Here is a 57,671-nt window from a genome sequence, read left to right as displayed (position 1 = left end):
CCTATTCTCCTTGCACTTTTTACTATTATCACAGTGATTAAAGCGTTTACAAATTATTTCAAAATAATTAGTAAATCCATTCATTCATTAATTTTGAGTAGTCAACTAATTCTTCTTCTTTAAAGAAAATAGCAATCTCGCGCTCTGCGCTTTCTAAAGAATCAGAACCATGGATAATGTTTTTCGCAACAGTTACACCGAAATCTCCACGAATTGTTCCAGGAGCTGCTTCATGTGGTCTTGTTTTCCCCATCATGTTACGCGCTGTATCTACTACACCTTCACCTTGCCATACCATTGCGAATACAGGTCCAGATGTAATAAACTCTACTAACTCACCAAAGAAAGGTTTTTCCTTATGCTCAGCGTAGTGTTGTCCAGCAATTTCCGGAGTGACTTGCATTAATTTTGCACCAACTAATTGAAAGCCTTTTTTCTCAAAACGAGCTACAATTTCCCCAATGAAGGCACGTTGTACACCGTCTGGTTTTACCATTAGAAATGTTTTTTCCATAAAAAATCTCTCCACTTCTGAATTATGTATGTAATTGTATATCCCCACACACATATTATCACCCTTATCACAATTGTGCAATAGTTTTGAAATAGAGAGATTATTTTATTTTTTAGAATAAACATTAAAATTTTCGTTTTCCAATATACTTTGCAACATTTTGTAATGCGTACTTTGCTTTTCCACGTGGAAGTGGTTTTATTATTTCTAAAGCTTTATGTAAATAACGTTCACTAAACGCAAATGCTTGATCAATTGCTGTACTATTTTTTACAGCATCAATAATTTCTTGCATTTCACTTGCTGTTGAATTTTCATGTACAGATGTGATTTTCTGACGAAGTACTGGATCTTCCATCGCATATAAAGCAGGAAGTGTAATATTCCCTTGTAGTAAATCTCCGCCAGCAGGTTTTCCAAGTTTCTCTTCTGTGGAAACGAAGTCTAAAATGTCATCAATAATTTGATAAGACATCCCTACAAAATACCCATACCAAAATAGACGATTTACCGTATCACGATTAGCACCAGCAGCAATCGCTCCCAATTGACAACTCGCGGCAATTAATAATGCTGTTTTTCGCTTTATTCTTCTTAAATACGTTCTTAAATTTTGGTCATAATTGTATTTATCTTTAATTTGTTCAATTTCACCTTTACAGACTTCTAAAATAGTATGTGATAACGCTTGATGCGCCTCTGGAATTTCGATATTTGTTATACATTCAAGAGACTTAGCGAACAGATAGTCCCCTGTATACATCGCAATACGATCTCCCCATTTCGCATTCACAGTCGCACTGCCGCGTCGTAAAAATGCAGCATCAATAACATCATCGTGAACAAGAGAAGCCATATGAATAAGTTCTAACGCAACAGCAACATGCTTAATCGCATCTAACTTATAATCTCCAAATTTCCCTGCAAGCAACACAAATACAGGACGAATTCGTTTCCCACCAGCTTCAATAAGCTGTAATGCTGCCTCTTCTACTAATGGCTGTTCAGAAGCGACTGTCTTTTTTAATTCTTTTTCTATCACATTAATATCCGATCGTAAAAAAGAGTACATAAGTTGTAACTTCATATTGTTCACCTTAACCTAAAACTTCTTTTTTCTATTTTGATTCTGGTTTAATACCTAAATGCATCGCTGCTACCCCAAAAGTAAATGGTTTCACTTGCACACGTTCAAGTCCAGCTTGCTCAAACATTTGAGCCAATTCTTTCATTCCTGGGAACGTACTAGCAGATTCTTGAAGCCATGAATATTCTTTATAACTTTTCGCAAACATCTTTCCAAATAACGGCATGATATATTTAAAGTATAAAATATACCCTTGTCGAAAACCAATCATTGTTGGTTGAGATGTTTCTAAACAGATTACTTTTCCACCTGGTTTTACTACACGCGTCATTTCTTTTAATACGTGCATATAATCCGGCACGTTACGTAAACCAAACCCAATCGTCACATAATCAAACGTATTATCTTCAAACGGAAGTTCCATTGCATTCCCATGTAGAAGTTCTACTTGTTTTAATTGTAACGCCTCTACCTTTTGCTTACCGACAGATAACATATTTTCACTGAAGTCTAAGCCAACAACCTTTCCTTGTTCACCTACGGCTCCAGCTAGCGCAATTGTCCAATCCGCGGTTCCACAGCATACATCAAGCGCTTGACTGCCTGGTTGTACATCCATAATTCGCATCGTTTCTTTACGCCACGCTTTATGTCTTTGAAAACTAATTACAGAATTCATCACATCGTATTTATCAGAAATCTTTTCAAATACGTCATGTACTCTTTCTTCTTTTGATTGTTGCATGCTCGTACCTTCTTCCAATGTAAAATTGCTTATGTCTTCTATTTATTCCTTAACACAGAATTTATTTTATTTATATCTGTGTGATTTTCTAAAAATTGTTTTTCTTTCTTTCTCAAGTCCTTCATCCAACCATTAATCACTACTTCTGCTTTATCCCCTAAAGCATCTTGCATAGCTTGAAAAACAGGTGAATGTTGTTTATCAGCATACAATTGAATTTCTTTTTGAAGGCGATTTCCACCTAATACGTATGTGATAAATGGCTTCCAATGTGATAAATGAAAATGATCACATGTTTTTTGAAGGAGTGCAGACTCAATCGTTACTATGCTTTTCATTATGTCATTCATCGTTTCATGCGCTTTTTGGTATAACATAATTTTGTGTTCATTTATCTCTTTAATTCCTTCAGCAAGTGCACGAATTAAAACAATATCACGGTTCATAGACAATAAATAATAATATAGTCCACTATAGTAATCGCCTGCAAGTACTGTTAATTGACGACATTTATGCGATTCAATTTCTTCCTCGCCTACTTTATTTGATACCCTTTCATGTGTATCAAGCGCAATTTGTACAAGCATAATTGTTACTACGTAATGCTCAATTTGTTCTATATGTAAGTTTGCACTCTTTAAAGCACCATATAACAATGCTATCTTTTCTTCATCAATAAATGGTTCTTCAATATAGTTTATAAAATAAGGATGGCGTAATTTCTCCATCAATTTTTCTTTTATACCCGCATACCCTCCGTAGATGTCACACACAAAAAATCACCCTTGTTTTCTAATTCATAAAACTTATTATAACACATACACTCTATTTTCTATAACCAAAACTTGGCTACACCTACCATTCATGTAAGCAATCTTTCTAATCTCACTCTGTCTAGTTAAAACTATATCATTTATTTACTAAAAAAAAAAAGAAAAGCAGTTTCCCGCTTTTCTTTACTTCGTTTTAATAAACGATAAAATTTCACTGCGTGCTGCAGCATCATTTTCAAGCACACCACGTACTGCTGTCGTTACTGTTTTCGCACCTGGTTTTTTCACACCACGCATCGTCATACACATATGTTCTGCTTCTACTACTACCATTACACCATGAGGCTCTAGTACTTCCATAATAGAGTTCGCTACTGTTGATGTAATACGTTCTTGCAGTTGTGGACGACGTGCAATTGTATCTACAGTACGAGCTAATTTACTTAACCCTGTCACCTTTCCACCTTGCGGAATATATGCAACGTGAGCAACTCCATAGAATGGAACTAAATGATGCTCACACATCGAATAAAATGGTATATCTTTTACTAGTACAAGCTCTTCGTGATCTTCTCCGAATACTTTATGCAAATGCTCTTTCGGATCTTCATGCATACCTGAGAACACTTCTGCGTACATTTTTGCAACACGCTTTGGTGTATCAAGTACTCCCTCACGATTTGGGTCATCCCCAATCGCCTCTAAAATAAGGCGTACTGCATGTTCAATTTGTTCTAAATTAACTTTTGCCATCCGCTAGCCCTCCCGAAAACCTAAAAGTGATACGAACACATTCTAGCATATTTATGTTTTTAAAAGCAAAAAGAAGAGTTCCCAAAAAGGAAACTCTTCTTCCCTGTTAATATGTAAGGATTATTTAACCGCATCTTTTAACGCTTTACCAGGTTTGAATGCAGGTACTTTACTTGCAGCGATTTCAATCTCCTCACCTGTTTGTGGGTTACGACCTTTACGAGCCGCACGCTCACGAACTTCGAAGTTACCGAATCCGATCAGTTGTACTTTATCACCTTGTTTTAAAGCTTCTAAGATAGAATCAAAAACAGCGTCTACTGCTTTTGTTGCGTCCTTTTTAGAAAGGGAACTTGCTTCTGCAACAGCATTGATTAAATCTGTCTTGTTCATGCCATTCACCTCCTCCCAAAGATAAGACTGTATAATGATCATAAAATGAGTCTTACTTTCATTTGTAGGCAATTTTTGCAAATTCTATACTACAAAGATGTAGATAAATCATTATCAACGCCTATATTATACGATTCTCCTTTATAATTCAATATTTTTAAGGAAATTGTTACTCTGAAAATGTGAAAATCTGATGAAACTTGACAATTTACAACAATGTATTAGATAATGACTGTTTATTTTTCTATTTTACAATCAAAAAAAATAAAAAATCCCTCTACAATGAGAGGGATTTTTTATTATAGTATAATCGCAATTAATCCGCCAGATCCTTCATTAATAATTCTTTCTAGCGTTTCTTTTAATTTATATCTAGCATTTTCTGGCATTAAAGATAATTTTGCCTGAATTCCTTCTCGAACAATCGAGCTAAGTGAACGTCCAAATATATCAGAATTCCAAATTGATAACGGGTCATCTTCAAAATCTTGCATTAAATAACGAACTAATTCTTCACTTTGCTTTTCAGTACCTATAATCGGCTCAAACGTTGACTCTACATCTACTTTAATCATATGAATAGATGGCGCTACCGCTTTTAACTTCACACCAAACCTTGAACCGTGACGAATAATTTCTGGCTCATCTAAGCTCATATCCGCTAATGCAGGCGCTGCTACACCATATCCTGTTTGCTTAACCATACGCAGTGCATCCGCCACTTGATCGTACTCTATTTTCGCATGAGATAAATCGAGCATAAGCTTTAATAAATGATCTTTCCCTCGAATTTCTACTCCTACTACTTCTTTTAAAATCTGATCATATAATTCATCTGGCGCATATAAATCAATCTCCGCCACACCTTGCCCCATATCAATGCCAGCTAGGCTCGCTCGATCAATAAATTCATATTGACTAAACTGCCAAACAACGCGATCCACATCACGAAGACGTTTTATATCCTTCACAGTTTCTTGAACTGCTTCTTGATAACTTTGACGCAACCAATGCCCTTCATTTAGCACCATTACCCAGCTTGGAAGGTTCACATTCACTTCTAATACAGGGAATTCAAATAACGCTTCACGAAGTACATTATATACATCTGTTTCTCTTAAACTCTCCACACTCATTGCAATAACCGGGATATCATATTCTTCTGATAAACTTTGGCGTAATTGCTCTGTATCTGGATGATACGGCTGTACCGTATTAATTATCATAATGAAAGGTTTTCCTACTTCTTTCAACTCATTTACAACGCGTTCTTCTGCCTCTATATAATCTCTTCTTGGAATTTCACCAATTGTTCCATCTGTTGTAATTACAACACCAATTGTTGAATGTTCTTGAATTACTTTACGCGTGCCAATTTCTGCAGCTTCATGGAATGGAATAGGTTCTTCATACCAAGGGGTATTAATCATGCGCGGGCCATTCTCATCTTCATAGCCCTTCGCTCCAGGAACCGTATATCCAACACAATCTACTAATCGAATATTCACTTCAAGTCCTTCATCTACTTCGATAGAAACCGCTTGGTTTGGAACAAACTTCGGTTCCGTCGTCATAATTGTACGACCAGCAGCACTTTGAGGCAATTCATCCTGCGCTCTTTGACGGTCAGACTCATTCTCAATATTTGGAATAACTACAAGTTCCATAAATTTTTTAATGAATGTTGATTTCCCTGTTCGAACAGCTCCTACAACTCCAAAATAAATATCACCGCCTGTTCGTTCTGCAATATCTTTAAAAATATCTACCTTTTCCAAGTGATTCCCTCCCTCAAAATTTTTGGGAATAATTCCGCGTTTATAGTCAACTAATACCTTCTCTAACGTTGCCTATAATATCTGATATAATATAATGGTATTCTAGAAGTTCGGACAATATATCATATAATTTTGTCCAATTTCATATGACTATTAAAAAATATCTTTTGTTTGCATCGTAAGTTGTATAACATAAAAAACCTTTCTTCTAGAACTTATTCACTAAAAGAAAGGTTCATGACTTATCATTTTAAAAAAATTGGTTCTCCGTCCTTTACTGTGTACGGTAAAGAATAAGCTGGTACAAACGGGGAAGCTTTCAAAAGTATATTTCGAATATCTTCTCCCTCTGTAAACTGCCCTTCATTTTTTTTCAAAGCGTCATATAAGTCAATTCTATAATCAACAAAAACTTCTCCTTTTTCATTAATTACAAAAGGAAGTCCTTTACCAGAATATGGACTTGTCACTTGTGGTACATCTTTATATCCTAGTTTTTTGAAATCCAATTCATATACACCATCTGAAATTACTTTTTTAAAAGGTGGATATTGATGTTCATCACGATACATCCTAAGCTTTAAAGAGAGTTCCTGAATTTGTTCAGCCATCCTAACATCAATTAACTTTACTGTTGGATTTGTTTCAACGTCTATTAATACGTATTGATATACTCCTCCACTTTCATACGCATTCCCTGGCGCTTCTTGTATGTAACGCGGGGCAATCTGTTGAAAATCGATTGGATACTTTTGATAAATAGGTGTACTCATATCCCTCGTCTTAATTGGCAATATCCCATCATTTTGCTCCTTAAATGTCACAACAGCTTTTTGAACAACCTGTAGTTGATCTTCATAAGGAACCGCATTTTGCTTTATATTTTCTTTCGGATACAGACACCCCGTTAAAAGGCTCATACAACAAAATATTAAAATAATATAGACTTTTTTCACTAGCATCACCTTTTCATACTAATATAACTTGCTCCGTATATAGTATTTTCGAGACCATTCCATTTACTGCTGTACAGGTCCACTAAATACAACAAGAAAAATAACAATTCCTGACACAATCATAAGGGTGTAGGCTACTAACGCTGTAATCCCTTTCAAAAATTTATTCTTTATTTTATGTCTACTTAATAAAATAAAACTTACTGCAAAAAACATAAATCCAATTGCCCCTAAAGCCAACCACATTTTCATAAGCCCTTCTGACATATACACACCCCTTTTTATTAATCTATTTTTATACTATTTTAACAAATTAAAATCTTTAAACAAATACAAAAAGAACATTTTACTACAAATTGCGAATATGTAACTTTAATCAATAGGTTTTTTCAGCATTTCTCACCAATCTAGGCAAAAATAAAGCCGAAGCGATTGTATCTCTCGCTTCGGTTGACCAAATATGCCCAAAAACAGCTCTATTCCCATTCTTTCATGGCTATCATATGCAATCTACAAACTCTTTGTTTCTCATAATTTATTTTTTAAACATCTTGCTTAACGAGCCAAAATCTGTTGGCATATTATTATTAATAATCGCTTTTACAATTTGATCCTCTTGCTCTTTCGGCACTTCACGTCCCGCCATAAGAGCCACTTGATGAATTAATTGACGAAGTACAGTTTCATCACGTAAATTCGCATTTTGCACGGATGATGCTAATTTAAAAATATCCTCTTTATTTACTTTCGCTTCCTTCTCAATATTATTAAAAATGTTATTATCCATTCTTTTCACCCTCTCCTCAAGTTACTCTTCATCCTATGCAAAAATGAAAAAATGGTGAAAAGACCCAAAAAATAAAAAAAGCGCCAGAAGTACAAATGTACTTCTGGCGCTTTTCTTTACAGTAAATCAGGTATAGCTTCCACTTCATGTTTTCGAACACGTCCCATCAATGAGCCTACCGCATCTTTTACGTTATTCCCATTGAACAGCACGTCATATAAAGCAGCTGTAATCGGCATTTCAACTTCCATTTTCTCTGCCAATTCATGAGCAGCTTTCGTTGTTCTTACACCTTCCACGACCATACCCATACTTTCTAACACTTCTTCTAAAGAGTGTCCTTTTCCAAGCATATTTCCAGCTCGCCAATTTCGGCTATGAACACTTGTACAAGTTACAATTAAGTCTCCCATACCAGTTAGACCAGCAAACGTTAACGGATTCCCGCCCATCTTTCTTCCTAAACGAGCAATCTCTGTTAAACCACGTGTCATCAATGCTGCTTTTGCATTATCACCTAATCCAAGACCATCAGTTATACCAGCAGCTAATGCGATAATATTTTTTAACGCACCACCAAGTTCAACTCCAACGATATCTGGATTTGTGTATACACGGAAATAACTATTCATAAATAAATCTTGTACTTCCTCAGCCGCTTCCATACGCTTTGCTGCAGACGTAACTGTTGTCGCTTGTCGTAAACCGACTTCTTCAGCATGACTCGGTCCAGACAGTACAACAACATCTTTAATTAAGTGCTCTGGAATTTCTTCCTCAATCACTTCCGAAATACGTTTTGACGTACCAGGTTCAATTCCTTTGCTCGCATGAATCCAAGTAATTGGTTCAGTAACAATTTCTTTCATCTCTTGTAATACATCTCTGTACGCTTTCGTTGGTACTACTAGCAGTACTGTATTTACATCTACTAATGCTTCTTCTAAAGAAGAGTAGGCTACGATTGTGCTTGGCAATGTAATGCCTGGGAGATATCGACTATTCTCATGTTTCGTATTAATTTCATCCATAAGTTCTGGGCGATTCCCCCAAATACGTACATCATGTCCATTGTCAGCTAATACCATCGCTAACGCTGTTCCCCAGCTACCTGCTCCTACTACTGTGATTTTTGTCATAAAATCACATCCTCTCCATTAGTCTCTTGCTCTAGCGATAATGTGAATCGGCGTTCCTACGAAGCCAAATGATTCACGTAAGCGATTCTTTAAGAAACGCTCATATGAGAAGTGCAATAATTCTGGATCGTTTACAAACACAACAAATGTTGGTGGTTTTACCGCAACTTGTGTTGCATAGAAAATTTTCAGACGGCTACCATTATGAGTTGGTGTCGGATTCATCGCTACCGCATCCATAATTACATCGTTTAATACGTTCGTTTGAATACGGATACTATGACTTTCATTTACCTCATCGATAACCGGTATTAATGTTTGTGTACGTTTTCTCGTTTTTGCAGATAAGAAAACAATTGGTGCGTATTCTAAGAATTGGAAATGAGCACGGATATTTTCTTCAAATGCTTTCATTGTTTTCTCGTCTTTTTTCACTGCATCCCATTTATTTACAACGATAACAACAGCTCGCCCTGAATCATGAGCATATCCAGCGATTTTTTTATCTTGCTCAATAATTCCTTCTTCACCATCTAAAACAACTAAAACAACGTCAGAACGTTCAATCGCTCTTAGAGCACGAAGTACACTATATTTTTCTGTACTTTCATACACTTTTCCTTTTTTACGCATACCAGCTGTATCAATAATTACATAATCTTTTCCATCTTTACTATATGGTGTATCGACAGCATCACGAGTTGTTCCTGCTACATTACTAACAATTACACGCTCTTGACCAAGAAGAGCATTTACAAGTGATGATTTCCCTACATTTGGACGTCCAATTAAAGAGAAACGAATTGTGTCTTCATCATATCCGTCTTCTTCAATCTTTGGGAAATGTTGTGCAGCTTCGTCTAGTAAGTCACCTAATCCTAATCCGTGTGTACCTGAAATTGGGAATGGTTCGCCAAATCCTAATGCATAAAAGTCATAAATGTCACTGCGCATTTCCGGATTGTCCACTTTATTTACCGCAAGTACAACCGGTTTATTTGAACGATATAAAATTTTTGCAACTTCTTCATCAGCTGCTGTTACACCGTCACGACCGTTTGTCATAAAAATGATAACATCCGCTTCATCAATTGCTACTTCAGCTTGTTGACGAATTTGTGTCAAAAACGGCTCGTCTCCAATATCAATTCCGCCCGTATCAATAATGTTAAATTCATGATTTAACCATTCTCCAGCGCTATAAATACGATCACGCGTTACACCTGGAATATCTTCTACGATTGAAACTCTTTCTCCAACAATTCTATTGAAAATAGTAGATTTCCCTACGTTCGGGCGACCTACTATCGCTATTACTGGTTTCGGCATATACTTTCATCCTTTCAATTTGCTTCTGTTTATTATGTAAAAAACCCTTCTTTGTGCAAGAAGGGATTTGCATTCCAGAATATTTCTCAACGTATCAAAACACCTCACATTATAACACACGTTGCTAATGTTTCACAATAATATATACATTCTCTTGTAAGCGATGTGCAATACCATCTAAAATTGCCTCTAAATTATTTGCAACAAATTCTAGTTCCTCTGTCGATTCGCAAACGAATAAAGGAGCACCACCTGCAAATTTTTCTGGAGTCGTTGTTATAACTGCCAGAATAACACTTTCTAACATCATCTCTTATCTCCCCTTCCTTTCGGGGCTTCCGATGACATATGGACAGCACTTTCTAACGTTGGTACATTTCCTATGACACCTATCGCTTTCTCTGCATCTTGATCTTGCGGCAGGACAAAAATCCCAACCCTGCCATCCTCTAAATCACGCTTTGCTAACGGTACAAGCGCTGGTGTACCAGAATCTCTATAAATCCCTAACGCTACTGAAACATCGTGTAAAATAGCTTGTCGTTGCCCTAAATTTGAGATTGTAACCATCGCATCAATTGATTTCGGCTTTAAAATAAAACCCATACCATATTTCATAATTTCTTCTTGTCTTGCTGGCAATCCAATATTCATAATGTAAATATTGTCAATATAAAGCCCTGCTCCTTCAAAACGAAGCGGAACGTGCTCAATTTCAACAAGATCATGCAGCCTTTTACCAGACATTAATTTTTTCGCGATAAAAAATGCAATTATAGCCATAATTACTCCTGCAATCCATGAACGGAACCCTATATACGCAAACGTCGTTGCAAACGACGTTAACATTGCCAAATAGTTGCGACTTTCAAAAACCAATGCAATTCCTTCAATGTATGTATTTCCACGCGGTACGAGCTCATACCCATCTAATTGTTGAAGCGTATTTCTTTCCATATTACGTACATCACGAAATTGTGTCGCTGCTAACGTAAGAAATGTAATGGCAGAAAAATCTTTTTTCAAAATAGACGGGATTGCAATCGCTCCTAAAGCAGCTGCAATTAAACCCATTGCAATATGAATGATTTTCCCATGCAGCCTCGTCGGATATTGCCGCGTATCCGTCCGCAGCATTAGCACCCTTGTAACTGTCCCTGCTATTACGCCGCATAAAATGGCTGGTGTATATTCAGTCATGTATTACCCTCGCCTTTCTTTTACGTGTTTTTCTCTTAAACTGTTCCCTGTATACTGATGCTTTTGCAATCAAAAACAATACTGCCATGAATAATGTAGAAACGGCGACGATATCAAAAAATGCTAAACTACCGTAATCATATGGAAAATTCAATTTCCTAAAAATAAATGTCACTAGCAACTCTCCTTGTAACATTCCTACATATAGGGAACATAATCGTAATACGCGATCCCCATGCAATAACACCGATGCATACACAAGAGCACTACTTAGCAGAAACACTCTATCCACCACAATCCAAATCGGATCATATATTTCTAACAGATGAAAACTTGTATATAACATTGCGATAATAAGTGCCGAAAGTAAGCTATACAATTTTTTCCAGACAGAATATAGCGTGATCCCTATAAAAGAAATAATACAAAGTAGAAGAGCATTTACCGATACCACGAATGAGGCAATCGTTACATGTAACGGAGAGCAAATTATAAAAATCAGTATACAAGCGCCTAACTTCCACCGAATAGGGTCCTTTTTCATAAAAAAGGTTGCGATGACCCACCCTATCCAAGCTACAAAATAAAAAGTACTTCCATCCATCAACTTCACCTCCTATGTTTTCCATTATGGGAACTTTTTATGAAAGTTAATCCACTTTATTTACGCATAGTTTTTTCTTATAACAGCAACACTTTTAACAAGGAGGTGTTATTCATTATGGGTAAAGATCGCCAAGAACGAAAACTACGAGAATCACGCCGCGTTGAATCCGATCGTGATCAATCACTACAATATCCAGGTGCGACTGGACTTGATACACCAGAACAGGCTCGAAAACAAAACCAGCACTAATTAATACAAAAAGACGGTTTCGATATTGTACGAAACCGTCTTTTACATAATCATTTTAATGTTTTAAATTTATATCAAAATAATATTTTGCGCACTATATCCTTCCACTACTTCTTTTTACCTTCACCTATTCCCATTAAAAATTAAGTTCTCTCCAGTAATTCGACAACACACCATCTACATTTTCAACCCTTTTTCAATTGTAATTTTCACGAAATGATATTTTCATATAATACTAGTTCCATTCTCCACTTTATATTACGAAAAAGAATAGAACAAAAAAATCAACCGAACGGTTGATTTTTTATCTCCTACTATAATGCGCAGTATCAATACCACGTTGCATTAACCAATGATATGTTTCACCCTTTACAACAAGAGGTACAGATTGCAACTCTTCTATCGTCTTCGCACCAAGAGCTGTCATAATAAATTTCAAATCTGTATGTAGAAGCTCAATTTCATCCACTAACTTCTCGATACCATCTTGCATTAAAATACGTAAAAAGTAACCAGCAAACGCAGTTGTATTCGCCCCTAATGCGATTGCTTTCGCTACGTCAAGAGCTGTTTGTATACCCCCAGATGCAATAAAAGAGAGGTTATTATTTGTAGAGGTTGCTTCAATAATCGAGGTTGCTGTTTGTATGCCCCAGTTATTAAAATAAGAAAGCATTCGCTGTCTTCTTTCATTTTCAACAGCAGCAAAATTCGTACCACCTTGCCCACCAATATCAATGGCTGTTACACCTACGTTCGCTAACTGTTGCATCGTTTCCTTACTCATCCCAAATCCAACTTCTTTTACAATGATAGGAACTTTACTATTTAAAACAATTTTCTCAATGCGCTGAAGTACTCCAGTAAAATCACGGTCTCCTTCTGGCATCGTTAACTCTTGTATGACATTTAAATGAATTTGCAATGCATTCGCTTCAATCATATCAACGGCGCGCTCTGCCTGCTCGATAGTTGCCTCACTACCTAAATTAGCAAAGAAAATACCATTTGGGTTTACCTTTCTAATCACCTTATAAGAAGCAACTTCACTTTCATCTTTTAACGCCGCCATTTGCGAACCTACAGCCATAGCAAGGTTATGATGTTTCGCTACATATGCTAATTGCTCATTAATATGTAACGTTTTCTCTCCTCCACCACCAGTCATCGCATTGATAAAAATCGGCGAACTTAGTGAAAGTTCGCCGATTTTTGTTTCACATGTTATTGTGTCATAATTTGAATTTGGCAAGCTTTGATGCACAAAATCAATATCATGAAAGCCATGCGTACGAGACTGACCAGTAGAAAGAGCATATTCAATATGATCTAATTTACGTTTTGCCCTTACCACTTGTACCCCTCATTATTTCTTTAATTTTTTCAGTTGTTCACCAATAATATCACTTAATTGGAAAGTAGCAGAATCAGCATTTGGCTCATACTGACTATAATCTTCAGTTACATTATTTTCCTCAAGCGCTTCTTTTATACTTAAAGAAATACGTTTCTCTGCTACGTGAACTTCAAGTACTTTCACTTTTACTTCTTGTCCCATTTCCAATACTTCATTCGGATTTTTCACGTGACGATTTGCAATTTGAGATACGTGTACAAGTCCTTCAACACCAGGTAAAATCTCAACGAATGCACCAAATGTAACAAGGCGTTTTACTACTCCCTCACGAATATCTCCAGCTTTTATTTCGCCAGCAACGTTTTCCCAAGGTCCTGGTTGAGCTGCTTTAATTGATAAAGAAATACGTTGTGTATCAGCATCAACAGATAACACCTTTACCTTAACTTTTTGACCTTGCTCCAACACTTCAGAAGGTTGCTCTACACGTTCGTGTGAAATTTGTGAAATGTGAACTAAGCCGTCCACTCCACCAACGTTAACGAATGCGCCAAAGTCAGTTAATCGTTGCACTGTTCCTTCAACAACGTCCCCTTCTTTTAATGAAGAAATTGCTTCTTTTTTCTTAGAATCCAGTTCTAATTCTACTACCGCTTTATGCGAAAGGATTACACGATTTTTTTCACGGTCTAATTCAACAATTTTCACCGCTAATGTTTTACCTTTATAGTCAGTAAAGTCTTCTACATAATGTACTTCTACAAGTGAAGCTGGAATAAAACCGCGAACACCAAGGTCCACAACTAATCCGCCATTCACAATATCTTTTACAGTAACATCAAATACATGACCAGAAGTAAATTTCTCTTGTAGTTCTACCCATGCTTTTTCTGCATCAACAGCACGTTTAGATAAGACAAGATCATCTTCTTCTAATTTAATAATTTTCAACTCTAGTGTTTGATCTAATTCTACAACATCGCTTGCTTTTTCAATATGAACGTTAGCTAATTCACTAATTGGAATTACGCCATCTGTTTTGTATCCAACATTTACAAGCACTTGTTTCTCTTCAACCTTCGTTACAGAACCTGTAACAACGTCACCAACTTGTAATTCTTTTGAATCCATAACTTCTTCATTCATTTTCTCTACCATGGAAATACCTCCCTACAGAATTGACAAAGCATTTTTTATGTATATACGAAATGAAAACAAAGTTTTCATTTGCACGTTTAAGAATTTCTCATCACATACTCTTTTTCAATACCATTCACAAGAAAATATATTAAACCTATATAAATAGTATACAGCAAAACTAGCTTGAAAAAAGTATGTTTTGAAATATAATAGCGAATATATTCTGACAGTTTTATTCCTCTTTAACTAACTTCTTACAAATCAGCTCATTTGTCAAGGAAAGAGACTCACAATTCACGTATCCTTTACATTTCTATTTAAACAAAAAAAAGAAAGAGGATTATCCCCTTTCTTTATTTCGCAAACACTCCAGAAACAATGCTCATAATTTTTTGGACAACTTCTTCAATTGATAAAGAAGTCGTATCTAATTCCAATGCATCATCAGCCTTTTTTAGTGGAGAAACTTCGCGTTCTGAATCTAATTTATCACGCTGAGCAATTTCTTCTTTTAACTGCTCTAAATTAGAATCGAAACCTTTATTTAAATTTTCTAAATGTCTTCTTTCCGCTCTTTCTTCAACAGAAGCAAGCATAAAGATTTTCACTTCAGCATCCGGTAATACATGTGTACCAATATCACGGCCGTCCATTACAACGCCGCCTTTTTTCGCTAACTCTTGCTGACGACGTACCATTTCTTCACGAACAAGGCGATGTTTCGCTACAATAGATACTCGATTCGTCACATCAGGTGTACGAATTACTTCAGAAACATCTTGTCCATTTAAAAATACAAGCTGTGTATTGTCTCCTTGCTGAAACTCAATATTTACATTCTTTACAACTTCCATTAACTGCTCTTCATTTTCAATGTCTACTTTTTGTTCAAGGGCTGCATATGTAAGCGTACGGTACATTGCGCCTGTATCAATATAAACGTAAGAAAGTTCCTTCGCAACAACTTTTGCCACTGTACTTTTCCCAGCAGCTGCTGGACCATCTATAGCAATTGAAATTCGTTTATCCATCGTAACACCTCATTTTTTCACTTATAAAACAAAACGAAAAGCAGGTGTTCACCCTGCTTCTTCTCATTTGCTTCACGTCATTAAATCCTCAATTATTGTAGCATAATCCTTCATAGAAGAAAATGAAAACTACCTATTCACCTGCAAGATTTCCATTTTGTTTTTTACCATGACACCCTCATAATAAACAATTTTAGATAAATATTTCACTGATGACTTATGTATAAATAACAATTGCACAACAGAAAGACAAATGAATTGTATTATTAATATACGAATAAAAATTCTCTCCATCTTTTTCACCGCAATCCCTCCCTCCTATACTATATTTGCCCATTTCGTTTCGTGATTTTATACATCATACATATAGCGGTTAATTTTATTGTCATTTTCGAGGCATACTTTTATACATTTCCATTGTCGAATTTACTCAAAACATGTTATGTTCTAAATGTATTTTTTTACTTGAAAGGGGTATAAGCATTGAAAAGAATCCTAGTTTTACACACAGGTGGAACAATTGCAATGGAGGAAGATAAAGAAACTGGGGTCGTACAACCAGGTGAAAAAAATCCTCTTTTAAAATTCATTCCTGATTTAGAAGGCGATGTTGATTTAATCGTTGAAGATGTGTTCCATCTACCATCTCCTCATATGACACCGAGCGAAATGTTACAATTACAAGTCATCATTGATGAAAGAGTAAAACAAGACAACATTCATGGCGTAGTCATTACGCATGGCACGGATACATTAGAAGAAACAGCTTATTTCTTAGATTTAACAGTACAAGCAACTATTCCGATCGTAGTGACAGGTGCAATGCGCTCTAGCAATGAGTTAGGTGCTGATGGTCTATATAACTTCTTATCAGCTGTAAAAGTTGCTAGTTGTGATGAAGCTGCAGAAAAAGGTGTTTTAGTCGTATTAAATGACGAAATTCATTGCGCTACAAATGTAACGAAAACACATACAAGTAATGTCGCAACATTCCAAAGCCCACAATACGGACCAATTGGAATGGTAACAAAACGCGGCGTTGTCTTCCATCACGCTTTAGTACATCACGAAACATATACGATAAACAAAGTGTCTAAAAATGTAGTTGTTCTAAAAGCATATGCTGGCATGGATGATACATTATTAGCAGCAATCGAAAATCTTCCTGTAGACGGCATTGTTATCGAAGCTCTTGGACAAGGTAATCTCCCTCCGAGAACACTACCTAGCCTAGAAAGATTATTAAATAAAGGTATTCCTGTCGTATTAGTTTCTCGCTGTTTCAACGGTATCGTTCAAGACGTATATTCGTATGAAGGTGGCGGTAAACACTTAAAAGATATGGGCATTGTATTCACATACGGCTTAAATGCACAAAAAGCACGCATTAAATTGCTTGTTGCATTAGAGAATACAAATTCTCATGAATCCATTCAAAATATGTTTATGCACGAATAAAAAGAAGCTGTCGAGGTTTTCCCGACAGCTCCTTTTTATTTTTCTCTTAATGCAATGGTTTGCGCAATCGCATCTCCATGAAATCTACCGTTCTCGATAAATATTTCATTTGCATTATTTCCAGCAGCAATGACACCTGCAATGAAAATATTTTCAGCACTCGTTTCCATTCTATCCTCTGTATAAATTGGACGTCCTGTTTCTTCATCAATCTGAACACCCATCTTCGTTAAGAAGCTATGATCAGGATGATAACCAGTCATCGCAAATACAAAATTGTTTTTGATTGTAAAAGCTTCACCATCAACTGTAAACGTTAATGTATGCTCAGTAATTTCTTTCACATGAGCCCCAAAATGCATTTGAATTGTACCATTTCGTACTAACGCCTCAAATTCCGGCAAAATCCAAGGCTTTATGCTTGGTGAATACTCACTTCCACGATACAGTACCGTTACACGTGCACCAGATTTAACAAGTTCTAACGCGGCATCTACACTCGAGTTTTTCCCACCTATAACTACTACATCTCGATCAAAATAAGGATGCCCCTCTTTAAAATAGTGAGCTACTTTCTTCAATTCCTCACCTGGAACATTCATATAATTTGGATTATCATAATATCCAGTTGCTACAACAATATATTTCGCTATATATATTTCTTTACTTCCGTCACGCTTTGTCGTCTCAACCTGAAAAACTTCTCCATCTTTTTGAACTTTCTCCACTCGCTCAAAAGCATTTACACGTACAGATTTACGTTTTACTACTTCACGATAATACGCAAGCGCTTGATTTCGAACTGGCTTACGATTTTCTGTAATAAAAGCTACATCACCAATTTCTAATTTTTCACTCGAAGAGAAAAATGTTTGATGAGTTGGATAATTATAAATAGCATTTACAATGTTTCCTTTTTCAATTACTAACGGATTTATCCCAACCTTTTGCAACGAAATTGCAGCCGCTAATCCGCACGGACCGCCTCCGATTATAATAACTGTTTCTTTCTGCATACTCGTCCACTCCTAGTCTTCTACCAATACACTATTTATAAAAACAAGAAAAAACCTACTTACAGCAGTAGGCACCTATCTTTATTGTATTCATTTTTCATATATTTGTCATCTAAACGAAACGTACATCCGATAGACATCTGCTAAAAACTGCTGAAATTTAATACCTTGTTTCCCTAATACATTCTCAGGATCAATCTTTCTAGCTGGATCAAGCGTTTTATGTGACACGATATCTTTTTTCGGATTTAAGCCAAAGTTTTGGCATAAATACGCATGATACCATGTAAAACGATTATATGCTTCCCAAAAGTTAACATCACCGCCATAACAAAGTTCCACTCCAATGGCCGCCTTATTCGCGTCATAGCCATATAAGTCATTATCCGTCGGCACACCATATCGAACATGATACGCAACTTCATTTATAGGAATAATCTCCAATATTGTTTTATCATCTATAAATGTATGCGCCGAAGCTTTCGGTTGTAATTCATTAAAGTAATCTCGATTTCCTATCGCATTGCTTCCAGGATTCCCCGTATCATGGCTTACAATAAATCTAACTTTAGTCAGAGGAATCCCTGGTCGTGAACTTCCATATCCAATATAGTTGCGCTCTATAGGAAACATTGCCATTGCTACCAACTCCCGCTCTAGAAGGTTACCTTACTTCCTTATATATGTATTCGGTAACAATGTCCTTATCGCATATTTCTTACGCGAAGAGAAAATCGAAAATATTTGAAGTGAACACCATAAACAACAAGATACTTACAGCCACTCCATAAAAACCGTAAAACCAAACACAATCTTCTTTCGTATCTAAACCGAAAAATTTATTTACCGATTGTAATAATGTGCCACGCTTGCTTTGTTTGTTTCGTAATACTTCCACTCGCTCTACAACATCTGCTGGCATCATAAATCTTTGGTCTACTGTCATTTTCATCATTTATCTCTCCTTAAAATCATTTCCGTTTTGTTTATCTAAGGAGAGTATAGCACGTTTGTTCGTATAGAACAAGCGTTCTTTTTTGTTTTTATTTTATTTTTCAGCAATCCAAGTAAAAATTGAGATTACAACGGCAATAATCGGCCCTACTACAACCACACCAAATATCAAAAACAGTAGCCCTTCCCCGAACATCCGAACGATACTTATTTTTCGAGCTTTCATCGTTCTTGCAAGTTCTCCCTCTAACCTCTTAACCTTTTCTTCTAATTGTTCTACTCGTTCCAGCATTTCATTCTCCATATACAACACCTCATTCAATATTTCAACAAAAAAACGTGATTTCCTCGAAAGGAAATCACGTTTTCTCAAGATATAATATTTTATACCCAACCTCTGAAGCGGCTTGCTTCAGCCATTTTACGAACACCAACCATGTACGCCGCTAAGCGCATGTTCACTTTACGAACTTGTGCTGTTTCATAAATAGAATCAAATGATCTTACCATTACTTTTTCTAAACGTTGTTCTACTTCTTCTTCAGTCCAGTAGTAACCTTGGTTATTTTGTACCCACTCAAAGTAAGATACTGTTACACCACCAGCACTTGCTAACACGTCTGGAACAAGTAAAATTCCGCGATCTGTTAAAATTTTAGTCGCTTCTAATGTTGTTGGACCATTTGCAGCTTCAACAACGATTTTCGCTTTAATATCATTAGCATTTTCTTCTGTAATTTGGTTCTCAATTGCAGCTGGAACTAAAATATCGCAATCAAGCTCTAACAATTCTTTGTTTGAAATTGTATTGTTAAATAGCTTTGTTACTGTACCGAAGCTATCACGACGGTCTAATAAATAATCAATATCTAATCCGTTTGGATCATGTAACGCGCCGTAAGCATCTGAGATTGCAATAACTTTCGCACCTGCATCATGCATAAATTTAGCTAAGAAGCTACCAGCATTACCGAATCCTTGAACAACAACGCGTGCACCCTTAATATCAATGCCACGTTTTTTCGCAGCTTCGCGAATACAAATTGTTACACCTTTCGCTGTTGCTGTTTCACGTCCATGTGATCCACCTAATACAAGCGGTTTACCTGTAATAAATCCTGGTGAATTAAATTCATCAATACGGCTATACTCATCCATCATCCATGCCATAATTTGAGAGTTTGTGAATACATCTGGAGCTGGAATATCTTTCGTCGGACCTACGATTTGGCTAATTGCTCGTACATAACCGCGGCTTAATCTTTCTAACTCACGGAATGACATTTCACGTGGATCACAGATAATTCCACCCTTACCTCCACCATATGGTAAATCAACAATACCACATTTTAAACTCATCCAGATTGAAAGTGCTTTCACTTCATTTTCTGTTACATTCGGATGGAAGCGAATTCCACCTTTCGTTGGACCAACAGCATCATTATGTTGTGCACGATATCCTGTAAATATTTTAACAGTCCCGTCATCCATACGAACTGGTATTTTCACTGTCATCATACGAATTGGTTCTTTTAATAATTCATATACTTCGTTTGGATAACCCAATTTTTCTAACGCTTCACTAATAACAATTTGTGTTGAATTCAATAGTTCAAAATGTTGTTCCCTTTGTTGTTGTGTTTTTGTTTGAGTTCCCTTTTCGGCTACCATAGTAAGTAAACCCCCTGTAATTTCACTTGTTTAGTAAACCTTCATTGCCTAGTATACACCCTTAAATTTGGAATGCAATAGAAAACGCTAACAAATATATACAAACTATTTTATATTGCAAGCGTTTTCACTATTATTATAGTCCTTTTATTACTTTTAGAAAAGTAAAATACTTAAATATTTAAATGTTTTTTATTTTCATCAACCATACTCCCATAAAACTGCATATTTTATTTTCAAAAAGTATGTTCGAGTATTTACAATCATCCCTTCCCTTATCCAAATAAAAACAAAACCTCAGCTTTGTTGTATTAGCTGAGGTTTTGTTTTTTCACAAAGTAATTGTGTATTTGTTCTATCGCGTTAACATCCATTAATTCTTTACCGTACTCCATGATGCGATAAATGGTTGCTGTAGACGGATTACCGTATTCCGCTAAAATAGCTATAAAATCCGCCTTTAACAATTGAATTTGTTCCTCTTCTTCCACCCAAAGATAGAAGCGCTCATCCCACGTATATAGCTTTCCGCCAGTTACACCAAGGTTATATAAGCGATTCGACAGGTTAATTACGTCATCTAGCGTAGCAAACTCATATAATATATGCTCACTTTCATCTAGAGTCACTTGCATTTCAATAAACTCGTCACGGAACTCATCATCTGTATCCATTTCTTGATTTTCTTTCGTTACAATTACAACCATCCCTTGTGCTTGTAGAGAAAACACTTCAACTGCAATCGGACCATCTGCTTCAAATCCTAATTCCTTATTTGCTTCTTGCATCATATCACGAAATAATTGCTGTACTTTCGGCGCATTTCTCCATAAATCTTCTTTCGTTAATCCTCGTTCAGATAAATCATCAAATGTTAGAAAAATTTTTATCTTATTGTAATTTAATCGTTCCAGCCTCATCTCATACCCTCCCTACGTAACCAATGCATCTAATTTTATTATATGAAATAGAAAATAGATGGTTCTTTTCGAACAACTATTCCGATATTTTTAACCATTCATCCCATTCTTCTTTCGTATCACCAATTAAGATTGTTTCAATGTCCAACTGCTTTAGAACGCCTAGCTTTCCGATAAATCCAACAGAAAGAGATTCCCTTTTTTCTTGTAATAAATTTATAAAGTTCATCGTCTTTTTCATATCTTGTTCGTCAGCAAAAGATACAAATACATATTTCGGCTGTATTTCCTCTACCGCTGACAACATACCATCTTCAGCTAAGCTTGTCCTAATATATATCGCCTCATATCCTTTTAAGCGTAAATAAGTTGAAAAAATAAATCCTTTCAATGCATTCTTTTCTAACACAATAACTTTGTGTAAAGAGGAAAACATTGAGGCATTGTGATACACCATCCCTAGACGCGTTTGTAAAAATGATAATGCATATTGGAATTGCACCATTGAAATCTCATTATTATTTTTTGACGTTAATAATTTGTCTGTCACTCGAAGAACGATACTGGCAACAACCTTTTCTGTTGAATATATACTAAAAGCTTCGTTTAATAATGCAGCAATTGTAATTTCATCAAATTTTAACAAAGCTTGTAGCAAATCGTCCACTAAAACAACTTCTTTATCGAAATGTATCTCTTTTTGAACTGTACTCGGCAAACGATTCTCTTCTAATAACTGAACTGCTTGTCCAATCATCATGCCGGAGGAAACTTTTTCCATTAACCATTTTAAAATTTGAATATGCTCTTCTGTATATAAACGATGCCCAGCTTGATTTCGCTTTGGGGCAATAATTTGATATCGTCTTTCCCATGCACGAAGCGTGCTCGGCTGAACTCCAATTATATTCGAAACAGCTTTTATATTATATTTCCCACTAAGAGTTGGCATCATTTCCCTCCGCACAATGTAATGATATGTGTTTGAGCAGGTGCTCGGAAACGAAGTGGTATCAATGTTGTTCCGTACCCATTACTAACAAAGAGAATCGTATTCAAATGCTTATATACGCCACCTTTTAAATATTTTTTAGATGGGAATAATCGGATTTGTCCTCCATGCGTATGTCCACTTAACACAAGTGAAATCTGTTCATTTCCAGACATTTTTTTTATTATATCAGGGTTGTGACTAACTAGGATACGAAAACCATCTTCTTTACAATCCGCCAATGCCAAATCTAGACGATCACGGTGCAATCCAACATCATCGATACCGAGCAAACAAATTTTCTCTCCTAATTCAGACTCAAATACCACTCTTGTATTATCTAAAACTTTTACGTTATTTTCTAATAATAACGCATCTAATTCATGATATTCTATCTCATAATCATTGTTTCCCCACACAAAATATACAGGACCTATCTCTCTTAACTTTTGAATATTCGCAGAGATTTTTGATAAAGAGACACCTTTCTCTGCTAAATCTCCTCCGATAATTACAATATCTACTTTTCCTTTTACTTGTTCAATTAACAAATTCGAAATGACTCTTCTATGAATATCAGAAATAAAAAACACATTTACTTTTTGAAAACTTTTCGGAAATTCTTTAAATACTAAAGTATGTTCCAACACCTTATTACGCATCGCTTCTTTATACATCACAAGAAGTAATAAAATCCCCATGCCTATGAGAGTACTGAATAATATAATCCATATCATATTTTTGACTCCCCTCCTCATAAAGATAATCCTAGGCTTTTATAACAAACTGTGATCGCTTAACTCACTAGCTTTCTTGCTTTGTGGACTTATCTTTTATCGGAATTTTTAATTCTTGACCTGCACTCACTTCATCTTCTTGCAAGTTATTATACTTTTTAATTACTTCAATTCCATTTCCATCTGAAAAATATTGCTTCGCTATACTTTCTAAAGTTTCTCCCTCTTTCACAGTATGCGTTATTACTTTTTCAGACTGTTTCTGCGACTCAGATTTAGCTGAATCAAAGAAGATTACTTCAAACGCACTTTTTCCGGCATTATTACTATCACCCTTCACCTGAATATATTTATCCGTGTACCACAAAATACTAATTGGCAGCAGAATGAATAGAAATGTTAAAACCCGGACGAAAATGTGATTTATTTTAAACTTTTGTTTTTTCTCTTTATTTCTATGAATTTCACTACGCGGCGGTAAACTTTCTTTTTCTTCCACTCGCTCAACTTCTAATTCCTCTTCAAAATCAGGAATTCGTTTCCTCATGTTGTTCACCACCACCTTCCATTTATTTTCTTAATTGGAGTCCCATTATAAAATCAACAAGAAAGTGTGCAAAGATTGTTATAAACAAATTTCCTGTCCATTCAAATACATAACCAAAGACAAAACTAATGAAACAGACGAAACAAAACAAAAATGGCTTTGTTATATAACGAATATGTAACACTGCAAATACGAAGCTCGCAATTACAATTCCAAAATGAGTCTGCACTACACCTCTAAATAAAAACTCTTCTGCAAAACCAATTAAGAACGTAATAACGAGTAAATGCAGAACGGACATTCCTCGAAACATCTTATCGTTAATACCACCATCATCAAACCAAGACTCCGGAAACACTCGCATTGCAACATAATCTAATAACACAATACCAATCGCTAACAAACCACCTATAATAAGTATAGATACTGGTTCCCATTTCCATAAATTAAAGACTTCTTTTACATCTTGAAATAATATATATGCCAGTAAACAGCCAATACCGATAATAATTAACTGTGTTATATATAGATTCAGCCTTATTTCCTGCGGACTCATATCTTCAACATTATGCCTTTGAATGTTCATCATTCCTCCATCTTTTCTAGGCCGAAAAGCTTTTGTAACTCTGTTTCCCAATTATAGTCGAAATCCGATTGTTGCGCTCGTCTTTTTTTATAATCTTCTTTTGTAATACCGCAATAATCGCAGCAATTAATTAACTCTTGCTCTTTCCTATAACCGAACTGTTGCAGCACATATTCACGTCTACATCCTTTAACTTGTATCCATGACTTCATATTTTCTAGCTCACTATATTTATTACGCAACCTTATTTCTACTTCAGCTATTAATCGGTTCATGATTTCATCTGACAAACCTTCTAATAATAATCTTCGTTGTTGTATAATTCCAACCTGTTCGAGATGATAACGAACGAAACGCCAATATTGCTCATTAAATCTTGCTGCATTATAACAAATTTCTTCTACATCTTCTATTGGTAATTCTTTCGTTTGAAACATTCTTTCTTGTAGTAAAGAAAATAAAAATTGTATTTGTGACTTACTTGGCAATTCATCCTCAATGATTGAAATTGGTAAATCATGATCCAACGGACTACATAATAAAATAGCTATACTCGGTTCGCCATCTCTTCCAGCTCTTCCGATTTCTTGTAAGTAAGAAGCTATATTAGTTGGATAATGAAAATGAATAATATATCGCGTATTCGCCTTATTTACCCCCATACCAAATGCACTTGTACATATTACAAGTTGCAATTGATCGTTCATAAACTGCTGTTGAATTAACATACGCTCTTCATGTTCCATACCACCATGATAAAAAGCTACACCAGTAACACCTTTCCCTCTCAAGTATTCCGTTAACCTTTCTGTCCACGCTCTACTTGAGCAATATACAATCCCCGGCCCTTGTAAATACATCACCTGCTCTAAAAGCGTCTCTTTCTTTTCTTCTATCGTCTCTACAAATTGCACATCCATTGCAATATTAGGACGGTCAATAGAGTATACATGTTCCGCAGCACCCTTTAAATTTAAACTATCTGCGATATCCTGCAGTACCCCTTTTGTCGCTGTGGCTGTCAATGCTAATACTGTAGGAGAACCAATATTTTTAATAACTACATTTAGTCTTTTATAGTCCGGTCTAAAATCATAACCCCATTGAGAAATACAATGAGCCTCATCAACAACAAATAATGAAATATGAATTTTCTTCAATTCCCTAATTAATAACTCCGACTGTAACATCTCTGGTGAAACAAAAATAAATTTATATGAAGATAATTTTTTCATCGCTTCTCTTTTTTCATTTAATGTCCGAAAACTATTAAATGCTATTACTCGGTTTTTCACAACATACTTTAATTGTGTCACTTGATCTTCCATTAAAGATAATAACGGTGATACAACAAGCACTGTTCCTTCTCGCATAAGCCCTGGAAACTGATAGCACATAGATTTCCCTCTTCCAGTCGGAAGCATTGCTATCACATCTTTTCCTTCTAATAAATCTGTAATTACTCCTTTTTGACCTGGACGAAATTCAGAATATCCAAACCACTTATATAAATATTCTTCAAGTTTCATTTACACCCTCCATCCGCGCTAATACAAGACGAACTTCAAAATAAGAAATATCTTCTCCAACCGCTTGTTTCAAAACACGTAACTTCCGCGTTTGCAATGCTTCAATTACTTTTATTACTTTGTCTATCTTTTCTTTTTCCATAAACATTTCAATAGAAAAATCTTTTTCTCGCAAAGCAATTTCAACAAAATGATCTTCTATCGTTGCAACCTTTAAATTCCGAATCGTCGCTATTTCTTCTAAAGAACGTCCTTGCCTCCAAAAATTATATGTTTTTTTCGTGGATAAACTAAATAATTCAGCTCTCTCATTTGGATAAGATATAATTTCAGCTAATAGTGGAAATTCATTTTCTTTATCACGAACTTCTTGTATAAAGAAATGCATTGTACCCCAAAATAAAAAATACACCCTGAATATATCTTGTTTCGTAATTTCTGCTAATTGTTGCAATGTACAACCAATACGTTCATAACCCGTTAATCGATATGTTACAATCGTCGCTTCTATCGCATTACTCTTTTCTAAAAGATTCTGTACTTCCGTCCATAGTTTTCTCGCCAACTCACTTCTCTTATATGGCCTTCCTGTTAGAAAACGTTTCACCCACATCATTATTTCTGTATCTTGCTGAATTGGAATAAACCTCGTATTATTCTGTTGTAAATTTGATATGGTTTGAATAATCAATGATAATCTTTTCCAAAATGTTTCACCTAATTCACCGTAATGTAAACCATGCAAATGTGCTGGAAAAGCATAAACTTCCTCCCATTTATGTAACTGCATTTTACCCGTAGGTGTTAACACATATGTATTTTCATGTATTTCTTGAATAAAATCCGCTTGCAACAACTTTGCAACTTCACCATCATAGTCATTTCTATTCAATGATTTATATATTCCGAACAAAAATGAAATTCGGAACATATTTCCATCTTGTAAAGTTTGCGAAGAACGTTTGCCCTTTAGTAAATAATAAATAGAAGAAACGGTTCTCTCACCATTCAATTGTTTTAAACAATGCAACAAAGTATATTGTATTTGCATGACCGCTTCCACCTTCCAATCTTAACTTCATTCTTTTCAGTACAATTACACTATCTACTGTCGCTCATTAAACTTATCATATAAGAACTATATACTTGTATATAGTCTATTGTATCAAACGAAATCATATTTACGTATTTTGAAAATCTTATGACATAATTCAAAAATAAGTTGACACTCTAATTGATAAGCATTATCATTATAATTTTATGTTGAAAAGTTTTACAAACCGTTTTACAATAAGGTTATAATTTTTATGGCGAGCTTTTCACATACATATTATCAGGAGGGAAAAAAGATGGCAAAATATACAATCGTTGATAAAGATACTTGTATTGCATGTGGTGCTTGTGGCGCTGCTGCACCAGACATTTATGACTATGATGATGAAGGTATTGCATTTGTAACATTAGATGATAACCAAGGTATCGTTGAAATTCCAGATGTATTAATTGAAGATATGATGGATGCATTCGAAGGCTGTCCAACTGACTCAATTAAAGTTGCTGACGAATCATTCGACGGAGACGCTTTAAAATTCGAATAGTCTTTTATTAACTTCAAAAAATGCCCCTCATATTGATGAGGGGCATTTTTTGTATCTAAATTTTATTTTCCTTAATAAAAAACCATTAGTAGTTTCACACTACTAATGGTTTTAATATATATTATGCATTTTTCATTTTTGCAAACACCCATACTTTCAGGCGTGAGAATAATGCTACAAATACAATTGTTACAACAATCCCTTTAATTAAATTAAATGGTAAGATTGCCGTTACAACCGTTGTTCTTATGGTTTCGCTAGACATAGCCGGTGAATTTAAAAACCAAGTGTAAGCCGGGAATATGATGATGTAGTTTAATACACTCATAATAAGTGCCATTGTAATTGTCCCTAGCATTAATCCTGTAGTTAAACTCTTCACAGTACGATACTTTCTAAATAAGAAAGCTGCTGGTCCAATAAATAAACATCCTGCAATAAAGTTTGCAATTTCTCCAACTGGTACTCCCGTTAAACTCCCTTGAATCCCGTAATGTAAAATGTTCTTTATCGCCTCTACAATCACTCCTGCTACTGGTCCAAAGATAATTGCTGCAATTAAAGCTGGTACATCACTAAAATCAATTTTCAAAAATGGCGGAAGCCCTGGGAACGGGAAATCCAACATCATTAGTAAATATGCAATACTACTTAGCATCGCTACACTCACCATCTGCACTACACTGTTTTTTTGTTTCATCTTTCTCTCTCCTTTTCCATCGATCATCTCATGGAAAGTGGAAAGGTTCTGCTATGCCTGTTTTTCATAGAACGAAAAAACCCTTTGTGTTTTACACAAAGGGAGAATTTAAGGCACATCAAACAGACGTTCAAATCCATATCTTTTTTGAACGCTTGAACCTCCATCTTCTCCCATCCAGACTATACTGTCGGCTTTGGAATCACACCAAATCCTGCCTTAACGGCTCGCGGGCTTAGAACAAAATCATAAATAGTTCATCACCGCCGGTCGGGATTTTCACCCTGCCCCGAAGATAGACCGATATTCTATTTTCCCCTTCATTATACAACAACCTCATAACATTGTGAACTAAAAAATTGTAACTTATTTAAAATTAGTTATTTATTTTTCATAACAACAAATAAATTGCGAGATATTTTACAATACAATCCATATTTTTTTATTATTCGGCATTTCTCTTTTGGGTTACCTAGTCATATATAATTAAAAGTGATAAGATATTGAATTGTTAAGATAAGAACATTTTCTGAGTTATGGAGGAAATGTCATGAAAAAAGAAAAGAGACATTCTATTCGAGAAGCAATGAAAAAAAACTTAAGAAAAGAATACTTTTACTTAAAAAAAGAATTACTTTTCTACTGCCCAATTGATTTAGGCACATTCTCAAATGAGACATACTATGCTACTTTCGATGAAGATGGCATAAGTATTTATCAGTATGATAAAAAAACAGAAAGTAAATTAAAATTGTGTGAGCGTCATCCGTGGAAGAGTTGGAATAAAGTGAAGATTGATCACTATTTGACAACTTCTCAATTTATTTTTCAGGGTGAGCGAAATTGGATCTTATCTCTTTTTCAAAAAGGAAAAGAAGCCCAAAAAATTATTGAAGAGCATACATCTTTACAAACAGAAGTTGTTTCCCGCTCTTTCTTAAAAAAACTTCCTGGTTTTCGTTCTAATACACCACTGAATAAATACATCGGTAGTATTTGTTACACTGCACTTATTGCATTTTTATTAAAATGGATGATTCCATTTCAAGCACCACAAATCGCCCTGTATTCTATTTCGATTGGTTGTATGCTTCTTGGCCTACTTTGTTTGACAATCGGTTTAATTGAACCGACTATCGTACTGTTTCGAACAAAAGAGAAAACAAGAACAAAAGTTTTTTACTTGTATAGCTATTTAGCTATTTCTGGATTTATATGTGTCTTTATTTTTTGGTAAAAGAAGCCGTCCCAAAATAAACTTTGGGACGGTTTTCTTTTAGATATAGATGCTCTGATTCACTCAATAGTTCTAGCAAAAGCGCCCATATAATTTCATTTACATTGAACATTATTTAAGAAGAACATAAATTTGTTCAAAGTTTAATTTTTGAGACGTTTCCTTTACTTAACATATAATTGTTGATTAGGATAAATTAGCTCTTGCTGCAATCCATTTTTTTCTTTAATTTCCTTAAGTGTCATACTAAATTTCCGTGCAATACTAACTAAAGTATCCCCTTTTTGTACGACATATAATGACGAAGAAACAACTTCATTTCTTTGTTCACTTAAAACAAGCAATGGGTTCATCGCATTCTTTTTCGCCATCGTCCATCTTCCTTGATGAAGTTCTAAATGTAAGTGTGCACCTCGCGATTCTCCCGTGTTCCCTACTTCTCCAATTTTTTCTCCTTTTGAAATATAATCTCCTTGTCCCACATATCTCTTATTTAAATGTGCATATACAGCCTCATATTCTCCGTGTTTAATAAATACAACATTTCCATAACTACTCGAATAATAAGACCTCGTTACCTTACCATCTTGGATAGCTGCCACAGGCGTTCCAATTGGCGCAGCTACATCAATACCATAGTGTTTTCCATGCCTTGTCCCAAAATAATCACTTATCTGACCTTCAACAGGCCATGTCCATCGATTTTCTTCTGCATAAACATGTAATTGAGATACAAACAGTATACTCAATAGCATGACGCCGCATTTTAAAACTTTCATATACATCCTCCGTTTTCTAATTACCACTATACCTTCTCTATTTTGGTATATTACAGAAAAAAGTATACAAAAAAAAAGAAAGTGAATTACTCCACTTCCTTCTCTTTCTTATCACGAAAAACTAATGCACTACGGTTATACTCCACATCTTTCACTTGTAATCGAGCATTTATTACTCGAGCTATTGCAAACAAATAATCAGATAATCTATTTACATACTTTAAGACAACTTCATTTATTTTCACTTCTTTTTGCAATGATACTATAGAGCGTTCTGCTCTCCTTACAACAGTACGTGCAATATGAATAGTAGCCGCCGCCTCGCTACCTCCTGGCAAAATAAAGCGTTCTAATGGCGGGGCTTCTTCTATATACAAATCAATCTTTCTTTCTAAGCTTTCAACCATCTCAATTGTCACCTTATAAGGAATTTTTTGTTCCACTATTGCCAAGTCTCCTCCGCAATCAAATAGCTCATGTTGAATATTTTCGAGCTCATTGTAAATATCTCTATAAGTCCCGCCTTGAAGCTTAGTCATTGCATATCCGATATGAGAATTCGCCTCGTCTATTGTTCCATACGCTTCCACACGGATATCATCTTTATCAACCCTACCGCCTATTACACTTGTCGTTCCTTTATCTCCTGTTTTTGTATATAATTTCATTTCTTCACAGCACCTCTATTGTTATTCTTTATTCGAGCAACATAGAAAAAAGTTCTACCATTCTTTATTTAATTGAGTTTACAAAAAAATAAAAAACAGCAGAACTTTATTCATTATCAACTTTAAAAACACATATCTAAATTATACGATTCGGTAAATAGACAGAAAATGTAGTTCCTTCTCCAACAACACTTGATACAGAAATTTTACCATCATGGCCTTGCACAATATTTTTCGCAATCGCAAGCCCGAGTCCTGTTCCACCCTTTTTCCCACGTGTTCTTGCTTTATCAGCTTTATAGAAACGATCAAATAAAAATGGAATATCCTCTTCTGGAATGCCTGCACCCGAATCTTGTACTTCAAAAATGAGGCCATTATTTTTCGTATCAATTACAAGCGTTACATGTCCGCCTGCGTTTGTATGACGTATTGCGTTATCAATTAAATTCGTCAATACTTGTTCCATACGATCTGCATCAAACGGGTATTGTTCAATTGGATCTTTGAAATCAACCGTTAACGCGACCTCTTTATCCTTTGCAATCCCTTGGAATTTACGACCTATTTTTTCAACGAAAGGATGAATATCAACTTCACCTATATGTAACTCTACATTACCACTTTCCATGCGTGCTAAATCTAATAATTCATTTACAAGTTTACCTAAACGAACGGATTCATCATAAATGATTTGAACAAACTCATTAATTTCTTCTTTCGTTTGCACAATATCATCTAAAATCGCTTCACTATACCCTTGCAGCATTACCATTGGTGTACGAAGTTCATGCGATACATTCGCAATAAAGTCTTGACGCATCTTTTCAAGACGGCGTTCTTCCGTCATATCTCGCAGTACAGCTACAGCTCCACGAATTTTCGTTTGATTGTAAAGCGGCGTCATAAGAACTACATAGTTCCCTTTTTGTAAATTAATTTCAACAACTTGTTGTTGTTCACTTTCTACAACAAGATGGAATAGTTCCACAAGTTCAGAAGGTAGTTTTTTACTTAGCTCTATCTCTTTTTCTTCTTGCCAAACTTGTAAGAAATGTTCGGCCGGCGGATTGATTACTACAACTTCACCTTCTTGATTTAATGTAATAACCCCATCTGCCATACTACTTAAAATACTAGCTAACTGTTCTTTCTCTTGTTGCAAGGCGTTCATATTAAACTTCAACTGTTTTCCCATTTGATTTAAGGCCGTTGCAAGCTCACCAATCTCATCCTGAGATACCATAGGAGCTTTCGCATCAAACTTCCCACGCGACACTTCAAAAGCAACCTCACGCATTTTACGAAGTGGTGCTGTAATTCGAGTAGATAAGAAGAACGCAAAGAAAGTTGTTAATATAATCGCAATTCCAGCCGATAAGAAAATAAAATCAGTCGTTCTTTCCATACCTTGTATCGGTACTTGTAAAGATTCATATACGAACACTGCACTTTGATTTTTTGATTGCACTGGTTTTCCGACGATCATAATATCATTTTCGGTGTTTTTATTCTTCCTACTATTAGACGCTTTTCTAATGTTATTCTTAATTTCTTTTTTGTCTGTAAAAACAGCCGCTAATTCTTTATCTTCTTTTAAGTCATCCATTGTAAGAGTGACTAATCCTTCTTGTTTCGGTGAAGAAGAAATTTCTTTACCATCTTCTACAATAATAATCCTTGAAAGTGGATCAGAGAATTTGTAAGCGATATTCTCAATCGTTTTTACATCGGCACCTTCTTCAATTAACTCTGAAACACTTGTTGCGACTTTTTGAAGCCTAGCTTCACTCATATCAACATAGTATGTTCTAAAAAACTGTGAAAGTAAAATCGCAACAAATCCAAGCACGAACGAAACGAGAAGTAATATGGTCATCCATAACTTCCCTACTACACTTCTCCAAAGCATCAGTCGTTCACAACCTCAAATTTGTAACCTACACCCCAAACAGTAACAATCATTTTCGCTGCATCTGGTGATTTTTTGCTTAACTTCTCACGTAAACGTTTTACATGTGTATCAACTGTACGTAAATCTCCGAAGAATTCATATTGCCATACTTCTTTTAACAGTTGCTCACGATCGAATACTTTATCAGGAGCTTTCGCTAAAAATAATAGTAACTCATATTCTTTCGGCGTTAAGTTTACTTCATTACCATCTGCAGTAACACGGTGTGCATCGTTATCAATTGTTAAGTGCGGGAATACAGTAACATCTTTTGTCGTTGTATCTTGTGTAAAGAATGTTGTTGGTACAGCACGGCGTAATACCGCTTTCACACGTAGTACGACCTCACGTGGACTAAATGGCTTTACAATATAATCATCTGTTCCAACTTCAAATCCTTGTACTCTATTTACTTCTTCACCTTTTGCTGTCAGCATAATAATTGGTGTCGCTTTCTTCTCACGAACCCCTTTACATACTTCAATGCCATCTTTACCAGGCATCATAAGATCTAATAAGATTAAATCGTAATCATTTTGCAACGCCATTTCTAAAGCTGTATCACCATTATCTGCTTCTTCAATCGTATATTGTTCTCTTTCTAAGTACATTTTCAATAAACGACGAATGCGATCCTCATCATCTACAATTAAAATTCTTGATTCATTTTCCATCTCTACCCGCTGCGCACTCTCACCTCAGCGGTTCACACCTACCCTTCTTTAACTATTATGTTGCGCTATTCTCGTTTATTTAAGCAATCTTCTAAATGTTTCACTTCCCATATTATGCTTCACAAGAATAATAAATTTTGTTCAATTTTTTTCCAAAACTATGTATTTTTTTTGAACAGCATATAATGTCCTCGACATCATTTTACAAAATCAACCGCTACTTTGTCATGTTTTTCTCAAAAAAGAAGAAAAGTTGACAAAAATAAAATAGGAAAGTGACATGCACTCTCCTATTTTATTTCTCTATGCATATGAATGTAAACCGGCAATAATTAAGTTTACTACAATAAAGTTAAACATAATTATTGCAAAACCAATTACTGCAAGCCAAGCTGATTTCTCTCCATGCCATCCTTTTGATAGGCGTAAATGTAATACTGCTGCATAAAAGAGCCAAGTGATAAGTGCCCAAACCTCTTTTGGATCCCAGCCCCAAAAACGTGTCCACGCTATTTGTGCCCAAATCATCGCAAAAATTAATGCACCTAATGTGAAAACTGGGAATCCAATTGCAATAGATCGATATCCGATTTCATCTAGTAGATCACTATTCGTATTCTTTACTAACGGCTGAAGTGCCGCCGATACTCGCTTCCGTAAAACAAGTCTTAATACAATATACAGTAACGTTCCTACTAACACTGACCAAATAACAGTATTTAATTTTTTCGCATTTACAATCGCTGGAACTTCAACTGCCGGTTCTAATTTATTTTCTGTCAGTAACTTCCCTTCATGCGGTCCAACTAAGGCCGGAAGATTGTACTTCATTTCCAGTTGTTGTTCATTTTTATCAATCCATTGAAACTTCGCTTCATATTTCATACTAGAAAATACCGTTGTCACTCCAATAAACCCAACCGTACAAACAAGCGTGAATACGACCGTTTCTAACCAAAATGTACGTTTGCTTCTCGTTGATTGATCTACATTTTTCAATAAATACATAACGCCCGTAATAAAACTAATCGCTAAGATTGCTTGTCCTGCTGCTGCAGTCGTCACGTGAATATGTAACCAATTACTTTTTAAAGATGGAATGAGCGGAGATATTTCCCTCGGAAACATACTTGCATAGGCAATTAATAAAAGCGCAACTGGTAATGCAAATAGTCCGATTATACTTACACGGTACATAAAATACATGACAATAAATGCTCCTACAAGCATCATGCCGAAAAATGTACCGAATTCAAAAAAGTTACTAACTGGCGCATGCCCTGATGCAATCCACCTTGTAACAAAATATACTGTTTGTGCTATAAACCCTAAAATTGTAATCGTTATTCCTACATTTGCCCATTTATGACCCTTTTCTTTAATGGCTCCCCCAAAAAATAGAGTCGCAATTAAATATAAAATAAATGCGGTAAAGAGAAAGTTACTACTTATTTGCACCATATCGTTTCCCCACCTTAACTAATTTTTTTATCAATTACTTTATCATTTGGCTGTGGAATTGCTGTACCTTCTATTACTCTTTCAATATCTTTCTTTAAACCGAACCAATTTTTATTTGTATGCCCTGCAATCCACCATTCATCATTAACACGTTGTATCCAAATACGGCGATGATTCCAATACATACCTTGAATGACACCAACCATAAATATAAATCCTCCAATGCCGAGAATCCAAAGCGTTAAATCTTTTCTTACAGTAAGTGCTGTTGCATTTTGCATTTCCACACCTGCGAAGGACATTTTATATTTGTTATTCCCATCTGGTTCTATATTTTGCTGAATACCAACAAAACTCACTTCACCATCTGGCGTTTCAGGTGTAAACATTTTAAATACAAATGCAGGATTGTTTGGTAATTTCGTTTTTGTATTTGGTTTTCCATTCTCATCAAAATAAAAATCAGGAAAATAGCTTAATAGTTCTAAAGAATAACTATTTCCTAAATCATATTTTTCCTTAGGGTTCGTTAAATCTACTTTAATCGGTCCCCACTTTTGATTATTTTCTTTATTTTGCAAGTGAAAGGACATACTTTTAAATTCACTTTCTTTATAATCCACTTGATACACTGCAAATTGATCAAATTTCAGTGGTTCATTCACTCGAATTTCCGCTTCTTTTACTTTTTCTAACTTCGGTTTTTGTCCTGCTATATTTTCTCCTACTGCTTTATATAATACGGCATTCGTTTGGAAGTTTTTCGCAATCATTTTATCGCCTACACGATCAATCGCTTCCTCAAAAACTTCCTTGTCCTTACTTTTATCATAAACTTCTTTTATAAATTTTTCGTTTTTTAAGTAGTATTGTCCATCCGTCCCTGGTATTTCTTTCGTTTCACCGTCACGTAACCAAAGTGCTTCGTCTACGTACATACTCGGTAAAAAACGAAGCATCGCACCGAATAAAAAGATAATAAGACCGATATGATTCACATATGGACCCCAACGCGAGAAGCGTCCCTTTTCTGCTAAAACGTTTCCGTCTTCCACTTTCACGTTATAGTTTCTTTTCTTTAAATTCTTTTGCACTCTTTCCAGGTCACCATCTTGCGGTGTACCAGTCCCATATAATCTCTGTCTCTTTAAAAAGCTAGGATGTCTTTTTACGCCTTGCTTTTTTAAAGCTTTATAAAGTGGAATAACGCGGTCTAAACTACATATCACAAGAGAAATACCGATAGAAGCAATCAAAATCATATACCACCATGAACCGTATAAATTATTAAACCCTAATTGATAGTATAATTGTCCTAAAAATCCGTATTCTTGTTTATAATATTCAGCTGGTGCAATCCCTGGAGTTATGTACATTTCTTGCGGAAAAATAGTTCCTATCGCTGATGCAGCTAAAGTTATTACGATTAGCCATACACCCACTTTTACAGAAGAGAAAAAACTCCAAATTTTATCGACTATCGTTTTTGTCTGCGTGAGAGATCTCCGTGCACTCCCCTCATAGCGCATATCCAATAGTTTTGTATTTTCATTGCTTTCAAATGGTTTCCCGCAAGCTTCACAAAAAACGGTTCCTATCGGATTAACATGTCCACATTCACATTTAATTTCTTTCAACACTCTCACCGCCCCTGTATCTATATGTACTATTGTATATTCTAACCTCAAGTTACCGCAATACTCAGAATTTTTAAACCAGAGGCGCTACAGACACGCACCTCTTATGTAAAGGCTTTCTTTATTACGGAGTAATTTTCTTTAAATACCCTTCTAACTGTTCTTTCGTTTGTTCCCCTATAATTTGCTCCACTACTTTTCCATCTTTATCAATCAAAAAACTTGTCGGTAATGGACCTACGCCATATGTTCCTATAATCTTTTGTCCTTTATCAATGGCAACTGGGAATTTCAAACCATATTGGTTCACAAAGTTCTTTACTGCAATATCCGTTTCATCTGCATCTAACGCTATGATTTCAACGCCTTTTTCTTTATACTTTGGATATAATTCATTCATATAAGGCATTTCTTTTTCACAAGGTTTACACCACGTGCCCCAAAAGTTTAAAAATACACCTTTTCCCTTTAAATCTTTTAGTTCAATTTTCTTCCCTTCTAAATCCGTCACAACAAAGTTAGGTGCTTCTTTTCCGATTTGCATTTTCTCTTTATTAGCAAAGAATCCTTGATAAAGGGTAAATCCTACAGCACCACATAAAATGAGTAGAATAGTAACGCGAAATAATAAGCGATTTTTCTTCATATTACCTCTCCTCGGTACATGTTATGTATTATCTTCTGTAAATGTTGTATGAATAAATCACCAGCAGAGCACTCCACTGGTGAATTTTTAACTCTATAGCTTATCTTGGCTTTGTAGAAGCAAGTGCGCGTAATTGTTTCACCTCATGTGGTGTCAATTCTCTCGCATCACCAGGTCGCAGGCTTCCTACTTCTAAGAAAGCATAACGTTCACGTTTTAATTTCACTACTTTACAGTCTAACGCTTCAAACATACGACGTACTTGACGATTACGTCCTTCATGAATTGTTAATTGTACAATAGCCATCTCTTTACGCTTGTCCCAAGAAATAATTTTCACACGTGCTGGTGCTGTTTTACCGTCTTCTAACGTAACACCGCGTTCTAACATGCGAATTTTCTCACCTGTTAATGGACCTTTTATTTTTGCAACATACGTTTTTTCAACTTTATATCTAGGATGCATTAATACGTTTGCGAAGTCCCCATCGTTTGTCATTAATAATACGCCAGACGTATCATAATCTAAGCGTCCGATTGGGAATAAACGTTGTGTAATTTCCGGGAAAAAGTCCGTTACAACACTTCTTCCTTTATCATCTGATACACTTGAAATTACGCCAGTTGGTTTATATAGTAAAAAATAAACAGGTTCTTCTTTTTCAAGAGGGATGTTATTTACTTCTACTTTATCTTGAGGAGTTACTTTTGTCCCTAACTCCTTCACTATTTTCCCATTAACTTTCACTTTTCCTTGCTGAATTAATTCCTCAGCCTTTCTTCTCGATGCAATACCTGCTTGCGCAATCACTTTTTGTAATCGTTCCATTTCTTTTTTTCACCTCGAATTTATCTTACCTTACATTAGAAAGACTTGGCAACCGCATACGCTTTACGGCTATTCGCTTCATCTTACTTAAACAACATAGCGATGATAATAAACATATAAAGGTCAAATCATGTTTTTACCCTTTATTATTGTCCATATTTTTCATATTTCTCACAATAAAAGTTCATCATTTTGTCAAAAACACCACATAAAAAAACCACTATTAAGCTCTACACCTTAATAGTGGTCGTATACGTATTATAAGCGAAATAGTGTAAAAAATGAATAGTATTACTGAAACAATAAAGAAACGAATACAATTGAGCATATAATCCCGATTAAATCTGCAAAAAGTCCTACTTTTAGTGCATCCCCCATTTTTCTAATCCCAACCGCTCCAAAATATACAGTTAAAATATAGAAAGTCGTATCTGTGCTCCCTTGCATCGTAGAAGCCAATCTCCCAATAAAAGAATCTGGCCCATATGTAGCAATTAAATCGGTCGTAATACTTAAACCAGCAGAGCCTGAAATAGGGCGTATAAGTGCTAATGGTACAATTTCTGCTGGAACATGGATTAAATCTAACATTGGCTTCATTACCGATATCATTGCGTCTAACGCACCTGAAGACCGGAATATAGAAATAGACACAAGCATTCCAACCATAAATGGTAAGATAGAAATTGCAATTTGAATCCCTTCTTTTCCTCCCTCAACGAACGATTCATACGTCGGCACTTTCTTTATCGTGCCATATAAAAGGATAAAACCAATTACACAAGGGATTACCCATAAGGAAATTGTATTTACAATACTCATTTTTTCCGCCCCTTTCTACTCCTTCTTCGGTAAAAATAGCGGTCAATCCAAATTGCTCCAATCATAGAAAGTACTTGTGCAATAAATGTTACCCCAACAATTTCAGTAGGATTCGCTGATTCATACGTCATTCGAATCGAAATGACTGTCGTAGGAATTAATGTAATAGCTGATGTATTTAATGCTAGAAACGTCACCATAGAACGGCTCGCCGAATCCTTTCCTCCATTTAACTCTTTCAGTTGTTCCATCGCTTTAATGCCAAGAGGGGTTGCTGCATTACCTAGACCAAAAAAGTTTGCCATCATATTTGATAGAATAAATCCCATGGACGGATGATCCTTTGGTATTTCTGGAAACAACCTTTTTACTATCGGCATAAAAAGTGTAACTAATTTTTTTAACAATCCGGCTTCCTCTGCAATTTTCATTAAACCGAGCCAAAATACTAAAACACTAATAAGTCCTATACAAATCGTTACCGCATCTTTTGCTCCGTCAAATACAGCTTTATTCACTTCTTCCATCGTTCCATTTATCATGGCGTATACAATCCCAATGACAGCCATCGCTACCCATACGAGATTAACCATCGTTCCCAACACCTATCATGTAAGAAAAAATTTCTTTCACATTATTCCAGTAAAGTCCTGTTGTAGCTACTAACTTCCGTTTACTATAAAATAAATTCCGTTCCCCAACTTTCTCATTGCCAACATAAACATCTGTCTTTCCAACCTTTACTCCATCCTCAAGCTTTATACTTTTATCGAGTTCAACTTTTAATAATACGTTCTTTCTTTCCTCTTCAGTTAACGGCACGGAAAAACTATTTTTCGTATAAACATGGTTGGCATACTTCTTTTCATTTATTTCAGCAATTGCTCCTTGTCCTAAAACTTTCGTTTGTTTAAAACGTTCAAAACCTTTATCAAACAAATTCATATGATCATCCCAATCACTAGAAGCACTCAAAGTTACGACAATTAAATCTAGTCCACCTTTTGATGCCGTTGTCACAAGCGTTCGCCCAGCTTTCTTCGTAAAGCCTGTTTTTCCTCCTGTTGCAAATTCATAATAAGACGTTACCAGCTTATGTTTATTTTTCCACGGGTAATCCCAAGAATCTGATTTATACGTTTTAGTTCCGAAAATTTTCTTAAATGTCTCGTTTCCCATTGCATATTTCGTTAATAATGCCATATCGTAAGCCGATGAATAATGTGATCCATCTCCATCTAAGCCATGGGGGTTTGAGAAGTGCGTATCTTTCATTCCAATTTCTTTCGCTTTTTGATTCATTAAATATACGAATCCATCTATACTCCCACCCACACTTTCAGCAATTACTTGCGCTGCGTCATTACCAGATCTAAGCATGAGTCCGTATACTAAATCTTCTAACTTCACTTTTTGTCCAGGCTTTAAATAGATTGCCGATCCTTCCACCCTCACCGCTTCATTACTAACTGATACCATTTCTTTCATCTTCCCTGATTGAGCAGCTAACAAAGCGGTCATAATTTTTGTTATACTAGCAATTTTTTGAGGCTCATGTTCTGCTTTTCCGTATAATACTCGACCAGACTGTTGCTCCATTAATACAGCATTTCGAGCACTGACATTGCTGTTCATCTTTGCATATGTAGGAATCGGCATAACGCTTGCATACATCATAAGAAGCGTAATGATTATACAAATTCGTCTCATATTTCCCCCCACGTCCTTTTGGCACTTTTTGTACAAGTGTATGCTTGGCCTTTTAAAATATGAACGAAATCTTCCTTCTACTTCCATTAAAAAAGACGCAGAGAATTTGCGTCTAATATGGTGTCCATTCAATTTGTTTCGCAGTTTCAAACCTTTTTTCTACATCAGGCCAATTTACAACATTCCACCAGTTTTTAATATATTCATCTTTTCGATTTTGGTATTGTAAATAATACGCATGTTCCCAGACATCTAGTACAAGGAGCGGTATCGTATCCCATTGTGTAAATAATTGATGAAGTGTACTTTGCAAAATTTCTAACCTTCCAGACCGGGGCACCCAAACGAGAATTGCCCAGCCTGAACCTTCTACTTTAGAGGCCGCTTCTGTAAAATGTTTTTGAAAACGTAAAAAGCTCCCAAAATCTTTTTCAATTTGTTGTGAAAAAGCTCCTCTTGGACTTCCACCACCGTCTTTTTTCATGTTATTCCAAAATATCGTGTGTAAGTAATGACCTGACCCATGAAAAGCCGCTTCCCTTTCCCAATGCTTAATTAAATCAAATTTATTTGTTTTTCTCGCTTCTTCCATCATCTTCTCTGCTTTATTTAACCCTTCCACGTAACTCCGATGATGTTTATCATGATGTAATATCATAATTTCTTTAGAAATATACGGTTCTAATGCATTATACGGATAAGGTAATGGCGGGAGTGTATGTCCTCCAATTGGGACAGCTCGTTCACTATCCCCTCTTTCGTATAATTCATATTCTTCTTCTTGCATAAATACTTCCTGCAAGTGATGCTGAATATGTTCTACATCATCGCTTATTTCATACATAAACTCTGCATCTGTTTCATACTCATGCTCTTTCATACGCTCTAATAACGTCTGAATTTTATAAGCAAGCATATGGACATCATACACTTCCATTGCACGGCTATCTAATACGTGAAGAACACTTTCACACCAATTTTCTACTTCATGAAAGTAATCTGTAAATACACCTGGTTGATTCATGTTGCACCTCCCTAATGCTATCCACTTAACTATATTCAATGAAAATCCCTTATATAACTGTACAAAAGGAAAAGAAGCTAAGTCACCTTAGCTTCTTTTCCTCAATCAATATTTGTGTAACATCTTTGTCTGATAATCGGTCTCATAATATTCTAGTTCTTCACGCATCAATTGAAATTTACCTTCTAAACTCTTCATCACTTGCTCTAAAGATACAGGTGGTGTTTGTTGAAAAACGATAGAATTTTTCCCTGTATATGCAGACCGACTATTTTCATACCAATGATCACTCTTCGGTGAAAAAAACTCTGCAATTACTTGATGGTAAATCTTATATAAAATTTTTTCAGCTGCTGTTTTTCGAAATGGCTGACTATTCAACAAAACAAGACATGCATCCTGTCCTTCTTCGCAAAAAACGAGAAGTCGTCTCATTGATGCTAATAACCCTTTATAATATCGCTCATTCCCTGCTGGTGTTTCCTCTAATAAAGAAGGTAACGTATGATAATTCACATAATTGGTTATCAAATTAATAGCATCTTCTAAAAATATAGAAACTTGTTCTGTTTGATTTTCAACCATCAAATTAGACATTTTTTCTCTCTCCTTTGCCATTTCACGCTATTTCTACTCTTTTATTTTTATGTAATTCAGTTAATATTTCTTGTACTTTCGACACCGTTCCCTCATCAAAATATTGTTGAAATTCTTCCATATTATTTAAATACAAACGTTTTTGCGCACGAAGCTCCCTGTCTTTCACTAAACAACATATCGCTACAATATCGCGCAAATATATGTTTTGTTCTTCTACTTTATACACTGGATTTCCTTCAAAAGGATTAATTTCTTGTAAAACTTCTTCAAAATATCGAACGTATAAAACCGAAAAAGTTTTCTCTTTATCATTTAATATATATGTCACTTCAGATCTGTTAAAAAAATCTTCTGATGTATTAGGTTTCGCTTTTTCTAACTCATACCCTACGTAACTTTTTATAATCATATACTCCCCTCCCCTTTCTTTCATTTTATTCTAACTTAATTTTCTGACAAACAAAATATTCCTTTAAATATACCTATATAAAAAATAGCTCGCCTATACAGGATTTTACCTTTTTATTTTTCTTGAAGTTTGTCATAATAATATTATTGTCTCAGTTTTCTTATACAAGGAGAGTTGTATTTATGTCGTTTTCATGGAAACGTTTCTTACAAATCGGGAAAATTATCTTCCCATTTGTTGTATTAACAATTGTATTCTTTCAAGCAAAAAAAGAACTAGCGGGCATTTCTTTTTTAGAAGCGATTGATACAATTAAAAACATTCCAACCGGAGGAGTCTTTTTAGCAATTACACTTGGTGCATTCGCTGTATCAACAATGTTCTTTTATGACTATGTTATGCTTCGTTACTTAAAAGCTGATATCCCTGTCCAAAAGATTTTCCGTATCTCGTGGATTGCTAATACTTTAAATGGATTTATCGGGTTTGGTGGTCTTGTTGGGGCCGGCGTACGCACAATGCTTTATCGTCCATATATAAAAGAAAATGGAAAACTTATTAAAAGTATCGCTTGGATGACAACTGCCTTTATTAATGGATTAGCCATTCTTTCATTTCTTGGTCTTATCGGAATATTAGACACGAGATTTATTCTGCATGAAAAACCATGGCTATGGCCTGTTCTTATCTTCTTCGCTCTTTTCGTCCCTATATATATCGGATTTTCTAAATTAAAAAATAGAAAAGCGACGCAAACAGAGGAACAAGAAGAAGAGGAGAAAAACCCAACTGTTTTATACTCATTAGTTTCATTAGTCGAATGGGTATCTGCTGGTATTGTTATGTACGTCATATTACTATTATTTGGCATTGAAATCGAATTCCAAAAGTTTTTAGGCGTATATGTTATTGCTGCTTTAGCTGGTGTCGTTAGTCTTGTTCCTGGTGGCCTTGGATCATTTGATCTTGTCTTCTTAACTGGGCTTGGGCAATACGGCATCGATACAGGTGTTTTACTCCCTGCTATGTTATTATATCGTCTCGTCTATTACATCTTGCCCTTCTGCCTTGGTCTCATTTTTGCAGCTTTTGAAATGACAGGAGTAGCCATTAAAAAGTTTGAAGATAAACCTTTTATTGCGCCTGCATTAGAGACAACTGGTGTTATATGGACTTTGCAGCGTGACTTTCTAGGAAAGTTAGGTTCTTGGGCATCTGCTGCTTTAACAGTATTTGCTGGCTTAATGGTTATTTTATCAACCATTCTACCAACAAGTATAAATCGGGCACACGCCTTACATATTCTAGCTCCAAAACATCTTATTCAATTTTCTTTTAGCTTATCGCTAACATTCGGTATTCTCCTCCTCATTCTTTCGCGGGGGATATATTACGGAACAAAACGTTCTTATTATATGACGATTGTTTCTTTAATTGGAGCGGCTATTTTTAACACACTAAAAGGAATTGATGTTGAAGAAACTTTTATTTTATTAATCGTACTCGCCGTATTGTATATGCTTCGTAAAAGGTTTGTACGTGAGAAAATGGAAGTCTCACTTTCCGATATCGTAAAAGTTTTTATATTCCTACTTGTAACGTTATATTTATATAAAAACTTAGGTATTTTATTTGCAGGTGCAAAAGAAGCTTTCAAACCTGATTTTGTCGTTCGTAATATTACACAAGTGAAACGAAGTGCATTAGCAGCTGCCTTTTTTGTTCCTACTTTTTTACTAATTGGTTCACTCATTGCAAATCGTTATCGAAATGAATTTCCCGGGCAACCAGCTAATGATAAACGATTACAAAACTTCTTAGATGAACATGGTGGAAATGTACTTAGTCATTTAGGTTTTTTAGGAGATAAACAGTTCTTTTTCAGTAGTGATGGAAAAGCACTCATTCTCTTCTCAATAACTGGAAAACGACTTATTGTACTAGGTGATCCAATTGGAGACCCTTCCTCCTATCGTACTGTATTGCAAGAGTTTTTAGCTGAGGCTGATCGATTTGGATACATTTGTGTATTCTATCAAATTGAAAGTAAATGGATGAGTTTATACCACGATTTTGGTTATAACTTCTTTAAGCTTGGTGAAGAAGCTGTTGTTGATTTAAATACCTTTACAATAACAGGAAAGAAACGCGCTGGCATGCGAGCTACTTTCAACCGTTTTGAAAGAGAAGGCTATACATTCTCTATTCATGAGCCACCTTTCTCCGCCGAATTATATGAAGAGTTAAGAAAAGTTTCAGATGCATGGCTTGGTGGAAAAAAAGAGAAAGGTTTTTCACTCGGATACTTCGATCGTGAATATATTAGTCGCGCTCCTATCGCAACATTATCTGATGCGGATGGAAAAATCATTGCATTCACAACATTCATGCCCGTATATCAAAACGGATCATTATCTGTCGATTTAATGCGATATTACCCAGATGCGCCTAGCGGCATTATGGACGCAATTTTCATCCACTTATTCCAGTGGGCAAAAGAAAATGAATACCACTCCTTTAATATTGGTATGGCACCACTTTCAAATGTTGGTTTATCCACACAGTCTTTCTGGTCTGAACGAGTGGCTGCTGCGATCTTTAATAATGTTCGCTATACGTATAGTTTCAGCGGATTACGACATTTTAAAGAAAAATATAAACCAGCATGGAGCGGTAAATATTTAGCATTTAGGAAGAATCATTCTTTACCAATTACAATGCTCTCTGTAACAAAATTAATAGGAAAAAGAAAAAACAGCTAAATTCTTAGCTGTTTTTTCTTTTTTGAACTTGTACAATAAATTCTTTTTCATACTTCTTACCATTTATATAGAAATTCCCCCACATTTTATACGTGCCCTCGGCAGGAAATGTAATCCGGTATTGTAATTGCTCATCCGTATCTACAGGCATAGCGTATAAAAAGTTCTCCTTCGTTTCATCCACTATATAGAGTGACTCTACTTCCCCTCTCTCTGAATGTAATTTCAATTTTCCACCCTTTTTCGCTTGAAACTGAAATGTTAACGTAACTGGTTCATTCGGATGTAATGCGCCAAATAAAAGAGAAACTTCATACTCTCCTATTTTTTTTGTAAGTACACTGTCGATTGGAAATTTCACTTTTTTCTTATTGTTCTCCTCTTTCGTTCTACCAAAATCTTTCCTAGCGAATGACTCTACGGACTTATTTTTGTCTTCGTATAAAAATATTGTATATTCTTCGTCTTTCGCTATTTTGGAAGATAACTTATATGACCCGTTCCCTGCAAATGTGGGTTTAATTTGTTGTATGTTTTTTAACTGTCCATCTACAATCACTGCCCTCATTTGATCATTTACACCAAGAATTTCATTATTCTTGTTGTTTAACAACTGAAATACAATATCTACTTTCTCATTTCCCTTTCCATTTGAAACATCCCACTTTACTTCCTGAACATCTCCTACAGTCTCTTCGTTTTCTTGATATTTTTTTATGTAAAATCCTCCTGCCACAATAAGTACTAACGCAATAAGCCCAATGACAAGATTTTTCAAAACATCACCTACCATTTTTATTGTCTCTATTCATACAAAACTTCTTAAGATATATATTCTAGATTATGATTTATGAAATCCTCCTATTTTGTACATATTACAAATAATAAAAAGATTTTAATTGAAAGGATTCGTAGTGTATAATGCAAATGATATTGATTTCTATCAATACATTATAAGGAGGACTTTTTTATGAGTGTACATATCGAAGCAAAACAAGGCGAAATCGCTGAATCTATTCTATTACCTGGTGATCCATTACGTGCAAAATATATCGCTGAAACATTTCTAGAGGACGTTACTTGCTATAATAATGTGCGTGGTATGTTAGGTTTCACTGGAACTTATAAAGGAAAACGTGTATCTGTTCAAGGTACAGGTATGGGTGTTCCTTCTATTTCTATTTATGTAAACGAATTAATCCAAAGCTACGGCGTTAAAAATTTAATTCGCGTTGGAACTTGCGGTGCAATTCAAAAAGATGTAAAAGTTCGTGATGTTATTATCGCAATGACGGCTTGTACTGATTCTAATATGAACCGTTTAACATTCCCAGGATTTGATTTTGCACCAGCTGCAAACTTTGACCTTTTAAAGAAAGCTTATGATGCTGGAACTGAAAAAGGATTACACGTTCGTGTCGGTAACGTTTTAACAGCAGATGTGTTTTATCGTGAAAGCATGGACATGGTTAAAAAACTTGGAGATTACGGTGTATTAGCAGTAGAAATGGAAACAACTGCTCTTTACACATTAGCAGCAAAATACGGTGTAAATGCATTATCTGTATTAACAGTTAGCGATCACATCTTCACCGGCGAAGAAACTACATCTGAAGAGCGTCAAACTACATTTAACGAAATGATTGAAATCGCTTTAGATGCAGCAATTCAACAATAATACACTAAAGAACTTGTCATACGTCTGGCGAGTTCTTTTTATGTGACTTTTTATAAATAACTACTTTATAAAGAGACAGATTTCTCCCCTCTACTTTCTTGTAACGTTTGTTATAATAAAGAAATCATTTACAGTATTTCTCATAAGAGGTGACGCAGTGAAAAACAGAAGTATCGTCTTTAAACTATTTTTATTAACATCCACTTTATTTACAATCATATTCCTACTTTTTTTCCTAGGACAATCTCTATTTTTAGAGAAATTTTATATTAATAAAAAAGTAAAAACAGTCCAAACTGCTTTTGAAAAATTCGTAGATAATTATGATAAAAGTGATAAAAGTTATGAGCAGGTTAGAAAACTAAAACAAGAATTTCATGATAAAACAAATGCAGATATGCAGTTTTTGGATTCTAACGGTATTATTAAAAGTGATAACAATTACTATATCGATGTATTTAATCCCAACAATAATAAACAGTATTCCATTCCACTCAATAATCTTTTAACACCAGAAGAATATAATAAATTCGAAAATTTAGGTTTAAAAAAAGATGTAATAATCAATGTTGATGGAGTCGTACAAGAGAATAATATAATCACACCACAAAAATTAGGAACGAATTATAATCAATGGCAGAACGAACATTTCTATTCGGATTTTCAGTCAATTAATGGTAACCCTTCTAAGAACAGACTTGCAAGCCGATACAAATCTACAACTCGAATCATCTTTACAGGTGTTATAACTAAGTTACAGCTCCCATCCAAAGCTGAGGTTCGTCTTGCAAATGATATTGAAACATTACAAGCCGTTCAATATTTTGCAGATATGATTAGAGAGGGCACTTCTAACTCGAACCAATTAAGTACTTTCATATTAGATGGCGGAGAAAATATAAAAAATAGTATCTTTGTAAAACCTATTATAGAAAATGGAAGGATTACAGAATATGCTTTTGCGATAGCATCTTTGCAGCCTGTTAATGAAGCAATGCTCGTTTTAAAAGATTATTATGTCTATGCCTTAATCATCGTGTTTCTCGTAATTATTTTGTTATCCTTCTACTACTCAAAAATCATTGTTAAGCCATTAATTAAAATAAATCGTGTTACAAAAAAAATGGCTAATTTTGATTTCAGCGAGAAATTACCTGTTACAGCTGACGATGAAATTGGGGGGCTTTCTGGCAGTATCAATACATTATCTGTAAATTTAAAAGATCGAATCGATCGATTAAATGTTGCTAATACAAAGTTACAACAAGATATTGAACGTGAACGTCAATTAGAAAAAACAAGAAAAGAATTCATTTCTGGCGTATCACACGAATTAAAAACACCGCTAAGTGTAATTAGAAGTTTTGCAGAAGGAATTAAGGATGGTGTTAGTAAGGATACTTCGTATTATACTGATGTTATTTTAGAAGAAACAGAAAATATGAACAGGCTGATTGTTGAAATGTTAGAATTAGCAAAGTTGGAATCTGGTACTTACAAACTAGATATGACGACGTTCTCAATCGGTGAATTAACGCAACAAGTCTACACAAAATTATTATTTAGCATGGAAGAAAAACATTTACAAGTGAACATCGATGCAGACCCTTCTATACTTGTTAAAGCAAATCGCAGTCGCATTGAGCAAGTAGTTGTGAACTTACTAAGTAATGCAATCCGTTATACGCCAGATGGAGAAAAGATACAAGTCTCCATTATAGAAGCAGAAGATACCGTAAAAGTCGAAATCGAAAATACAGGAAACCCTATCCCTGAAGAAAGTCTTGAAAAAATTTGGGATCGCTTCTATCGTCTAGATGCATCACGTAGCCGTCACACTGGAGGTACCGGTCTTGGATTATCTATCGTAAAAAACATTTTAGACCTTCATCATGCCGAGTACGGTGTGTATAATACGACTAACAGTGTTGTATTCTATTTCAATTTACAAAAAGTAAAAGAAGTCAAATAATTTGTCTTAATTTCACTAGGAGTTCACATGAAATTCACACTCTCCCTTTATAGTAAGAAACAAGTTAATCCTTTCCTTTACACATATAAAAGAGGAGAGTGCGTGAAATGAAACAAGCAGGACAACCTATTCAAAATGAAAAACAATTAGAAACTATCAAAAATATACTTTTACAATCTTCGAAACGTGATGGCTTATTATTCGTATTAGCTGTAAATTCTGGCTTAAAAGTAAGTGAAATCTTACAATTAAAAGTTAGTGATGTAATCGATGAAAATGAAAATGTTCGCCATTCCATTTTATTTTACAATGAAAAAGTGAAGAAACATAAATGGTTTGCTGTAAATGAAGACTTACAGCACGCAATCGAAGACTACATGAAAGAACGTAAAACTTGGAAACGTAATGAACCATTGCTAAAATCTCAAAAAGGAACAAAATCTATTACGAGACAACATGCATGGTACATTTTAAACAAAGCTGCAAAAGAAGTTGGATTAGAAGGGATTAGCTCACATACACTTCGAAAAACTTGGGGTTATTGTGCATACAAATCAGGTGTTGATATTGCGTTTTTACAACACTTCTTTGATCACAGTACTCCATCAAAAACTTTAAAGTATATCGGTATTGCTTAATAACTCTTATACATAAAAAAGGTTACCATTTGAAAATTTGGTAACCTTTTTTATATTTCATATTCTCTTTTCTTGTCTCTCCTATACTGTAGTGGTACTCTAATAATAAGGGGGAGAAATTATGAACACACTTACAATTGAATTACCAAAAGAAACGGCTGAAAAACTTGATTTATTAAAACAAGCTTATGAAAAGAAAACAGGTGCTTCTATCTCTGAGAGCACTCTCGTTCAAACACTTATCTCAAAAGAATTTATCCAAGCGATAACTCCTTTTGATTTACAACAATTCGTCAATGGAAAAGAACAGCATTAATCGCTGTTCTTTTTTTATCTCTATTTAAAATATACAAGTTTTTTATATATTTTTAGAAAAACCATTGACAATGATAATGATAACCATTATCATTTATTATGAAGCCAACAATTGATGAATCAACCAAACGCTCAGTAACATTGTTACCCCTCTTTTTCATATAGAAAGGCACTGTACATTCCCCCTGTTTGTACAGTGCCTTTCTTGTTTATTATCATTCAAAAAAATTTAATTGCTCCGGCTTCGGCTCACCATATGTAATGTTCATCATTTTCATAAGCTGTTTCGCATTATCTGCTGCATCCCCACCTGAATTGTTGTTAAACAGTACGTATATATCCTTTGTTTTCTTTTTTAATTGCTCTAATCGTTCAACCCATTCTTCCAGTTCTTTATTGTTGTAGCGATATAAACAGCGAACCGCTCTCCAATTTTCCCCTTTATCAAGCCAACCATGAACATTTCGACCGTGAAAACGTATTAATGCCATGTCTGAATTCGTAACCTCTAACACGAGTGGCACAGAACCTATCCCAGCCTGTGGTTCATCACAAATTGTATGAATCCATTTCTCCTGTTCTAGAAACTGTAACGTCTTATCTCTCATTTCTGGATAAAACCATGTTTGATTTCGAAATTCTATTGCACATGGTAAACCTTCCATTTTTTCTTTCGTATATCGAAGAAAATCTACATTTTTCTTTTTGCAATCAAACCATGGCGGATATTGAAATAAAATTGTTTTTAATTTACTAGCTTCAATTAAAGGAAGAATAGATTGTTTATATACATCAAACATCTCATCGAACGTAGAAAAAGGAATTTCACCTTTCATATGTCCTGTCATTCCTTGATATGCTTTTACTATAAAAGAAAAATCTTTCGGTGTTTCCATTGCCCATTTTATATAGTTTCGTGCAGGTTGCATCGCATAAAATGAACTGTCCACTTCTACAATAGGAAAATACTCACTATATGTTCGTAATTTATTTCTATTTTCATAGGCGTCTATATATAAAGAATCATGATCTCCCCACCCTGTTACTCCAATGAAAAGCAAATATATTCCTCCCTTTTTAACTTCACCTTCTATCCATTCTACTCAATTACTGAACACTTCGACCAATCAATTTTATTAAGTAGTCTCTTCTTTAAGAGTATCCGTATAAAAATATGATATACTAGATGGAAGAATTTTTAAATTGAGGGGTTATTTATGCTTCCAAACGATGATATTATATCTCATGAAAAACGAATAGAAGAACTAGAAAATAAAGTACGTTTTTATGAAGAACTTGTAAATCAATTACCACACCATTTCACATATAAAAATTCACATATTGGTTTACAAATAAAGAAAACGAGATCGACTCATTCCATTCAAAACATACAAAAAGAAAATAAAGAGGCCGATTTTCAACTTACTTGCGACTCATTATTTTTATTTAAACAACTTGAAACATACTTTGTTCATATTTTTGATGCTTTTTCACATCATGTAACCTTTGTTGATAATAAAGGAAATATAACTTTATGTAATCAAGCTGCTGCAGATGATTTTGGTGTAGTACGAAATGATATAATTGGAAAACCAATTCAACAATTACTAAAATTGCCTGAAGAAAAAATTAAAGCTCTAGAAACATTAAGAACAGGCACAGAAATATACAATGAAGAAGTTTTAGACAAAAACTATGGCATTTTAAATAACCGAATTATTCGTGATTATAACGGAGAGATTTTTAGAGTTATTAGTGTCTTTCATTATTTAAATACAGAACGTGATGCAGAAAAATTTTCGTTAGCAGGGCGAATCGCGGCTGGTATTGCACATGAAGTACGTAATCCTCTTACAACCGTACGAGGATATTTACAATTTTTACAAGAAAATGTTTCTCCATCTAATAAAGAACTATTTAAAAACTTACTTATTCCTGAATTAGATCGCGCAAATAGTATCATTACAAAATTTTTATCTATTTCAAAAACACGTGAATTTAAAAGAGAACCCTTTCCCATTAATACATTTTTACGTGAGTATATTCAACAGTTATTAGCTAGTGAAGTCTTTTTACATAACATTTCAATTGATTATAATTTTTCTACCGAATTAGATGATATATTAGTTCATATTGATCGTCATGAACTTGTACAAGTTTTTTTAAACTTATTCCAGAACGCTGTCGATGCTCAAAGCGAAAAAAAACTTTCTATACAAATCGCTAGTTACCGCCTTGATAATTTTGTCCGTATTACTTTCACTGATAATGGAACTGGTATTCCACGAGCCATTCAAGAATATATCTTTGATCCATTCTTCTCAACAAAAGATTCCGGTACAGGGCTCGGCTTGTCAGTAACGAAAAAAATCATTCAAAATCATAACGGTACATTAAAAATGACTAGTAATGAAAATGGTACAACTTTTACTATTTCAATTCCAATCTTACCTAAAACAGCCCTTGAAAGATTAAATCAATACAAATAAAATCCAATCCACGAACTGCATGTCAATTGTTAATCCTTCAACAATTGACATGCAGTTTTTTATGTTGAACTTTTCTTCTTTACGTTATATAAATCCTTCTATACCTTACTTACTTTTTGCTAAGTGGGCCAATTCCTTATTTTTTTATAAATGGTAGTTTGTCCATTACGAATTTAGTATAAATTTCATTTTAATATATAGTAATGATTGTTGCGAAGTAAGAGCTTGTAGTCATATTAACATCTCTAAGTCCGAACTTACAGAATTCGTTAGACTTCTTCAAGCTCTTGGCCAAGCTATTCAAGCTGTCTTTCAAAACCCTTCTCAAAATAATATAGATAACTTAATCGCTGCCCTAAATAACTTACAAAAATTCCTCAATTGCTTAGATTTATCCCCAGCACAAAAACAAATTGGAAATTCTATTATTGCTAATTTATTAACTATTTTAAGAACAACACCTTTCTCATGTGGAGCATTATACGTTGAGCTACAAAGCTTGCTTAATTATTTATTGTATATCGCTAAGTTATTCAAAGTAGATTGTTGTACGATCGACAAACTAGTTAGACTCATAACAGAAATCCAAACTATCCTAGTTCAATACGGATCAGGTTGCCTTGGAGGCGGAGGAGCAACAGGTGCTACTGGTGCTACCGGGCCTCAAGGACCAGCGGGTGCTACTGGTGCTACCGGGCCTCCAGGACCAGCGGGTGCTACTGGTGCTACTGGACCTCAAGGACCTCAAGGCGCTCAGGGACCAGCGGGCGCTCAAGGTGCTACTGGACCTCAAGGGCCTCAAGGTATTCAAGGACCAGCAGGTGCTACGGGTGCTACTGGACCAGCGGGTACCCCAATTCCTGTAACGATCGCGGCAATCGGAAACTCCAATGCTCAAACAATATCCCCTGGAACAAATATCCAATTTAATCAAGTTTTCGAAATAAATAACATTAATTTCAATGACACTGCAGATACTTTAACAATTTTAGAAACAGGCGTATATGATATTAGTTTCTCAGCGTCTACAACTTTCCCAGGCTCTTCACCGTTTGGATTCGGTATTTCATTCAACGGCCAACCACCTACTCGTAATTTCTCAACTAACGTTATCGGTAGTGCTGTATCGTTCTCTACAATCGTTACTTTACAAGCTGGTACAACAATTTCTGTACAACCTACAGCAAACACTATTTCTATTCCTAACACGGGCGATACAACTGCAACACTATCTGTATTCCGAATTTACTAATTTTCGCTTGAAAATTATATTTATAATAATATGTATCGTTTAACCGTGCATTAAATCTCTCTTTATATAGAAAGGAGCACTTATTTGGGAGGATAAGTGCTCCTTCTTTACGTTTCTTTACCTCAAATTTACTCTATCTTAATCCTCATTTTGTATGATAAATAGTGAAGTCAAAGATATGAAAGAGGGATGAAAATGAGAGTTATGTCACTAATACGCATTTGGTTTGCACTTATGGTATGCATTATTTTATGTTTAGGATGTTTTTTAACTCTAAAATATTCCACTATATCAAAAGCAGAGAGAAAAACTACTCCATACAAACTTCTATATACGAAACAAAGCAACATCCCTTATTCCAATGCCACAAAGAATGAAAAAAAAGTTATAAAAGGAATGCTTATTACAAAAGCTTCTAGTTCCGAGGCGTTACTTCAGATTGCTGAAACGATTAAAGATCAGTATACAAATAAAAAAATCGATGAAATTACACTTTCTATCCACAATGAAAATAACGGTAATTACGAAGAGGAATTACCTTACGAACCTATTAGTAAAGGCAAAATAATCGTCACATACGATTCCGAATCTTTTGGCAGTACGAATATTATACTTAACGAGTAATATTATGTATCTCAACGGATATGGATTAATAGCTAATTAAGATAGACAAAAATCTCTACCGATTAAAATTTCATTTTGTTTTCATACAAAAAAAGAGGCGAATTTCTTTATTCGCCTCTTTCTTTTACCAAAATGAAGGAATCCATTCTTTCACTTTATCAAGCCACTCTTGTTGCTCTTGTTTTCGTTGTTGTTCTTCTTCTTTTCTTCTCTTCTCTTCTTCTTTTCTTCGTTTTTCCTCTTCTATTGTAGTCAATTGTTTTTTATAATCAGCCTCAGATATGAGCGATAACTGGAACGCTTTTTGAGCTGGATTTGCGTTCGCTTTTTTCATAATATCCCGGAACATTGTCGTCGTAATTTGACTACCACCTGGAACATAATGATCGCTATCTGTTTTATCATATCCTACCCAAATCGCACCTACCAAATCTGGTGTGTATCCAACAAACCATGAATCCTTTGCACCGGTGCTCGGGCCATTTACAATTTGAGTAGTTCCTGTCTTACCTGCTGTATCAACATTAGTAACTTTCGCCTTTTCGCCCGTTCCCTTTTCCACAACACCTTTTAATAAATATGTCATCTTTTGAGAAATTTTCTCGCTCGTCACTCGTGTCTCTTTCTTATACCACTTTCCAATCGTTTCACCTTCAGCATTTTGTATCTCTCTAATTGCATGAGCTTCCACTTGGACACCGTCATTTGCAAATGTACTGTATGCTTGAGCCATTACAAATGGAGATGTCCCCACATGCATACCGCCTAAAGCAATCGGATACGTACGATCTTCTGGTACTAATGGAATACCAAATCGCTCTAAAGATTTCAATCCTTTATCTAATCCAATTTGTTCTAATAGCCACACAGCCGAAACATTGTACGATTTTGCCACAGCTTCATACATTGTCACATCACCGTGAAAAGTATGATCGCTATTTTGTGGTTTATATTCTTTAATGTTAAATGGTTCATCTTTTAATATATCGTATACTTCATATCCTTGTTCTAACGCTGGTACATATACAGCCAAAGGCTTTAGCGTTGAGCCAGGTTGTCTTTTTAATTGCGTTGCATGGTTAAACTGTAAAAACTGATACGGCCCTCTGCCTCCAACTAGAGCTGGTACACCACCTGTTTTTGGATTCATAAGAACTACACCCGTTTGCATAAGTTGGTCTGAGCCACTATCTTTGAAATAACTATCATTATTCACAACGTCTTCTACAGCCTGTTGTTTTTTCGGGTCAAGCTCTGTATAGATACGATAACCACCCGCTAAAATTTCATTTTGTGTTAATTCGTACTTTTCCATCGCTTCTCTAACAATATAGTCTACATATTGAGAGTATTTTCCCTTGTATTTATCATCAACGCCTCGTTTTAACACAAGTCCGCTCTCTTTTTCTTTACTATACTGTTCGTCAGAAATATACCCTTGCTCTTTCATTAAACTTAATACAACATTACGTCTTTCAATTGACTTGTTAAAGTTTTTATAAGGTGAATACGCAGACGGCGCTTTAATTAAGCCCGCAATCGTTGCAGCTTCTGAAATTGTTAAATTTTTTACATCTTTATCAAAATAAGATTTAGCCGCCCTTTTTATACCCCAAGCACCTTCACCAAAATAAATTTGGTTCATATACATTTCAATAATTTCATCTTTCGTATACGTACGCTCTATTTTTTTTGTTAAAAAATATTCCTTTATTTTACGCGAAAATGTGCGGTCTTGTGTCAGAAATACATTCTTCGCAAGCTGCTGTGTAATTGTACTTCCCCCAGCTACAACTTCTCCTGCTGTAATATTTTTAAAAACCGCACTTATAATTCCACTATAATAAATACCATGATGGTTAAAAAATTCCTTATCTTCTACTGCAACAATTGCCTGAACCATAATATCAGGAATATCTTTTCTTTTAACGCCTTCTGTTTTTGAAGAAGCTAATTTTGTTGCAACCTCATTATTTGCATCATAAATTAAAGTCGGTTGTGGAACAGCTTGTTTTAATTCAGATATGTCTTGAATGGAAATTATTATATTTACAGCAATAAATAGAGTAACGAATACACTTCCCAATACAATTAATGAATTACGAAGTTTCTTCCTCTTATTGAACCACTCAAGCATTTTTTTAAAATGAGTGTTCTTCAATTTCATTCGTTCACTTCCTTCATTTATTTACACTCTTCTTTTTAAAAGGAAGAATATACCGCCTTTTAAATTTATTATAATAACGTAGTCATTCCTATAGTGTAAAGCTTTTCTTTTGCATTCATACTTTTTGCAAGAAAAGGACATTCTACAAGTAAGATATTCACTATTGGATATTAATATTATTAATAGAACAACGAGAGTTATGTTAAGTTTTTGTAAACTTTTCGATAAAATGTTTTAAAAAACGACAGTTTTTTGTTAGAATTGATTAGCCAATATATTTTACATATATTACTTTTGTGGGGGTAACAATAATGGTCTTTAAATCAAAAAAAGATAAATTTTCTGAAATGTTAATGAATGTTTCCGAAAATTTAAAAGAAGGCGCGCAGTTTTTCGTGGAGTATAAAATTAAAAATGCTAGCGATTTAAAAGAGTTTTCTATGCGCATGAAAGAGTATGAGTCAAAAGGTGACTCATTTATTCACGAAATCATTATGGAGTTAAACAAAGCGTTTATCACTCCAATTGAGCGTGAGGACATCCTACAACTTGCAATGAGTATGGATGATGTATTAGACGGATTAGATCACAGTGCTGGTCTGTTCGAAATGTATTCTATTACAGAAGCTGATGAATACATGATTAAATTCGTAGAAGCAATTAATCAATGTGCGATTGAGATTGCAAACTCTGTTGAATTAATGTCTAACAAAAAATTAGTCGACATTCGTACAAATGCGATTAAGATTAAGGATTATGAATCACAGTGTGATGATATT

Annotated in this window: 62 protein-coding genes and 1 riboswitch (1 of these 63 only partly in view); of the genes, 13 read left to right on the top strand and 49 right to left on the bottom strand. The window is 35.0% G+C overall.

Annotated elements, in window-relative coordinates; all coding sequences use genetic code 11:
- Window positions 1-67: 67 nt before the first annotated feature.
- The 15 genes from ndk to ACTFRH_RS03945 all read right to left on the bottom strand — a co-directional run bounded on the left by ndk (window position 68) and on the right by ACTFRH_RS03945 (window position 12,058).
- The gene (gene ndk, locus ACTFRH_RS04015; RefSeq protein ID WP_000415884.1) at window positions 68-514 is read right to left on the bottom strand and encodes a nucleoside-diphosphate kinase; all 447 of its coding nucleotides are present in this window, start codon (window positions 512-514) and stop codon (window positions 68-70) included.
- 124 nt (window positions 515-638) lie between these two features.
- Window positions 639-1,601, bottom strand: a complete 963-nt coding sequence (gene hepT / locus ACTFRH_RS04010) for a heptaprenyl diphosphate synthase component II (protein ID WP_000776077.1) — start codon at window positions 1,599-1,601, stop codon at window positions 639-641.
- A gap of 31 nt (window positions 1,602-1,632) precedes the next feature.
- A complete protein-coding gene (gene menG / locus ACTFRH_RS04005) occupies window positions 1,633-2,346 on the bottom strand; it encodes a 2-heptaprenyl-1,4-naphthoquinone methyltransferase (RefSeq protein ID WP_001187674.1) in 714 nt (237 codons plus the stop codon).
- A 38-nt stretch (window positions 2,347-2,384) separates the two neighbouring features.
- Window positions 2,385-3,119 carry a heptaprenyl diphosphate synthase component 1 gene (locus ACTFRH_RS04000; RefSeq protein WP_000332856.1) on the bottom strand — a complete coding sequence of 245 codons (735 nt, stop codon included), beginning with the start codon at window positions 3,117-3,119 and terminating at the stop codon, window positions 2,385-2,387.
- Between the two features lie 183 nt (window positions 3,120-3,302).
- Window positions 3,303-3,872 (bottom strand): GTP cyclohydrolase I FolE, encoded by a 570-nt coding sequence (folE, locus tag ACTFRH_RS03995; protein ID WP_001151482.1) that lies wholly within the window; start codon window positions 3,870-3,872, stop codon window positions 3,303-3,305.
- A 120-nt stretch (window positions 3,873-3,992) separates the two neighbouring features.
- On the bottom strand, window positions 3,993-4,265 hold the full coding sequence (locus tag ACTFRH_RS03990) for an HU family DNA-binding protein (protein WP_001043860.1): 273 nt from the start codon (window positions 4,263-4,265) through the stop codon (window positions 3,993-3,995).
- A gap of 299 nt (window positions 4,266-4,564) precedes the next feature.
- On the bottom strand, window positions 4,565-6,043 hold the full coding sequence (gene spoIVA / locus ACTFRH_RS03985; RefSeq protein WP_000416519.1) for a stage IV sporulation protein A: 1,479 nt from the start codon (window positions 6,041-6,043) through the stop codon (window positions 4,565-4,567).
- 245 nt (window positions 6,044-6,288) lie between these two features.
- Complete coding sequence (locus tag ACTFRH_RS03980) at window positions 6,289-6,999, bottom strand: hypothetical protein (protein WP_000758623.1); 711 nt, start codon at window positions 6,997-6,999, stop codon at window positions 6,289-6,291.
- Between the two features lie 63 nt (window positions 7,000-7,062).
- The gene (locus ACTFRH_RS03975; protein ID WP_001289004.1) at window positions 7,063-7,266 is read right to left on the bottom strand and encodes a DUF2768 domain-containing protein; all 204 of its coding nucleotides are present in this window, start codon (window positions 7,264-7,266) and stop codon (window positions 7,063-7,065) included.
- A gap of 268 nt (window positions 7,267-7,534) precedes the next feature.
- Window positions 7,535-7,786, bottom strand: a complete 252-nt coding sequence (locus ACTFRH_RS03970; protein WP_000369754.1) for a stage VI sporulation protein F — start codon at window positions 7,784-7,786, stop codon at window positions 7,535-7,537.
- A gap of 116 nt (window positions 7,787-7,902) precedes the next feature.
- Window positions 7,903-8,925 (bottom strand): NAD(P)H-dependent glycerol-3-phosphate dehydrogenase, encoded by a 1,023-nt coding sequence (locus tag ACTFRH_RS03965; protein ID WP_000161763.1) that lies wholly within the window; start codon window positions 8,923-8,925, stop codon window positions 7,903-7,905.
- Between the two features lie 18 nt (window positions 8,926-8,943).
- Window positions 8,944-10,254 carry a ribosome biogenesis GTPase Der gene (gene der, locus ACTFRH_RS03960; protein WP_001125893.1) on the bottom strand — a complete coding sequence of 437 codons (1,311 nt, stop codon included), beginning with the start codon at window positions 10,252-10,254 and terminating at the stop codon, window positions 8,944-8,946.
- Between the two features lie 124 nt (window positions 10,255-10,378).
- On the bottom strand, window positions 10,379-10,564 hold the full coding sequence (locus ACTFRH_RS03955; RefSeq protein ID WP_000979059.1) for a capping complex subunit for YIEGIA: 186 nt from the start codon (window positions 10,562-10,564) through the stop codon (window positions 10,379-10,381).
- Entirely contained in the window at window positions 10,561-11,454 is an 894-nt protein-coding gene (locus ACTFRH_RS03950; protein WP_000141596.1) for a YIEGIA family protein, read from the bottom strand. Before ACTFRH_RS03950 ends, ACTFRH_RS03955 begins: the two co-directional genes overlap by 4 nt.
- Window positions 11,447-12,058, bottom strand: a complete 612-nt coding sequence (locus tag ACTFRH_RS03945; RefSeq protein WP_000349108.1) for a YphA family membrane protein — start codon at window positions 12,056-12,058, stop codon at window positions 11,447-11,449. The genes ACTFRH_RS03950 and ACTFRH_RS03945 overlap by 8 nt, the downstream gene beginning before the upstream one ends.
- A gap of 117 nt (window positions 12,059-12,175) precedes the next feature.
- Here ACTFRH_RS03945 and ACTFRH_RS03940 point away from each other — a divergent pair, with 117 nt between their 5' ends.
- Window positions 12,176-12,310, top strand: coding sequence for a YpzI family protein (locus ACTFRH_RS03940; protein WP_000513900.1), 135 nt, complete (start codon window positions 12,176-12,178; stop codon window positions 12,308-12,310).
- Between the two features lie 304 nt (window positions 12,311-12,614).
- On the opposite strand, the gene ACTFRH_RS03935 is transcribed toward ACTFRH_RS03940, so the two are convergent.
- From ACTFRH_RS03935 to ACTFRH_RS03920, 4 genes are all read right to left on the bottom strand, one after another.
- Window positions 12,615-13,664 carry a type 2 isopentenyl-diphosphate Delta-isomerase gene (locus tag ACTFRH_RS03935; protein ID WP_000251039.1) on the bottom strand — a complete coding sequence of 350 codons (1,050 nt, stop codon included), beginning with the start codon at window positions 13,662-13,664 and terminating at the stop codon, window positions 12,615-12,617.
- Window positions 13,665-13,676: 12 nt separating this feature from the next.
- Window positions 13,677-14,825, bottom strand: coding sequence for a 30S ribosomal protein S1 (rpsA, locus tag ACTFRH_RS03930; protein WP_000229559.1), 1,149 nt, complete (start codon window positions 14,823-14,825; stop codon window positions 13,677-13,679).
- Window positions 14,826-15,160: 335 nt separating this feature from the next.
- Window positions 15,161-15,838 (bottom strand): (d)CMP kinase, encoded by a 678-nt coding sequence (gene cmk, locus ACTFRH_RS03925; RefSeq protein ID WP_000361251.1) that lies wholly within the window; start codon window positions 15,836-15,838, stop codon window positions 15,161-15,163.
- A 129-nt stretch (window positions 15,839-15,967) separates the two neighbouring features.
- Window positions 15,968-16,141, bottom strand: a complete 174-nt coding sequence (locus tag ACTFRH_RS03920; protein WP_000738056.1) for a YpfB family protein — start codon at window positions 16,139-16,141, stop codon at window positions 15,968-15,970.
- A 180-nt stretch (window positions 16,142-16,321) separates the two neighbouring features.
- Between ACTFRH_RS03920 and ansA the strand changes: the two genes are divergently transcribed.
- Entirely contained in the window at window positions 16,322-17,296 is a 975-nt protein-coding gene (gene ansA, locus ACTFRH_RS03915; RefSeq protein WP_000822009.1) for an asparaginase, read from the top strand.
- Between the two features lie 35 nt (window positions 17,297-17,331).
- Here the strand turns inward: ansA and ACTFRH_RS03910 are convergent, their stop codons facing one another.
- The 12 genes from ACTFRH_RS03910 to ACTFRH_RS03855 all read right to left on the bottom strand — a co-directional run bounded on the left by ACTFRH_RS03910 (window position 17,332) and on the right by ACTFRH_RS03855 (window position 27,298).
- Window positions 17,332-18,312, bottom strand: coding sequence for a YpdA family putative bacillithiol disulfide reductase (locus tag ACTFRH_RS03910; protein WP_001168514.1), 981 nt, complete (start codon window positions 18,310-18,312; stop codon window positions 17,332-17,334).
- Between the two features lie 108 nt (window positions 18,313-18,420).
- Window positions 18,421-18,951, bottom strand: coding sequence for a peptidoglycan recognition protein family protein (locus tag ACTFRH_RS03905; protein WP_001240655.1), 531 nt, complete (start codon window positions 18,949-18,951; stop codon window positions 18,421-18,423).
- Between the two features lie 79 nt (window positions 18,952-19,030).
- Entirely contained in the window at window positions 19,031-19,267 is a 237-nt protein-coding gene (locus ACTFRH_RS03900) for a DUF3961 domain-containing protein (protein ID WP_001983018.1), read from the bottom strand.
- Window positions 19,268-19,360: 93 nt separating this feature from the next.
- On the bottom strand, window positions 19,361-19,570 hold the full coding sequence (locus ACTFRH_RS03895; protein ID WP_000426761.1) for a hypothetical protein: 210 nt from the start codon (window positions 19,568-19,570) through the stop codon (window positions 19,361-19,363).
- An 80-nt stretch (window positions 19,571-19,650) separates the two neighbouring features.
- Complete coding sequence (gene gudB / locus ACTFRH_RS03890; protein WP_000225173.1) at window positions 19,651-20,937, bottom strand: NAD-specific glutamate dehydrogenase; 1,287 nt, start codon at window positions 20,935-20,937, stop codon at window positions 19,651-19,653.
- 311 nt (window positions 20,938-21,248) lie between these two features.
- Entirely contained in the window at window positions 21,249-21,857 is a 609-nt protein-coding gene (locus ACTFRH_RS03885) for a genetic competence negative regulator (protein WP_001235402.1), read from the bottom strand.
- A 76-nt stretch (window positions 21,858-21,933) separates the two neighbouring features.
- Window positions 21,934-22,809, bottom strand: coding sequence for a MerR family transcriptional regulator (locus tag ACTFRH_RS03880; protein WP_001142714.1), 876 nt, complete (start codon window positions 22,807-22,809; stop codon window positions 21,934-21,936).
- The gene (locus ACTFRH_RS03875; RefSeq protein WP_000637794.1) at window positions 22,809-23,585 is read right to left on the bottom strand and encodes a metallophosphoesterase; all 777 of its coding nucleotides are present in this window, start codon (window positions 23,583-23,585) and stop codon (window positions 22,809-22,811) included. Before ACTFRH_RS03875 ends, ACTFRH_RS03880 begins: the two co-directional genes overlap by 1 nt.
- A gap of 67 nt (window positions 23,586-23,652) precedes the next feature.
- Entirely contained in the window at window positions 23,653-24,132 is a 480-nt protein-coding gene (locus tag ACTFRH_RS03870; protein ID WP_001231556.1) for a LysM peptidoglycan-binding domain-containing protein, read from the bottom strand.
- Window positions 24,133-24,154: 22 nt separating this feature from the next.
- On the bottom strand, window positions 24,155-24,718 hold the full coding sequence (locus ACTFRH_RS03865) for a CPBP family intramembrane glutamic endopeptidase (RefSeq protein ID WP_001025780.1): 564 nt from the start codon (window positions 24,716-24,718) through the stop codon (window positions 24,155-24,157).
- Complete coding sequence (recQ, locus tag ACTFRH_RS03860) at window positions 24,718-26,247, bottom strand: ATP-dependent DNA helicase RecQ (protein ID WP_000762981.1); 1,530 nt, start codon at window positions 26,245-26,247, stop codon at window positions 24,718-24,720. Before recQ ends, ACTFRH_RS03865 begins: the two co-directional genes overlap by 1 nt.
- Window positions 26,237-27,298 carry a helix-turn-helix domain-containing protein gene (locus ACTFRH_RS03855; RefSeq protein WP_001167007.1) on the bottom strand — a complete coding sequence of 354 codons (1,062 nt, stop codon included), beginning with the start codon at window positions 27,296-27,298 and terminating at the stop codon, window positions 26,237-26,239. The genes recQ and ACTFRH_RS03855 overlap by 11 nt, the downstream gene beginning before the upstream one ends.
- Before the next feature lie 298 nt (window positions 27,299-27,596).
- On the opposite strand from ACTFRH_RS03855, the gene ACTFRH_RS03850 reads away from it, so the two are divergent.
- Window positions 27,597-27,845, top strand: coding sequence for a ferredoxin (locus ACTFRH_RS03850; RefSeq protein WP_001151993.1), 249 nt, complete (start codon window positions 27,597-27,599; stop codon window positions 27,843-27,845).
- A 121-nt stretch (window positions 27,846-27,966) separates the two neighbouring features.
- Here ACTFRH_RS03850 and ACTFRH_RS03845 read toward each other — a convergent pair whose 3' ends face one another.
- Window positions 27,967-28,545, bottom strand: a complete 579-nt coding sequence (locus tag ACTFRH_RS03845; RefSeq protein WP_000810857.1) for an ECF transporter S component — start codon at window positions 28,543-28,545, stop codon at window positions 27,967-27,969.
- Between the two features lie 161 nt (window positions 28,546-28,706).
- Window positions 28,707-28,846: riboswitch (FMN riboswitch) on the bottom strand.
- A 249-nt stretch (window positions 28,847-29,095) separates the two neighbouring features.
- On the opposite strand from ACTFRH_RS03845, the gene ACTFRH_RS03840 reads away from it, so the two are divergent.
- Window positions 29,096-29,782 carry a hypothetical protein gene (locus ACTFRH_RS03840; RefSeq protein ID WP_000711797.1) on the top strand — a complete coding sequence of 229 codons (687 nt, stop codon included), beginning with the start codon at window positions 29,096-29,098 and terminating at the stop codon, window positions 29,780-29,782.
- Between the two features lie 164 nt (window positions 29,783-29,946).
- On the opposite strand, the gene ACTFRH_RS03835 is transcribed toward ACTFRH_RS03840, so the two are convergent.
- The 14 genes from ACTFRH_RS03835 to ACTFRH_RS03770 form a co-directional block, all read right to left on the bottom strand.
- Entirely contained in the window at window positions 29,947-30,561 is a 615-nt protein-coding gene (locus ACTFRH_RS03835; protein WP_000866118.1) for a peptidoglycan DD-metalloendopeptidase family protein, read from the bottom strand.
- An 86-nt stretch (window positions 30,562-30,647) separates the two neighbouring features.
- Window positions 30,648-31,229 carry a cob(I)yrinic acid a,c-diamide adenosyltransferase gene (locus tag ACTFRH_RS03830; protein ID WP_000781272.1) on the bottom strand — a complete coding sequence of 194 codons (582 nt, stop codon included), beginning with the start codon at window positions 31,227-31,229 and terminating at the stop codon, window positions 30,648-30,650.
- A 136-nt stretch (window positions 31,230-31,365) separates the two neighbouring features.
- Window positions 31,366-33,141: a sensor histidine kinase ResE gene (resE, locus tag ACTFRH_RS03825; protein ID WP_000964680.1), complete on the bottom strand. Its 1,776-nt coding sequence runs from the start codon at window positions 33,139-33,141 to the stop codon at window positions 31,366-31,368.
- Window positions 33,141-33,857, bottom strand: coding sequence for a DNA-binding response regulator ResD (gene resD, locus ACTFRH_RS03820; RefSeq protein WP_000426861.1), 717 nt, complete (start codon window positions 33,855-33,857; stop codon window positions 33,141-33,143). The genes resE and resD overlap by 1 nt, the downstream gene beginning before the upstream one ends.
- Before the next feature lie 303 nt (window positions 33,858-34,160).
- Entirely contained in the window at window positions 34,161-35,318 is a 1,158-nt protein-coding gene (gene resC, locus ACTFRH_RS03815; RefSeq protein ID WP_000250081.1) for a cytochrome c biogenesis protein ResC, read from the bottom strand.
- Between the two features lie 14 nt (window positions 35,319-35,332).
- Window positions 35,333-36,958, bottom strand: coding sequence for a cytochrome c biogenesis protein ResB (gene resB / locus ACTFRH_RS03810; RefSeq protein WP_000910550.1), 1,626 nt, complete (start codon window positions 36,956-36,958; stop codon window positions 35,333-35,335).
- 121 nt (window positions 36,959-37,079) lie between these two features.
- Window positions 37,080-37,601: a thiol-disulfide oxidoreductase ResA gene (resA, locus tag ACTFRH_RS03805; protein ID WP_000742212.1), complete on the bottom strand. Its 522-nt coding sequence runs from the start codon at window positions 37,599-37,601 to the stop codon at window positions 37,080-37,082.
- 100 nt (window positions 37,602-37,701) lie between these two features.
- On the bottom strand, window positions 37,702-38,430 hold the full coding sequence (rluB, locus tag ACTFRH_RS03800) for a 23S rRNA pseudouridine(2605) synthase RluB (protein ID WP_000440556.1): 729 nt from the start codon (window positions 38,428-38,430) through the stop codon (window positions 37,702-37,704).
- 291 nt (window positions 38,431-38,721) lie between these two features.
- Entirely contained in the window at window positions 38,722-39,252 is a 531-nt protein-coding gene (gene spmB / locus ACTFRH_RS03795) for a spore maturation protein SpmB (protein WP_000029514.1), read from the bottom strand.
- Window positions 39,249-39,845: a spore maturation protein SpmA gene (gene spmA / locus ACTFRH_RS03790; RefSeq protein WP_000247811.1), complete on the bottom strand. Its 597-nt coding sequence runs from the start codon at window positions 39,843-39,845 to the stop codon at window positions 39,249-39,251. Before spmA ends, spmB begins: the two co-directional genes overlap by 4 nt.
- The gene (locus ACTFRH_RS03785) at window positions 39,838-40,962 is read right to left on the bottom strand and encodes a D-alanyl-D-alanine carboxypeptidase family protein (protein WP_001252607.1); all 1,125 of its coding nucleotides are present in this window, start codon (window positions 40,960-40,962) and stop codon (window positions 39,838-39,840) included. Before ACTFRH_RS03785 ends, spmA begins: the two co-directional genes overlap by 8 nt.
- Before the next feature lie 112 nt (window positions 40,963-41,074).
- Window positions 41,075-41,986 carry a superoxide dismutase gene (locus tag ACTFRH_RS03780; protein ID WP_001075447.1) on the bottom strand — a complete coding sequence of 304 codons (912 nt, stop codon included), beginning with the start codon at window positions 41,984-41,986 and terminating at the stop codon, window positions 41,075-41,077.
- A 105-nt stretch (window positions 41,987-42,091) separates the two neighbouring features.
- Entirely contained in the window at window positions 42,092-42,583 is a 492-nt protein-coding gene (locus tag ACTFRH_RS03775; protein ID WP_000067558.1) for a YpuI family protein, read from the bottom strand.
- A 22-nt stretch (window positions 42,584-42,605) separates the two neighbouring features.
- Window positions 42,606-42,995, bottom strand: a complete 390-nt coding sequence (locus ACTFRH_RS03770; protein WP_000584658.1) for a hypothetical protein — start codon at window positions 42,993-42,995, stop codon at window positions 42,606-42,608.
- A gap of 182 nt (window positions 42,996-43,177) precedes the next feature.
- Between ACTFRH_RS03770 and mprF the strand changes: the two genes are divergently transcribed.
- Window positions 43,178-45,757: a bifunctional lysylphosphatidylglycerol flippase/synthetase MprF gene (gene mprF, locus ACTFRH_RS03765; RefSeq protein ID WP_000010846.1), complete on the top strand. Its 2,580-nt coding sequence runs from the start codon at window positions 43,178-43,180 to the stop codon at window positions 45,755-45,757.
- 4 nt (window positions 45,758-45,761) lie between these two features.
- On the opposite strand, the gene ACTFRH_RS03760 is transcribed toward mprF, so the two are convergent.
- Window positions 45,762-46,550 (bottom strand): hypothetical protein, encoded by a 789-nt coding sequence (locus tag ACTFRH_RS03760; protein WP_000232605.1) that lies wholly within the window; start codon window positions 46,548-46,550, stop codon window positions 45,762-45,764.
- 177 nt (window positions 46,551-46,727) lie between these two features.
- Here ACTFRH_RS03760 and deoD point away from each other — a divergent pair, with 177 nt between their 5' ends.
- The 4 genes from deoD (at window position 46,728) to ACTFRH_RS03740 (ending at window position 50,361) form a co-directional block, all read left to right on the top strand.
- Window positions 46,728-47,435, top strand: coding sequence for a purine-nucleoside phosphorylase (gene deoD, locus ACTFRH_RS03755; protein WP_000110707.1), 708 nt, complete (start codon window positions 46,728-46,730; stop codon window positions 47,433-47,435).
- 157 nt (window positions 47,436-47,592) lie between these two features.
- Entirely contained in the window at window positions 47,593-49,407 is a 1,815-nt protein-coding gene (locus ACTFRH_RS03750) for a sensor histidine kinase (RefSeq protein WP_000797512.1), read from the top strand.
- Between the two features lie 107 nt (window positions 49,408-49,514).
- Window positions 49,515-50,045, top strand: coding sequence for a tyrosine-type recombinase/integrase (locus ACTFRH_RS03745; protein WP_000806236.1), 531 nt, complete (start codon window positions 49,515-49,517; stop codon window positions 50,043-50,045).
- A gap of 121 nt (window positions 50,046-50,166) precedes the next feature.
- Window positions 50,167-50,361, top strand: coding sequence for a DUF3924 domain-containing protein (locus ACTFRH_RS03740; RefSeq protein WP_001094860.1), 195 nt, complete (start codon window positions 50,167-50,169; stop codon window positions 50,359-50,361).
- 214 nt (window positions 50,362-50,575) lie between these two features.
- On the opposite strand, the gene ACTFRH_RS03735 is transcribed toward ACTFRH_RS03740, so the two are convergent.
- Window positions 50,576-51,421 carry a DUF72 domain-containing protein gene (locus ACTFRH_RS03735; RefSeq protein ID WP_000897332.1) on the bottom strand — a complete coding sequence of 282 codons (846 nt, stop codon included), beginning with the start codon at window positions 51,419-51,421 and terminating at the stop codon, window positions 50,576-50,578.
- Window positions 51,422-51,577: 156 nt separating this feature from the next.
- Here ACTFRH_RS03735 and ACTFRH_RS03730 point away from each other — a divergent pair, with 156 nt between their 5' ends.
- The 3 genes from ACTFRH_RS03730 (at window position 51,578) to ACTFRH_RS03720 (ending at window position 54,725) form a co-directional block, all read left to right on the top strand.
- Window positions 51,578-52,849, top strand: a complete 1,272-nt coding sequence (locus ACTFRH_RS03730; protein ID WP_000937259.1) for an ATP-binding protein — start codon at window positions 51,578-51,580, stop codon at window positions 52,847-52,849.
- Window positions 52,850-53,027: 178 nt separating this feature from the next.
- The gene (locus tag ACTFRH_RS03725) at window positions 53,028-54,101 is read left to right on the top strand and encodes a Gly-Xaa-Xaa repeat protein (RefSeq protein WP_440048773.1); all 1,074 of its coding nucleotides are present in this window, start codon (window positions 53,028-53,030) and stop codon (window positions 54,099-54,101) included.
- Between the two features lie 195 nt (window positions 54,102-54,296).
- Complete coding sequence (locus tag ACTFRH_RS03720) at window positions 54,297-54,725, top strand: hypothetical protein (protein WP_001265550.1); 429 nt, start codon at window positions 54,297-54,299, stop codon at window positions 54,723-54,725.
- 124 nt (window positions 54,726-54,849) lie between these two features.
- Here the strand turns inward: ACTFRH_RS03720 and ACTFRH_RS03715 are convergent, their stop codons facing one another.
- On the bottom strand, window positions 54,850-56,892 hold the full coding sequence (locus tag ACTFRH_RS03715) for a transglycosylase domain-containing protein (RefSeq protein ID WP_000769237.1): 2,043 nt from the start codon (window positions 56,890-56,892) through the stop codon (window positions 54,850-54,852).
- A 311-nt stretch (window positions 56,893-57,203) separates the two neighbouring features.
- Between ACTFRH_RS03715 and ACTFRH_RS03710 the strand changes: the two genes are divergently transcribed.
- Window positions 57,204-57,671 carry the 5' portion of a DUF47 domain-containing protein gene (locus tag ACTFRH_RS03710; protein WP_000231449.1) on the top strand. It continues 153 nt past the right edge of the window, so the window shows 468 of its 621 coding nt (coding positions 1-468); its start codon is at window positions 57,204-57,206; its stop codon lies beyond the right edge, outside the window.

It is taken from the genome of Bacillus cereus group sp. MYBK216-1, assembly GCF_051916495.1.
Classification (GTDB): domain Bacteria; phylum Bacillota; class Bacilli; order Bacillales; family Bacillaceae_G; genus Bacillus_A; species Bacillus_A thuringiensis_K.
The sequence above is the reverse complement of the archived record's forward strand: the minus strand, read 5'-3'. Positions and strand labels throughout refer to the sequence as shown.

Excerpts from the sequence above, each read along its gene's own strand:
- ACTFRH_RS03870 (WP_001231556.1), bottom strand. The coding sequence starts at position 24,132 with ATGAGGAAACGAATTCCTGATTTTGAAGAGGAATTAGAAGTTGAGCGA.
- cmk (WP_000361251.1), bottom strand. The coding sequence starts at position 15,838 with ATGGATAAACGAATTTCAATTGCTATAGATGGTCCAGCAGCTGCTGGG.
- der (WP_001125893.1), bottom strand. The coding sequence starts at position 10,254 with ATGCCGAAACCAGTAATAGCGATAGTAGGTCGCCCGAACGTAGGGAAA.
- ACTFRH_RS03715 (WP_000769237.1), bottom strand. The coding sequence starts at position 56,892 with ATGAAATTGAAGAACACTCATTTTAAAAAAATGCTTGAGTGGTTCAAT.
- ACTFRH_RS03855 (WP_001167007.1), bottom strand. The coding sequence starts at position 27,298 with ATGCAAATACAATATACTTTGTTGCATTGTTTAAAACAATTGAATGGT.
- ACTFRH_RS03780 (WP_001075447.1), bottom strand. The coding sequence starts at position 41,986 with ATGAATCAACCAGGTGTATTTACAGATTACTTTCATGAAGTAGAAAAT.
- ACTFRH_RS03910 (WP_001168514.1), bottom strand. The coding sequence starts at position 18,312 with ATGCAGAAAGAAACAGTTATTATAATCGGAGGCGGTCCGTGCGGATTA.
- ACTFRH_RS03775 (WP_000067558.1), bottom strand. The coding sequence starts at position 42,583 with ATGTCTAATTTGATGGTTGAAAATCAAACAGAACAAGTTTCTATATTT.
- ACTFRH_RS03745 (WP_000806236.1), top strand. The coding sequence starts at position 49,515 with ATGAAACAAGCAGGACAACCTATTCAAAATGAAAAACAATTAGAAACT.
- folE (WP_001151482.1), bottom strand. The coding sequence starts at position 3,872 with ATGGCAAAAGTTAATTTAGAACAAATTGAACATGCAGTACGCCTTATT.
- ACTFRH_RS03835 (WP_000866118.1), bottom strand. The coding sequence starts at position 30,561 with ATGAAAGTTTTAAAATGCGGCGTCATGCTATTGAGTATACTGTTTGTA.
- resE (WP_000964680.1), bottom strand. The coding sequence starts at position 33,141 with ATGCTTTGGAGAAGTGTAGTAGGGAAGTTATGGATGACCATATTACTT.
- deoD (WP_000110707.1), top strand. The coding sequence starts at position 46,728 with ATGAGTGTACATATCGAAGCAAAACAAGGCGAAATCGCTGAATCTATT.
- ACTFRH_RS03740 (WP_001094860.1), top strand. The coding sequence starts at position 50,167 with ATGAACACACTTACAATTGAATTACCAAAAGAAACGGCTGAAAAACTT.
- ACTFRH_RS03760 (WP_000232605.1), bottom strand. The coding sequence starts at position 46,550 with ATGGTAGGTGATGTTTTGAAAAATCTTGTCATTGGGCTTATTGCGTTA.
- resC (WP_000250081.1), bottom strand. The coding sequence starts at position 35,318 with ATGGTGCAAATAAGTAGTAACTTTCTCTTTACCGCATTTATTTTATAT.
- ACTFRH_RS03950 (WP_000141596.1), bottom strand. The coding sequence starts at position 11,454 with ATGACTGAATATACACCAGCCATTTTATGCGGCGTAATAGCAGGGACA.
- ACTFRH_RS03770 (WP_000584658.1), bottom strand. The coding sequence starts at position 42,995 with ATGATTATAAAAAGTTACGTAGGGTATGAGTTAGAAAAAGCGAAACCT.
- ACTFRH_RS03905 (WP_001240655.1), bottom strand. The coding sequence starts at position 18,951 with ATGGCAATGTTTCCTATAGAGCGCAACTATATTGGATATGGAAGTTCA.
- ndk (WP_000415884.1), bottom strand. The coding sequence starts at position 514 with ATGGAAAAAACATTTCTAATGGTAAAACCAGACGGTGTACAACGTGCC.
- ACTFRH_RS03830 (WP_000781272.1), bottom strand. The coding sequence starts at position 31,229 with ATGAAATTATATACAAAAACAGGAGATAAAGGAACGACAAGTGTAATA.
- recQ (WP_000762981.1), bottom strand. The coding sequence starts at position 26,247 with ATGAAACTTGAAGAATATTTATATAAGTGGTTTGGATATTCTGAATTT.
- ACTFRH_RS03975 (WP_001289004.1), bottom strand. The coding sequence starts at position 7,266 with ATGTCAGAAGGGCTTATGAAAATGTGGTTGGCTTTAGGGGCAATTGGA.
- ACTFRH_RS03785 (WP_001252607.1), bottom strand. The coding sequence starts at position 40,962 with ATGAGACGAATTTGTATAATCATTACGCTTCTTATGATGTATGCAAGC.
- ACTFRH_RS03965 (WP_000161763.1), bottom strand. The coding sequence starts at position 8,925 with ATGACAAAAATCACAGTAGTAGGAGCAGGTAGCTGGGGAACAGCGTTA.
- gudB (WP_000225173.1), bottom strand. The coding sequence starts at position 20,937 with ATGGTAGCCGAAAAGGGAACTCAAACAAAAACACAACAACAAAGGGAA.
- ACTFRH_RS03895 (WP_000426761.1), bottom strand. The coding sequence starts at position 19,570 with ATGGAGAATGAAATGCTGGAACGAGTAGAACAATTAGAAGAAAAGGTT.
- ACTFRH_RS03875 (WP_000637794.1), bottom strand. The coding sequence starts at position 23,585 with ATGATATGGATTATATTATTCAGTACTCTCATAGGCATGGGGATTTTA.
- ACTFRH_RS03940 (WP_000513900.1), top strand. The coding sequence starts at position 12,176 with ATGGGTAAAGATCGCCAAGAACGAAAACTACGAGAATCACGCCGCGTT.
- spmA (WP_000247811.1), bottom strand. The coding sequence starts at position 39,845 with ATGGTTAATCTCGTATGGGTAGCGATGGCTGTCATTGGGATTGTATAC.
- rpsA (WP_000229559.1), bottom strand. The coding sequence starts at position 14,825 with ATGGTAGAGAAAATGAATGAAGAAGTTATGGATTCAAAAGAATTACAA.
- resA (WP_000742212.1), bottom strand. The coding sequence starts at position 37,601 with ATGAAGAAAAATCGCTTATTATTTCGCGTTACTATTCTACTCATTTTA.
- spmB (WP_000029514.1), bottom strand. The coding sequence starts at position 39,252 with ATGAGTATTGTAAATACAATTTCCTTATGGGTAATCCCTTGTGTAATT.
- ACTFRH_RS03880 (WP_001142714.1), bottom strand. The coding sequence starts at position 22,809 with ATGCCAACTCTTAGTGGGAAATATAATATAAAAGCTGTTTCGAATATA.
- ACTFRH_RS03970 (WP_000369754.1), bottom strand. The coding sequence starts at position 7,786 with ATGGATAATAACATTTTTAATAATATTGAGAAGGAAGCGAAAGTAAAT.
- ACTFRH_RS03900 (WP_001983018.1), bottom strand. The coding sequence starts at position 19,267 with ATGATGAAAATGACAGTAGACCAAAGATTTATGATGCCAGCAGATGTT.
- ACTFRH_RS03865 (WP_001025780.1), bottom strand. The coding sequence starts at position 24,718 with ATGAACATTCAAAGGCATAATGTTGAAGATATGAGTCCGCAGGAAATA.
- ACTFRH_RS03945 (WP_000349108.1), bottom strand. The coding sequence starts at position 12,058 with ATGGATGGAAGTACTTTTTATTTTGTAGCTTGGATAGGGTGGGTCATC.
- ACTFRH_RS03845 (WP_000810857.1), bottom strand. The coding sequence starts at position 28,545 with ATGAAACAAAAAAACAGTGTAGTGCAGATGGTGAGTGTAGCGATGCTA.
- ACTFRH_RS03850 (WP_001151993.1), top strand. The coding sequence starts at position 27,597 with ATGGCAAAATATACAATCGTTGATAAAGATACTTGTATTGCATGTGGT.
- ACTFRH_RS03730 (WP_000937259.1), top strand. The coding sequence starts at position 51,578 with ATGCTTCCAAACGATGATATTATATCTCATGAAAAACGAATAGAAGAA.
- mprF (WP_000010846.1), top strand. The coding sequence starts at position 43,178 with ATGTCGTTTTCATGGAAACGTTTCTTACAAATCGGGAAAATTATCTTC.
- hepT (WP_000776077.1), bottom strand. The coding sequence starts at position 1,601 with ATGAAGTTACAACTTATGTACTCTTTTTTACGATCGGATATTAATGTG.
- menG (WP_001187674.1), bottom strand. The coding sequence starts at position 2,346 with ATGCAACAATCAAAAGAAGAAAGAGTACATGACGTATTTGAAAAGATT.
- ACTFRH_RS03720 (WP_001265550.1), top strand. The coding sequence starts at position 54,297 with ATGAGAGTTATGTCACTAATACGCATTTGGTTTGCACTTATGGTATGC.
- rluB (WP_000440556.1), bottom strand. The coding sequence starts at position 38,430 with ATGGAACGATTACAAAAAGTGATTGCGCAAGCAGGTATTGCATCGAGA.
- ACTFRH_RS03955 (WP_000979059.1), bottom strand. The coding sequence starts at position 10,564 with ATGATGTTAGAAAGTGTTATTCTGGCAGTTATAACAACGACTCCAGAA.
- resD (WP_000426861.1), bottom strand. The coding sequence starts at position 33,857 with ATGGAAAATGAATCAAGAATTTTAATTGTAGATGATGAGGATCGCATT.
- ACTFRH_RS03990 (WP_001043860.1), bottom strand. The coding sequence starts at position 4,265 with ATGAACAAGACAGATTTAATCAATGCTGTTGCAGAAGCAAGTTCCCTT.
- ACTFRH_RS03840 (WP_000711797.1), top strand. The coding sequence starts at position 29,096 with ATGAAAAAAGAAAAGAGACATTCTATTCGAGAAGCAATGAAAAAAAAC.
- ACTFRH_RS03885 (WP_001235402.1), bottom strand. The coding sequence starts at position 21,857 with ATGAGGCTGGAACGATTAAATTACAATAAGATAAAAATTTTTCTAACA.